General features: G+C 32.6%; 40 protein-coding genes. 10 read left to right on the top strand and 30 right to left on the bottom strand.

Going from position 1 to position 46,475, the window contains the following annotated elements; genetic code table 11:
• Positions 1 to 148: 148 nt before the first annotated feature.
• From KA858_RS04265 to galU, 3 genes are read left to right on the top strand one after another with little or no spacing between them, the layout of a single operon-like run.
• The gene (locus KA858_RS04265) at positions 149 to 1,159 is read left to right on the top strand and encodes a polysaccharide pyruvyl transferase family protein (protein ID WP_210135101.1); all 1,011 of its coding nucleotides are present in this window, start codon (positions 149 to 151) and stop codon (positions 1,157 to 1,159) included.
• Positions 1,152 to 2,516 (top strand): MATE family efflux transporter, encoded by a 1,365-nt coding sequence (locus KA858_RS04260; RefSeq protein WP_210135100.1) that lies wholly within the window; start codon positions 1,152 to 1,154, stop codon positions 2,514 to 2,516. Before KA858_RS04265 ends, KA858_RS04260 begins: the two co-directional genes overlap by 8 nt.
• 25 nt (positions 2,517 to 2,541) lie before the next feature.
• Positions 2,542 to 3,408: a UTP--glucose-1-phosphate uridylyltransferase GalU gene (galU, locus tag KA858_RS04255; protein ID WP_210135099.1), complete on the top strand. Its 867-nt coding sequence runs from the start codon at positions 2,542 to 2,544 to the stop codon at positions 3,406 to 3,408.
• Between the two features lie 307 nt (positions 3,409 to 3,715).
• On the opposite strand, the gene KA858_RS04250 is transcribed toward galU, so the two are convergent.
• The 16 genes from KA858_RS04250 to KA858_RS04175 form a co-directional block, all read right to left on the bottom strand.
• Complete coding sequence (locus tag KA858_RS04250; RefSeq protein WP_210135098.1) at positions 3,716 to 5,359, bottom strand: phospho-sugar mutase; 1,644 nt, start codon at positions 5,357 to 5,359, stop codon at positions 3,716 to 3,718.
• An 82-nt stretch (positions 5,360 to 5,441) separates the two neighbouring features.
• The gene (locus KA858_RS04245) at positions 5,442 to 6,371 is read right to left on the bottom strand and encodes an LCP family protein (RefSeq protein ID WP_210135097.1); all 930 of its coding nucleotides are present in this window, start codon (positions 6,369 to 6,371) and stop codon (positions 5,442 to 5,444) included.
• 20 nt (positions 6,372 to 6,391) lie between these two features.
• Entirely contained in the window at positions 6,392 to 7,522 is a 1,131-nt protein-coding gene (locus KA858_RS04240) for an aminotransferase class I/II-fold pyridoxal phosphate-dependent enzyme (protein WP_210135096.1), read from the bottom strand.
• A gap of 6 nt (positions 7,523 to 7,528) precedes the next feature.
• A complete protein-coding gene (locus KA858_RS04235; protein ID WP_210135095.1) occupies positions 7,529 to 8,149 on the bottom strand; it encodes an acetyltransferase in 621 nt (206 codons plus the stop codon).
• Complete coding sequence (locus KA858_RS04230; RefSeq protein ID WP_210135094.1) at positions 8,149 to 8,742, bottom strand: sugar transferase; 594 nt, start codon at positions 8,740 to 8,742, stop codon at positions 8,149 to 8,151. Before KA858_RS04230 ends, KA858_RS04235 begins: the two co-directional genes overlap by 1 nt.
• A gap of 28 nt (positions 8,743 to 8,770) precedes the next feature.
• On the bottom strand, positions 8,771 to 9,901 hold the full coding sequence (locus KA858_RS04225; protein WP_210135093.1) for a glycosyltransferase family 4 protein: 1,131 nt from the start codon (positions 9,899 to 9,901) through the stop codon (positions 8,771 to 8,773).
• Positions 9,902 to 9,928: 27 nt separating this feature from the next.
• Positions 9,929 to 11,200: a nucleotide sugar dehydrogenase gene (locus KA858_RS04220; RefSeq protein WP_210135092.1), complete on the bottom strand. Its 1,272-nt coding sequence runs from the start codon at positions 11,198 to 11,200 to the stop codon at positions 9,929 to 9,931.
• Positions 11,201 to 11,212: 12 nt separating this feature from the next.
• Positions 11,213 to 12,553 (bottom strand): phenylacetate--CoA ligase family protein, encoded by a 1,341-nt coding sequence (locus tag KA858_RS04215; RefSeq protein WP_210135091.1) that lies wholly within the window; start codon positions 12,551 to 12,553, stop codon positions 11,213 to 11,215.
• Between the two features lie 14 nt (positions 12,554 to 12,567).
• Entirely contained in the window at positions 12,568 to 13,569 is a 1,002-nt protein-coding gene (locus KA858_RS04210; RefSeq protein WP_210135090.1) for an NAD-dependent epimerase, read from the bottom strand.
• Complete coding sequence (locus KA858_RS13070) at positions 13,566 to 14,531, bottom strand: EpsG family protein (protein WP_481906464.1); 966 nt, start codon at positions 14,529 to 14,531, stop codon at positions 13,566 to 13,568. The genes KA858_RS04210 and KA858_RS13070 overlap by 4 nt, the downstream gene beginning before the upstream one ends.
• A complete protein-coding gene (locus KA858_RS04200) occupies positions 14,531 to 15,337 on the bottom strand; it encodes a glycosyltransferase family 2 protein (protein WP_210135088.1) in 807 nt (268 codons plus the stop codon). The genes KA858_RS13070 and KA858_RS04200 overlap by 1 nt, the downstream gene beginning before the upstream one ends.
• 21 nt (positions 15,338 to 15,358) lie before the next feature.
• Positions 15,359 to 17,158 (bottom strand): polysaccharide biosynthesis protein, encoded by a 1,800-nt coding sequence (locus KA858_RS04195; RefSeq protein WP_210135087.1) that lies wholly within the window; start codon positions 17,156 to 17,158, stop codon positions 15,359 to 15,361.
• 29 nt (positions 17,159 to 17,187) lie between these two features.
• Positions 17,188 to 17,955, bottom strand: coding sequence for a tyrosine-protein phosphatase (locus KA858_RS04190; protein ID WP_210135086.1), 768 nt, complete (start codon positions 17,953 to 17,955; stop codon positions 17,188 to 17,190).
• On the bottom strand, positions 17,948 to 18,652 hold the full coding sequence (locus KA858_RS04185; RefSeq protein WP_210135085.1) for a polysaccharide biosynthesis tyrosine autokinase: 705 nt from the start codon (positions 18,650 to 18,652) through the stop codon (positions 17,948 to 17,950). Before KA858_RS04185 ends, KA858_RS04190 begins: the two co-directional genes overlap by 8 nt.
• Positions 18,653 to 18,665: 13 nt before the next feature.
• Positions 18,666 to 19,328, bottom strand: coding sequence for a Wzz/FepE/Etk N-terminal domain-containing protein (locus tag KA858_RS04180; RefSeq protein WP_210135084.1), 663 nt, complete (start codon positions 19,326 to 19,328; stop codon positions 18,666 to 18,668).
• Between the two features lie 509 nt (positions 19,329 to 19,837).
• Positions 19,838 to 19,939 carry an SE2200 family small protein gene (locus KA858_RS04175; protein ID WP_016930637.1) on the bottom strand — a complete coding sequence of 34 codons (102 nt, stop codon included), beginning with the start codon at positions 19,937 to 19,939 and terminating at the stop codon, positions 19,838 to 19,840.
• A 219-nt stretch (positions 19,940 to 20,158) separates the two neighbouring features.
• On the opposite strand from KA858_RS04175, the gene KA858_RS04170 reads away from it, so the two are divergent.
• Entirely contained in the window at positions 20,159 to 20,785 is a 627-nt protein-coding gene (locus tag KA858_RS04170) for an FMN-dependent NADH-azoreductase (RefSeq protein WP_107629225.1), read from the top strand.
• 67 nt (positions 20,786 to 20,852) lie between these two features.
• Here KA858_RS04170 and KA858_RS04165 read toward each other — a convergent pair whose 3' ends face one another.
• Positions 20,853 to 21,299: a MarR family winged helix-turn-helix transcriptional regulator gene (locus tag KA858_RS04165; RefSeq protein WP_210135083.1), complete on the bottom strand. Its 447-nt coding sequence runs from the start codon at positions 21,297 to 21,299 to the stop codon at positions 20,853 to 20,855.
• Between the two features lie 151 nt (positions 21,300 to 21,450).
• Here KA858_RS04165 and KA858_RS04160 point away from each other — a divergent pair, with 151 nt between their 5' ends.
• Positions 21,451 to 23,091 (top strand): alpha-keto acid decarboxylase family protein, encoded by a 1,641-nt coding sequence (locus KA858_RS04160; RefSeq protein ID WP_210135082.1) that lies wholly within the window; start codon positions 21,451 to 21,453, stop codon positions 23,089 to 23,091.
• A 73-nt stretch (positions 23,092 to 23,164) separates the two neighbouring features.
• On the opposite strand, the gene KA858_RS04155 is transcribed toward KA858_RS04160, so the two are convergent.
• Entirely contained in the window at positions 23,165 to 24,307 is a 1,143-nt protein-coding gene (locus KA858_RS04155) for a CapA family protein (protein WP_210135081.1), read from the bottom strand.
• Positions 24,308 to 24,505: 198 nt separating this feature from the next.
• Here KA858_RS04155 and KA858_RS04150 point away from each other — a divergent pair, with 198 nt between their 5' ends.
• Complete coding sequence (locus tag KA858_RS04150) at positions 24,506 to 24,838, top strand: SdpI family protein (RefSeq protein WP_210135080.1); 333 nt, start codon at positions 24,506 to 24,508, stop codon at positions 24,836 to 24,838.
• A 150-nt stretch (positions 24,839 to 24,988) separates the two neighbouring features.
• Here KA858_RS04150 and KA858_RS04145 read toward each other — a convergent pair whose 3' ends face one another.
• From KA858_RS04145 to isaB (KA858_RS04115), 7 genes are all read right to left on the bottom strand, one after another.
• The gene (locus KA858_RS04145) at positions 24,989 to 25,984 is read right to left on the bottom strand and encodes a LacI family DNA-binding transcriptional regulator (protein WP_210135079.1); all 996 of its coding nucleotides are present in this window, start codon (positions 25,982 to 25,984) and stop codon (positions 24,989 to 24,991) included.
• 531 nt (positions 25,985 to 26,515) lie between these two features.
• Entirely contained in the window at positions 26,516 to 27,277 is a 762-nt protein-coding gene (locus KA858_RS04140; RefSeq protein ID WP_210135103.1) for an alpha/beta hydrolase, read from the bottom strand.
• Between the two features lie 303 nt (positions 27,278 to 27,580).
• A complete protein-coding gene (locus KA858_RS04135) occupies positions 27,581 to 28,264 on the bottom strand; it encodes a Crp/Fnr family transcriptional regulator (RefSeq protein ID WP_053028994.1) in 684 nt (227 codons plus the stop codon).
• Between the two features lie 34 nt (positions 28,265 to 28,298).
• Positions 28,299 to 29,729 (bottom strand): arginine-ornithine antiporter, encoded by a 1,431-nt coding sequence (gene arcD / locus KA858_RS04130; protein WP_107630042.1) that lies wholly within the window; start codon positions 29,727 to 29,729, stop codon positions 28,299 to 28,301.
• A 168-nt stretch (positions 29,730 to 29,897) separates the two neighbouring features.
• Positions 29,898 to 31,133 carry an arginine deiminase gene (arcA, locus tag KA858_RS04125; protein WP_053028999.1) on the bottom strand — a complete coding sequence of 412 codons (1,236 nt, stop codon included), beginning with the start codon at positions 31,131 to 31,133 and terminating at the stop codon, positions 29,898 to 29,900.
• A gap of 357 nt (positions 31,134 to 31,490) precedes the next feature.
• On the bottom strand, positions 31,491 to 31,955 hold the full coding sequence (locus tag KA858_RS04120) for an arginine repressor (RefSeq protein WP_053029001.1): 465 nt from the start codon (positions 31,953 to 31,955) through the stop codon (positions 31,491 to 31,493).
• A gap of 182 nt (positions 31,956 to 32,137) precedes the next feature.
• Positions 32,138 to 32,713 carry an immunodominant staphylococcal antigen IsaB family protein gene (gene isaB / locus KA858_RS04115; protein WP_210135078.1) on the bottom strand — a complete coding sequence of 192 codons (576 nt, stop codon included), beginning with the start codon at positions 32,711 to 32,713 and terminating at the stop codon, positions 32,138 to 32,140.
• 389 nt (positions 32,714 to 33,102) lie between these two features.
• On the opposite strand from isaB (KA858_RS04115), the gene KA858_RS04110 reads away from it, so the two are divergent.
• Positions 33,103 to 33,516, top strand: coding sequence for a YolD-like family protein (locus KA858_RS04110; RefSeq protein ID WP_075108818.1), 414 nt, complete (start codon positions 33,103 to 33,105; stop codon positions 33,514 to 33,516).
• Positions 33,517 to 33,636: 120 nt separating this feature from the next.
• Here KA858_RS04110 and isaB (KA858_RS04105) read toward each other — a convergent pair whose 3' ends face one another.
• Entirely contained in the window at positions 33,637 to 34,167 is a 531-nt protein-coding gene (gene isaB / locus KA858_RS04105) for an immunodominant staphylococcal antigen IsaB family protein (protein ID WP_075108817.1), read from the bottom strand.
• A 201-nt stretch (positions 34,168 to 34,368) separates the two neighbouring features.
• On the opposite strand from isaB (KA858_RS04105), the gene KA858_RS04100 reads away from it, so the two are divergent.
• Positions 34,369 to 34,884, top strand: a complete 516-nt coding sequence (locus tag KA858_RS04100; protein WP_210135077.1) for a hypothetical protein — start codon at positions 34,369 to 34,371, stop codon at positions 34,882 to 34,884.
• Positions 34,885 to 35,061: 177 nt separating this feature from the next.
• Here the strand turns inward: KA858_RS04100 and KA858_RS04095 are convergent, their stop codons facing one another.
• The gene (locus KA858_RS04095; protein WP_210135076.1) at positions 35,062 to 37,878 is read right to left on the bottom strand and encodes a YhgE/Pip domain-containing protein; all 2,817 of its coding nucleotides are present in this window, start codon (positions 37,876 to 37,878) and stop codon (positions 35,062 to 35,064) included.
• A 209-nt stretch (positions 37,879 to 38,087) separates the two neighbouring features.
• On the opposite strand from KA858_RS04095, the gene KA858_RS04090 reads away from it, so the two are divergent.
• Positions 38,088 to 40,214 carry an amidase domain-containing protein gene (locus tag KA858_RS04090; protein WP_210135075.1) on the top strand — a complete coding sequence of 709 codons (2,127 nt, stop codon included), beginning with the start codon at positions 38,088 to 38,090 and terminating at the stop codon, positions 40,212 to 40,214.
• Positions 40,215 to 40,298: 84 nt separating this feature from the next.
• On the opposite strand, the gene KA858_RS04085 is transcribed toward KA858_RS04090, so the two are convergent.
• From KA858_RS04085 to KA858_RS04075, 3 genes are all read right to left on the bottom strand, one after another.
• A complete protein-coding gene (locus tag KA858_RS04085) occupies positions 40,299 to 41,873 on the bottom strand; it encodes a YfcC family protein (RefSeq protein WP_053029023.1) in 1,575 nt (524 codons plus the stop codon).
• Positions 41,874 to 42,321: 448 nt separating this feature from the next.
• On the bottom strand, positions 42,322 to 44,418 hold the full coding sequence (locus KA858_RS04080; RefSeq protein ID WP_348634752.1) for an LPXTG cell wall anchor domain-containing protein: 2,097 nt from the start codon (positions 44,416 to 44,418) through the stop codon (positions 42,322 to 42,324).
• A gap of 117 nt (positions 44,419 to 44,535) precedes the next feature.
• Positions 44,536 to 45,147 carry a metallophosphoesterase gene (locus KA858_RS04075; protein WP_210135074.1) on the bottom strand — a complete coding sequence of 204 codons (612 nt, stop codon included), beginning with the start codon at positions 45,145 to 45,147 and terminating at the stop codon, positions 44,536 to 44,538.
• Between the two features lie 146 nt (positions 45,148 to 45,293).
• On the opposite strand from KA858_RS04075, the gene KA858_RS04070 reads away from it, so the two are divergent.
• On the top strand, positions 45,294 to 46,166 hold the full coding sequence (locus KA858_RS04070; protein WP_210135073.1) for a LysR family transcriptional regulator: 873 nt from the start codon (positions 45,294 to 45,296) through the stop codon (positions 46,164 to 46,166).
• Positions 46,167 to 46,475: the final 309 nt, after the last annotated feature.

The raw sequence follows: 46,475 nt of genomic DNA, 5'->3' as shown, positions 1-46,475 counted from the left end.
GATTTACTTTTATTTATGTAAGCTTATATTTTTAAAAAATACTCAAAATAAATCTTACAAAAGAATATTAATGTATGTAATTAACATGATATAATTTATTGTAGAAAACTAATTTTACAATAAATTATATAGGAAATGGTGTAAGAATATGAAAGTTTTTTTCAAAGGCTATTATGGTTTTAAAAATATTGGTGATGATATTTTCGTTCATACTATTGATTGGTTTTGCAAAAAATATAATTTACATTATTTAATTCATGGTTACGAATTGCCTTATGGTATAAACGGAAAGTTAATATCCAACAAATTTAAAAAGAATTTTTATGATTTATTTTATGCTTTTAGAGCCAATAAAATAATATATTGGGGTGGTTCTACTTTTGAAAGTATATCTCGCAAAACTGATTTAAAATATTTGTTAAATAGACTACCATTTTTAAGAAAAAAAGTTTCACTTTTTTCTATATCATTGGGCCCATTTAATAATAAAACTGAAAAAACTAAAGTAATAAATTTTGTGAATAAGCTTAATTATGCAGGAGTTAGAGACGAAAAATCTTTAAATTTATCAACTAATACAAAATTCACATTTGATTTAGCAATATTAACCCCCTTAATTTTTAAAGCTAACCACAAAAACAACAATCCTAAAAAAATAATAAGCCTTAATATCTCTGATTCAAAAAATTATACTGAATATACGAAAAAGTATATTAATTTTTTAATTGAAAATAAAAAAGATATACTTGAAGTTAATGTATTAGTATTTAACCCTAATGATTATGATAAATCTACTGAAATAGCTAATATTCTAAAACAAAATGGTATTAAAACCAATTTACACAAATATACACGAAATACTAAGGAATTGGTTAATAAACTTTCTCAGTCTGACTTTTTAATGGGGAATAGGTTACACTCAGGTATTCTAGCTTACGCTTATAATATACCTTTTATATTAAATGAGTATCATTCAAAATGTACTGAATTCTTAAATACAATTAATCAAGAATATCGTTATAAAAATTTAGATAATAATCGCCAAAATTTAACTGACATCATTGAGAAATGTAAGAATCGAAAAGATCCTTCATATTTTCTTGATATAACTCTAGCTGAACTTGAAAATTTAAATAATGTAATTAAACATCATGATTAAAACTTTTTCTTTATTATTTAGTCAAATTCTTTCCATATTACTTAATTTTTCAGTTCAGCTTATCTTGGCAAATTTCTATGGTAAAAGTGAAACAGGTACATATTTATCTATTATCTCTATAATGAATATTTTAAGTGTTTTAGGTTTATTTGGTATTAATAAATATTATATCTTTTTAAAATCTAAAAAAGGTTTTATTGATGAAATTACCGCAATAAATATCATTAAAATATATATACTAATGAACATTCTATCAATAATTTTAATGTTATTTATTGGGTGGATCAATTTTAGTCATTATTTACTGTTTATAATTAGTTCTACTTTAATGATGGTATTAACAAATAGTATTGCAATTATAACCAGTTATATTCAAGTTAGAGAAAAAATTATAAAAGTTTCTTTCTTACAATTAATTATTCCGCTTCTTAAAGTGAGCGGGTTAATTTTAGGTGCTTTTTTATTTCAAAAATTATTTAAAGGTTATTCGATTATTGTAATTTTAGTTACCTTAGGAATTTTAATTATCAATGCTATACAGTATTCTAAAAGTTTATTCCATTTTAACTTTTTCAAAAAAACTGATTTAATTTTAACTTTAAGGAAATTAACTCCCTATGCTTTATTAAGTATTACATTTTTAATGTATACACAAGGCAATACTTTTTATGTAGGTATATGGTTAGATTCCAAAGGTGCTGCATACTTTGGTCTTGCTTATTTATTTTTAAATACTATATTTATCTTACCAACCGCAATTTACCAACGTTTATTAGCTCATAAATTACTCTATTTAATGTATAACTCACTCGAAGAATTCAAAAAACTTTTAAGTAACCTTCAAGATGTGTTAATTATTTTATCGAGTGTCGCAATTTTATTGATATATTTACTAGCAAAAATTCTTATAACAACATTCTTTGGCGAAAGTTATTTAAGAAGTGTTGAAATATTACAAATTTTAGCATTTATCATACCATTTAGACTATTATCTATAAGTATTGGTACCGTTTTATCAAATGATGATCACGTGAAAGAAAGAATAAAAGTAGAGTTAATTGTAACATTTTTTAACTTTATTGCTAATTTAATTTTAATTAAACTTTTAGGTATTAATGGGGCTATTATAAGTGCAATTTTAACTGAATTAATACTATCTTTATCATTTGCTAAAGTGGTTCGTGAAAAGTTTAATATGAAAGTTAAATATTTATTTTATTTACCTATGGTAATTGCTTTAATTATATATTTTGCTAATCTACCAAACTATGTAGAATATATAATTGTTTTTTTAATTATTGCTATTTTAGTTAAGCCGATAATGAGCCGTTTAAGAATTATAAAAAAATATATTTAGTTTTTAGAAAAGGAGAAATTCAGTTATGAAAATTAAAAAAGCTATTATTCCTGCAGCTGGTTTAGGAACGAGATTTTTACCAGCAACAAAAGCGATGCCTAAGGAGATGCTTCCTATTTTAGATAAACCCACTATTCAATACATAGTGGAAGAAGCCTCTCGTGCAGGAATTGAAGATATTATTATAGTAACCGGCAAACATAAGCGCGCGATTGAAGACCATTTCGACAATCAAAAGGAATTAGAAATGGTACTTGAAGAAAAAGGTAAATCAGACTTACTTGAGAAAGTTCAATACTCAACAGATTTAGCCAATATCTTTTACGTTCGTCAAAAAGAACAAAAAGGATTAGGTCATGCTATTTATACTGCTCGCCAATTCATCGGTGATGAGCCATTTGCGGTACTTTTAGGTGATGACATTGTAGAATCAGATGAACCCGCTATTAAACAATTAATGAATGTATATGAGGAAACAGGTCACTCTGTGATTGGCGTTCAAGAAGTGCCAGAGAATGTTACACATCGCTATGGCATTATTGATCCTTTAGACAAAGAAGGACGTCGTTACGAAGTTAAACAATTTGTTGAGAAACCTGCTCAAGGTACAGCACCATCGAATTTAGCTATTATGGGCAGATACGTTTTAACCCCTGAAATTTTCAATTATTTAAAAGATCAAAAAGAAGGGGCAGGTAATGAAATTCAATTAACCGATGCAATTGAACGCATGAATAATGATACAAAAAATGTTTATGCTTTTGATTTTTCAGGTAATCGATATGATGTGGGAGAAAAATTTGGTTTTGTTACAACTACAATAGAATACGCTCTTAAAGATGATTCTATTTCAAACAAGTTAAAAGACTATCTAAAATCTTTATCTTTATAAACCTGTAAAATCCTCTGATATTAATAGTTATAGATTATTTATCCGCTTAATCTATATCGAGAGGTTAATTTCATAATTAAATCGACTCTACAATAAATTGACTGATGACTAAAAATCATCAGTCAATTTTGTATATGGAATATTAAAAAATTGCTCGAAAGCATTTCATAAAGAAGTTAAGTAACATAATCACTATAAATGAATTTCTTCTCATCAAAGTACAAAAAATGAGATTAAACAACTAAATGTTATTTAATCTCTATAGTTTCCCCATATAACTCCATGTCTTTTTTTCAATTACTACTAATTATATTTCAAAAATTTCATTATTTATACTTTCGGCTACTTTATCGAAATTTTTCACTTTTAAAGACACGTATAATTTAATTTTAGGTTCTGTACCAGAAGGTCTTAATGCTATAAATCCTTCCTTAAAGTAAATTTTTATAAGTTTAGCTTTAGGCAATTCAATTGGTTCTGTCACGTGTTCTTTGATAAAATATCTAATACCAGTTTCATAATTTTCAATTTTTTGAATTTCCAAACCAGCAATAGTTGTCAAAGTTGGCACGCTCATTCTATCCATTATTTTTAAAATTTTCTTTTTCCCTTCTAACCCCTCAAATGTATTAGAATATAAATTATCTTTACGATAACCTACATTTTGATAAATTTCACCTAATTCTTGGAAAAGAGTTTTATTATTATTCTTTAATTCTGATGCATAACTAATAAGTAATGGAACAATTTGTATAGCATCTTTATCTCTTACAAAGTCACTCGCTAAAAAACCGTAACTTTCTTCATATCCTAATATAAAATTATTTTCTTCATTTAAATCTTTAAGTTCTTTTGCAATATACTTAAACCCTGTGAGTACTTCTTTAGTTTGTATTCCATAAAATTCAGCTAAGTCTTTAGCCAATTCACTACTTACAATTGATTGAATCATTAATCTGTTTTTTAAATGCTTCGTCTGTTTAATTCTATAATTAAGTAATAAAGCACCAATTTCATTTCCATTAAAATGGTGAATATCACCATTATCATCACGTTCAACAATTCCAAGTCTGTCTGCATCTGGATCTGTACAGATTATTAAATTTGCATTAATTTTATTTGCTAAATCAATTGCTTGTTCAAAAGCTCTTTTATCTTCAGGATTAGCACTATCTACTGAGTTAAAATCAGGGTCAGGTTCGCATTGATTTTCTACTAAATAATAATTATTAAATTCTAATTGATTTAATAATTGAGGAACCACTGGCACACTTGTACCATGTAAACTACTAAAAACTAATTTTAAATCTGATTTTGGTATATACTCTACTAATTCAATGATTTGTTCAAAATAATTATTTGTTACATCAATAGGTAATGTTTTTATAAATTCAGTATTAAATTCGAAATTAAATTCATTATCAACGATAAGAGAATTGCCTAGCTTATTGATATATTCGCTTAACTTATCAGAATCATCTGTTGAGAGTTGCGCTCCATCACTCCCATAGACTTTAATGCCGTTATAATTCCTTGGATTATGACTAGCAGTTATCATAATACCTATACCTGTTTTCAAATATCTCACACTATATGATAATTCGGGTGTGGTTTTATATGTATCTGGCATATAAACTTTAATTTTATATTGAGATAATGTATTAGCTATAATTTCAGCAAATTCTTTGGAAAGATGTCTAGTGTCATAATGAATTACTGCTTGTTTATTTTCTAACTCATTAGCTACATAATTTGCAACACCTAAAGCTACTTTTTGGACAGTAAATCTATTTAACCTTCCTTCTCCTAAGCCAAATTTACCTCTTATACCAGCAGTTCCAAATGATAATGCTGTATTAAATCCTTCATTTTTTTCAATATTAGATTGATTTAAAAAAAAGGATTTGACCATACTATCATCTATTCTATTTAACCAACTTTCTTCACACATATCATATGCCCCTTTTCATATAGTTTATATGTAAACGGTTAGTGCTATTTTGTCACTAACCGTATTTTCATAATTTGTAACACTAATCTAAATTGTCATATAATTTCTTTCTTACCTCTTTCAAACTATTTTCATCTGGATAGAAGTAATACAAATTGTCATCGCCAAGCGCATTTTGACCATTGATTGTTAAACGTTCAACATTGTCTTGTGCTTTATCATAATCAGATTTGAAGCGATTTAACTGTACGAAGCTTAAGTCCGTTTTCAAGTTATCTTGAGCAGCTTTAAATAAACCATTCAATTTTGTTACTGAGTTAACAGAGAATGCTTCTCTTGCAACTGCAGTAATCACTTGTTGTTGACGTAATTGGCGACCTTCATCGCCCCCTGCACCATCCTCTTTACGACTTCTCATATATTTTAAAGCTTCATCTCCACTCATATGATATTTTTCCCCTTTTACAAAATCATACTCATGAAATTTGAATGTTGCGTTACTAGTTACATCAACTCCACCTAATTCATCCACTACCGTCTTAACACCATCCATATTAATAGCTATATAATGATCTACTGGTACATCCATTAAATTTTCCAATGAATTTACAGCCATTTTTGGACCTCCGTAGGCATAAGCGTGGTTGATTTTTTCGGTAGTTCCATGTCCAACAATTTTAGTTCGTGTATCACGGGGTACACTTACCATTACAGTTTTTTTATCGTCAGGGTTAATTGACATTAATACAATAGAGTCACTACGTTGACCGAGATTTTCTTGTTGTCTCTCAGCATCATCATCTATACCATAAAGTACAACTGTCATGGGATCCCCTTCTTTAGCAGCCTTATGTCTTAATTGCGAATGCTCCCTATCTAAAGATTCGTTAATCGAATTATTTAATGAATGTAATTTTGTAAAGATAAAAATAGCTGCAACAACAATAAGGACTAATAAAACAATAAGAATTGTTATAATTACTTTAAAAGTAGTTGATTTCTTTTTTTTCATAATCATTGATCACTCATTTTTTATAGACTTTTAATAATTTCAATCACTCGATCTTGTTGTGAATCTGTCATATCAGAACCTGATGGTAAGCATACACCATGATTAAATAAATATGCGCCATTATCATTTCCACTCGTTATATAGTCATAAGATTCAAAGAATGGTTGAAGGTGCATTGGTTTCCAAACAGGACGTGCTTCAATATTATTTTGTTGTAAGGCATCAATTAAATCTAATGCGCTAAATCCTGTTTTACTTTCGTCAATTGTTAATGCAGTTAACCAACGATTTGATTTCGAATCAGGTAATTCTGGTTGGAAGTCAAAACCTTCAATACTACCAAATGCTTCATTATACTTATCGAATATTTCACGGCGACGTTGAATACGCTGATCTAATACTTCCATTTGTCCTCTTCCAATGCCAGCAGAAATATTGCTTAATCGATAATTATACCCTAGCTCACTATGTTGATAATGAAGTGCCTTATCTCTCGCTTGTGTAGATACGAAAAGGGCATGTGCAATATGTTCTTCATCATTTGAAATAAGCATTCCACCGCCACTTGTAGTTATGATTTTATTTCCATTAAATGAGAAAGTACCATATTTTCCGAAAGTACCGCTTTTTTGTCCTTTATAAATTGCACCTAATGACTCAGCTGCATCTTCAACTAAAGTAGTTTTATACTCATCGCAAATCGCTTTAATTTCATCCATCTTAGCTGATTGACCATATAAATTAACTGCTACAACTGCTTTGGGTTTGATTCCTTTTTCGGCATACTTCTCAAATGCTTTACGTAAAGCATCTGGTGACATGTTCCATGAATCCATTTCTGAATCAATGAAGACAGGGATAGCACCTTGATAAATAATAGGGTTAGCTGAAGCACTAAACGTTAAAGAACTACAGAATACAATATCATCTTTTTGAACACCACTTTCAATTAAAGCTAAATGAATAGCAGAAGTTCCGCTACCAACTGCAACTGCTGCGTTAACTCCTACATAATTTTTAATACTATTCTCAAACTCTGTAACATTTTCACCTAATGGTGCAATCCAGTTTTTGTCGAATGCATCATGTATGTAATCTAACTCCGTACCACCCATATGTGGTCTAGATAAGAATATTCTTTCTTCTTCCATTTATATTCACTCCTTAATTTTGGCTGGCGTTCCAACGACTGTTGATTCTGATTTAACATTATTTATGACTGTTGCTCCTGCGCCCACAACACACCTTTTACCTATTTCAACTAGTGGTATAACAGCTGCGTTGATAGCAATATGTGACGCATCACCGACTTTAACACCACCTGCTAATGTTGCATTAGGTGAAATATGAACATAATCACCAATTTGATTATCGTGTTCTATAATTGCTCCAGTATTCACTATGGCATGTTTTCCTACTATTGAATCAGCATTTACTACTGCATTTGGCATCACGACAGTTCCGTTACCAATTCGAGCACTTGGGCTCACAATTGCTGTTGGATGTATTAATGTTGCATATTGCTCAATTTTAATTTCTAATTGATTAAATAACTTTTTACGAACATGATTATTTCCAATTGCAATAATAAATAAATAGTCATCTTTATACTGTTTTATGTTATCTAAACTATCGTAAAATATATTTTCTTCTGTGTAATATTCATTGATAGCGTTATCAAGATAACCAACGATATAGTATTGTTGCGTCGTTTCAATTATATCTTTAATAACTTTTGAATGCCCGCCTTTACCAATGATTATAATTGGTTTACTCATCACTTATTACCTCTAAACTTTTCAGCAGTTACATGATTTGGCGCATTAATATCTTTACGTTTTAAAATATTAATTATTGTTTTATAAAGAATGTACATATCTAATTTAAAAGATTGATTTTCAGCATACAACACGTCTAACTTAAATTTTGCATCCCAAGTAATTGCATTACGCCCATTCACCTGCGCCCAACCAGTAATTCCTGGTTTAACATTATGTCGTTTCTTTTGTTCATCATTATATAGGGGTAAATATTCCATTAATAAAGGTCTAGGACCAATCAAACTAATATCTCCTTTTAACACATTTATTAACTGGGGTAATTCATCAATACTTGATTTTCTAATAAATGTTCCTACAGGTGTCATACGTTGCTCGTCCGGAAGTAATTCTCCTTTTTCATCTCTTTTATCCGACATAGTACGAAATTTGTAGATTTCAAATGGCTCTCCATACTGACCTGGACGTATTTGTCTAAACAAAACTGGTTTCCCTAATTTTTTCGCAATAACTATAGTAGCAGTGAGCGTGATAGGTGCTGATAATATTAATCCTGTACCACTAACAGCTATATCGAACAAACGTTTAATCATAACTCATCCCTCCTTTTGATATACTATCTTAAATAGGAAGTTTGTTTTTATATATTGTTTCTAAGTGTTTCCAAACAATTTCATTGCTAAATCTTTCTTCCACCCATTGTCTTCCATTAGCACCCAATTGAATTTTGCATTCTGGATTATTAATTAAATATTCAACTTTATCTGCAATATCTTTACTTGCACCAACATCAACTAAAAATCCTGTTTGATTATCTTCAATCGTATCTATCGCTCCAGTAGCTCGTGTAGTAATAACTGGAACTTCTACAGCTTGTGCTTCTAAGCTAACGTTAGCAAATCCTTCTCTATACGTTGGAGAAACTAATACGTCCATATGGTTAAAATAATTAACTGGTTGTGAAACATGACCTGCCAATATAACATCGTTATTGTCTACTAAATATTGATAATCTGAGGCACTAATGGAATTGTCTTTCTCTGGATTACCTAATAGCAAAAGTTTAACCTTTAAGTTCTTAGCTTGAAGCATTTTAAACATTTCAACTACTTCTTTAATACCTTTATCTTTTACAATTCTTCCTACAAACCCTATGACGAAGTGTCCTAAAAGTTGTTCTTGCAATTCATTTGGAATAGTGTTGAATTTCTTATCAAACTTTTCAAGATTGACCCCATTAGAACTACCATAACCTAAAACTTTTATTTTGCTTTTATTAGCCAATTTTAATTCTACAATTTTAGATTTTAAGCTTTCAGATACAGCGATTATATCTGTAGAACAATACATTGCTAACTTTTCCATTGCATAAAGAATTTTATACTTAGGCCCTGAAATAGTTTCTAATCTCAGTCCTCGAACAGTATAAATACGGACGGGTCTACGTGTTATAAATGCTGCAAGTGTACCAATCAAACCAGCTTTAGGTGTGCCTGAATTGACAATATAAGGTTTTTCCTTTTTGAAGAGTTTAACCATATTGATTAATGATTTTAAGTCATTTTTCAAAGATATTTCTCTTTCCATGTTTATTGCATGTGTAATATCAGAAGAATACGTATTTTGTTCCGGTCCTTCAGAAGATACAACATGGATATCTAAACCTTTATCTCTCAAATATTCAATTTGACCTTTCATCAAATTGATACTCTTAGCAACCGTCACTAGATGAAATATTTTTTTGTTCGTCATACTATCACCCTGTCTATATAGAAATTTTTACAATCTCCATAAGCCTTTGTTTCCAATTTCGTCATTTTCGATTATACCTTTAATATCTAATACCATACCGTTATCTTTCACAAGTTTTAAATAGTCTTGTTTATTTTCAACGTACTCTTTGTGCGCAACTGCAAATACTATTGCATCTGCTTGAGGTAATTCATTTTGATCTTCTAAGTTTAGATTGTAAAATCTTTGTGCTTCTTCTTTATCTGCTTCAACATCATTAACATGAACGTCTAAACCGTAGTCTTTTAATTCTTTGATGATATTAATTACTTTTGTATTTCTTAGGTCAGGACAATTTTCTTTGAATGTTAAACCTAAAACATTTACTTTCGCACCTTGAACTTCTAAGCCTTGTTTTAATAAACCTTTGATTACGTTAGAAGCAATAAACTTTGACATATCATCATTAATGCGACGTCCTGCTAGAATGACTTCAGGATGATGACCAACTTCTTGCGCTTTGTGTGTTAAGTAATACGGATCCACACCTATACAATGTCCACCTACTAAACCAGGTTTAAAGTTTAAGAAATTCCATTTTGTTCCAGAAGCACGTAATACTTCGTTTGTATCAATATCTAATTTATCAAAAATCAAAGCTAATTCATTCATTAAAGCAATATTCACATCGCGCTGTGTATTTTCAATCACTTTTGCAGCTTCTGCCACTTTAATAGATGAAGCTTTATGAACACCAGCAGTTACAACCGAGCCATATACATCTGCGACTACTTCTAAAACCTCTGGAGTTTGACCAGACACAACTTTAGTAATAGTTTCAAATGTATGAACTTTATCACCTGGGTTGATTCTTTCTGGAGAATATCCAACAAAGAAGTCTTTGCCACAAGTTAATCCAGATTCTTTTTCAAGTACAGGTACACATTCTTCTTCTGTAGCTCCTGGATAAACCGTTGATTCATACACCACAATTGTGCCAGGAGTTATCTCTTTCCCTACTGTTTCACTTGCTTTCACCAATGGTGTTAAATCTGGTTTGTTATTTTTATCAATTGGGGTTGGTACTGCAACAATAATAAAGTCAGCTTTTTTAAGATCTTCTGAATTTGATGTGAATATAATATCTGTAGTTTTTAAATCTTCAGTTGTTACTTCATTTGTTCTATCATAGTTATCTTTTAATTCTTTAATTCGTTTTTCATTGATATCGAAACCAATTACTTCATGCTTTTTACCAAATGTTACTGCTACTGGTAAACCTACATATCCTAATCCAACAATAGCTATTTTTCTATCCATTATGAAACCCCTTTATTTTAAATTATTAATAGTGAAACGTTTCTTTCCACCTTGCGTAAGCTCTATTTTATCCACAAATTCATAATTAAATTTAGTTTTTTTACCAAAAGTTGAAACAAGTTCTTTTTCTAATTTATTTTTTATTTTATTTTTATCTACATCTTTTTCCGCTACTAATTTTATATTTAATTCATTTAATTTATCTTGTATAAATTGAGCATCTATAATACTATTTCCTAATACCTTTAGAGTAGTAGATAAATGTGCATTAGTGACAATACCTCTCTCATTAGATTTAAGAAAATCATTATTTCTACCAATTACCCTTTTAATTTTTATATCTTTTTGCGTGTAATTTTCAGGTAAATCTTCATAAAGTTCTACTGAATCTTCAATTTTATATCTAAACAATGGCGTTGTAGTAGTATAAAAACCAGTCACAATTAACTCATATATTCTATCTTCAATTTTTTGAAGTTCAAAGTAACCACTCATAGGTCCTATTTCTAGCTGTCCTTCAACATTTTCTGTTATAAATGGTGAACCTTCAGAAGATGCATATTGATTTCTCACTGGACAACCAAACGCTTTTTCAATGTTATCTTTCATTTCGTCTGTTAATGCTTCAGCGGTTGGGAAGATTGCAATAGGAGTAAATGTTAACTTTATATTATGCTCTAAAATATATTTTGATAATCTCTCTAATATAGTTGGAAATCCATCTAAAGTTTTTGGTTTAAAATCATTCAATTTGTTAACATAGTACTTTAAGTTTTCCCCATCAGCATGATAGGCAGAAAATAAAAGCTGATTCAACGACTCATTATATCTCCAAAATATTTTCTTTTTCTGATGGTTTGGTATAATTTTTTTCCCGCCAATACTTGCTCTCTTCATCCCTTTGTGAACTCCATGCTGTTCTTTAAAATAATCTAAATAAGCTATTTTTCTAGACATATCTAAAGAACTTGAATATATTTTTAAGCTTTTACCTGTTGAACCACCAGTTCCTAAAGTTATCAAATCATTCTTATCTCTAGTAACCATATCTTCAACATTTAATCTAACAAGTTCTTTTGTTAAAATAGGGTATTTTTCTAAGTTCTCTAAATCAATTGAATCACTAAAATCTAATAATTTTTTATTATAATATGTGCTATTATTTTTAATATACTTATAAAAGTTTCTCATTCTTTTTTCTTGTAGTTCAAAAGGATCTTGGCACCCTCTTAATCTTTCGAGTTCTTCATAATATTCTTTTGTATATCGTTGTTTCTCATATAACATACCTTGTATTGAAACCATTATGTTTTGTAAAGCAATTGGAGAATGATCGTATATAAATTGAAGCATGAATCCCCCCTCCTTTATTTATAATATTCTAAATACCAATCTATAAATTTATTCACACCGTCTTGAATGGATGTTTCTGGCTTAAAGTCAATATTTTTAAATAAATCATCAACGTTTGCATAAGTTTCAGGAACATCTCCTGGTTGTAAATCCATGTAATTCTTCTTAGCTGTTTTTCCAAGTTTATTTTCGATTGCTTCAACAAATTCCATTAAACGTACCGGACTATTATTACCGATATTGTAAATTTTATAAGGTGCATATGATGAACTTGGATCTGGGTTGGCACCTGACCACTCTGGATTTGGTTGTGCTGGTTTTCTAACTAAACGACTTATCGCTTCAACAATATCGTCTACATATGTAAAATCTCGCATCATTTTACCATGATTGTATACATCTATTGTTTCATCATTAACTACTGCCTTAGTAAACTTAAACAAAGCCATATCAGGACGTCCCCAAGGACCATAAACAGTGAAAAAGCGTAGCCCAGTTGTTGGTAAATTGTATAGATGACTATACGTATGTGCCATTAGTTCATTTGATTTTTTAGTAGCAGCATACAAACTTAATGGATGGTCAATATTGTCAGTTGTTTTAAAAGGTTTATTAGTATTAGCACCATAAACTGAACTTGAAGATGCATAAATTAAGTGTTTAACATCGTAGTGACGACATCCTTCTAAAATATTCATGAAACCTACTATATTAGAATCAATATAGGCTCTTGGATTTTCAATACTATATCTAACACCTGCTTGCGCAGCTAAATTGATAACCACCTCAGGTTTCTCTTTTTCAAATATTTGGTTCACCTTTTCAACATCTTCTAAGTCATTTCTATAAAATGTAAAATGTTCATCACCAATAGACTTTAATCTGTCTTCTTTTAATTGCACAGAATAATAATCATTAACATTATCGATACCTACTATTTCATAACCTTGACTAATTAATTTCTTTGCCAATGTTGATCCTATAAAGCCCGCAACGCCTGTAATTAAAACTTTCATATACTATGTATCCTTCCTATTAAATATTTTATTAGTAATGGTGTAGTGATTAATAAGGTCCACCAATTATAAATTGCTAACCTATCCGAGAACCCTTGAAACCCTAGACAGTAAAACACAATCGAACTAATTAGAATATATTTATATATATATGAATTAATTTGATTCTTACGATATAAATAAGAAGCAAGTAATGTTACTAAAGTAGTTAATACAAAAAAATCCAACCTATTTCCTTGTATATTTTTTAAATTATTAACCCCAATACTGGTCATATTAGTATAAGTACTTTCATATCCGAAACTTAAAAATAAGGTGCTATTTAAATGAGTTATAAATAGCAAGGCTGATATAATAGTAATCAATAAGAGCCATTTAACTTTAATATATTTATTAAGCAAGAAGTATATTGTAAACACAATACTTGACAAATGAATAAAAGGAAACATTATTGAAATTACTTTACTATATTTAGATTTCAAAGATAATAAAAGCAATATTAATGCTATGACCATTGCTTGCCTAATTATATTAGTTGACATAGTAAAAAACAAAGGAGCATTAGTATATATAAAAATGGAAATAATCGACAGCATTTTGTCTTCAAATATATTATACAATGCCATTATTATTATTATATTTATTATAAATACTAAAACTACAAAAGTATTATTATCGAAAAATTGCACCATTATCCAAGAATAATATCTGAAAAAAAGTTCAAAGTTATCAAAATACCATACTTCCGATAACTTCATTCTACTAATGGTTGTTAAAAAAGCTTGATATGTATATGCATCTGTTGATTCATTAATAGGATAATTTGCTAATTTTATTATAAGATTCAAAGAAAATATACAATAAACAAAATTCAAAATATTTTTGCTAAATCTAATTTTAAACAGCTTGGTCGAGAGTAAAACAGTAAGTAAAGCTATACAAACAACATTTAATATCCACATCATTGATGAACCCTTTTTCGTAAACCAACTTTGATTAATCTATACAAATGTTTAAGAGTACTTAAAGCTACTAAGAAAAAATAAGTTGATTTATGTATTTTTTTTTCATTTAATAATGTTCGAAAAGCATCTAGTGCTCCTTTATATAACTTACTGAGATTAGAAGTTAAACCACTTTCACCGTAATTCTCTTTATAGGAATAAGCTAAACATTCATTTATTTTTATTGCTTTATGTCCATCTAATATTATTTGAGTCCAAAGTAAAAAATCTTCTACATGCCTTTTCCCAGATTTAAATCTGTATTTATCAATATTTCTCATCATAACAGTACGAGTACCTAATCTATTTTTTAACAACTGTTTTCTAGGAGTAATAATTGAAAAATCATCGTTACTTTTATTAGCCATTACTTTTTTATGAGCAATACTAGAATCATGTGCTGATATAAATGCATTATATTTCTCCATATAATTTAACTGCGTTTCTATTTTTCTACTGTCCCAAGTATCATCACTATCTAAAAAGGCTACATATTTTGTATTTGCTTCTTCTAACCCTTTATTTCGAGCATCCCCAGGACCTTTATTCACTGGTAAATAAAACACTTTTATAATATCGCTAAGACTCTCTATCTCTGATAGAATTTCATTATCACTAATACGATTACTAAAATCATCTATAATAAAAATAGATTTGGGGCGTGTTTTTTGATTTAATATAGAGTACACCGCTCTTTTAATCGTGTCGTTATCTCTATAATAAGGAATGATAGCAGTAACATCTGCAGTTTTATTATTAGCCATTTACATTTCCTCCATTCAGATCTATTCATTAGCAACCTTAAGAATTTTTTCTTTACTAAACGCTTTACCTAAATCTTCGATAATTGCATCTACTTCTTCTTTTGAGAAATCCTTTACCTTACCGCGATAAATTTTTTCATAAACTTGTTCTGGATGAATCTCATTTTTATTAAGTAGTTCTTCATACATTTTTTCACCAGGACGTATGCCACTAAACTTAATTTGAATTTCTTCCTCAGTTTTACCGCTTAAGCGAATTAAGTTACGCGCTAAATCCACAATCTTCACTGGTTCACCCATATCTAGCACAAATACTTCTCCACCTTGAGCTAGTGCACCAGCTTGAAGTACTAATCTTGAAGCTTCCGGAATTGTCATGAAATATCTAGTCATGTCAGGATGCGTAACAGTTACAGGACCACCCGCTTCGATTTGCTTCTTGAATAATGGAATTACTGAACCGCGTGAACCTAATACGTTACCAAAACGAACAGCTACAAAATCTGTTTTACTATTTTCATCATTAAGACTTTGTACTACCATTTCAGCTACACGTTTAGATGCACCCATCACATTCGGTGGATTTACAGCTTTATCTGTTGATACCATTACAAATTTTCTCACACCTGCATTTTTAGCTGCTGTAGCAACATTTCTAGTACCTAATACATTATTTCTAAATGCTTCTATTGGATTATATTCCATTAATGGCACATGTTTATGTGCTGCAGCATGGTATACCGCATATGGTTTATATTCATCCATAATTTCTTGAATACGTTCTCCATTTTGTACATCAGCTATAATTGGTATAATTTCTATTTTATCCTTGTAAATCGCATTTAATTCTTGGTGAATAAGATAAATACTATTTTCACCGTGGCCCAATAATAGTATACGTTCTGGTTCAAATTTACATACTTGTCTACATATTTCCGAGCCAATTGACCCACCTGCACCAGTAATCATAATTGTTTTATGCGTAAGTTCTTTAGAAATCATGGCCATATCTAATTCAACTGGTTCTCGTCCAAGTAAATCTTCAACTTCTACACGTTTTAATTGATTAACTTCCAATTCACCCGCAAGAACTTGTTCAATACTTGGCATTTTGAATAACTCGATTCCAGTACTATTACAAATATTATTTATCTCTTTAAGCCGATCTGGTTTAAGTGTAGGTATGGCAATGATAATACGCTTAATTCTAAATTTATTAACTAAATTTGGAATATCATCAATAGACCCTTGTACTTTGACGCCCTCAGCAATAGTCAATTTTTTCTTTTGTGGGTCGTCATCAACAACTAATACTGGTTCAAGTCCCATTTCAGGACTTCTTAACATTTGACGAATTAATAATGAGCCACCGCGCCCTGCACCTACGATTAGCGTTGGTTTTTTCTTTTGTTTTTTTCCAACTACAAATCCTCTAGCAACTCTCCATGAAATTCTTGAACCACCTATAAGGATCAAATGCATCATCCAAGTTATTAAATATAATCTGAAAAACGGTGGATGTGCAGTAAAGATTGGAACTAAGATCATTGTAGCTATAATTGAACATGTAACTGACTCTACGATTAATAGAAGCTCATTAACACTAGCGTACTCCCAAGCACGATGATATAGATTAAATATGTATGCAAAGACATGATGCGAAATCAGTAATACAATTGAATTAACAATTAAAAGCTCCCTTGAATACCCTTCAAAAAAAGGTTCTAAAATGTTGTAACAAATAAAAACTGAAAAAGCTACAATAAGTGAATCTATTATAATTAATATTAGAAGACGTCCTCTTGCACTTAACTTGTCCACACGTCTATCCCCCTTAACTTACTTTCCTTTTAAAACAATCCAAACAATTTTCTATCATTGTAATTTTGAGTAGGTTGTTTCTTTATTACATCCTCATCATTAACAATGTACTTAGCGTTATTAATCAAATTTTCTATGTTTTTTTCATATTTTTTTAACTTTTTGTTATTGTATAAGCTTTTCATTATGAATGGTCTTTGAGATTCATGATGAGCGTCTGATGCAATAAAATGTACCAAATTATTTTCAATCATTTGAATAGAAATTTTTTGTATTTTTTTGCCTTGAATTCCTTGTAATGAAGATGATGTTAATTGAGCAAGCGCCCCTTGATTGATTAAATTATAGAGTACATCTAAATTTTGACTAATTTCCTTATTTCTCTCTGGATGCGCAATGATTGGTATGTATCCTTCTGATTGCAATTCAAAGAAAAGACGATTTGCATAGTGAGGAACCCCTCTAGATGGAAATTCAATCAATATATATCTAGAATGATTCAAACCAATAGCTTCGCCTTTTCTTAGTTGCGGTAAAACTTGATCGCTTATTCTTATTTCTTGACCTGGAAGTAGCGTAATTCCCAATTCTTTGACTTCATCTAAGTCTATAATTTGTTGTAACTTCTCATTAACCTTCGCGTAGTTATTATCAAATTGAGGGCTTAGGTGATGTGGAGTTACGATAATCTCTGTAACTCCTTCACTTTGTCCTTGTTTAAGAAGGTTTAGCATATCTTCTTTCGTCTTTGGTCCATCGTCTACATTTACCAGTACATGATTATGTATATCAATCATTACTTTCATCATCTCCATAATAATAATAAGTTGATGATTTTTCTTTAGGCGTTTTATTTAGAATTGCACCTAAAAGATGTCCATCTGCTTGTTCAATTAAACGTTTTGCTTTTTTAATTTCGTTTTTATTATTATGTTCAGTATCGATTACAAGTACACAGTCTTCTACATTTCTCAAATAAACTTGCGCATCCGTCACTGATATAACTGGTGGCGTATCGATTAATATAAAATCATATATACTAAATAACTTTTCTAGTATACTAGTAAATTTAGTCGATGCTATTAATTCTGATGGATTTGGTGGTATTGGTCCAGAAGTTAATAAATCCAAATTATTGACTCTTGTACTTCTAATCGCTCTGTCAAAATCTGACTTCCCAATAATTAAATTTGACAATCCGTCATAATTAGTTGTTTCAAAGTGATAGTGTTGCGTTGGCTTTCTCATATCACCATCAATAATCAATGTTTTATATCCTGCCTGCGCATAAGTAATAGCAATATTGGCTGATACTACACTTTTACCAGCTGCTGGTTTCTCCGAGGTAACTATAATTCCTCTAATTTCTTCAACACCAGAAAACATTATATTAGATCGAATCCCTCTCACTTTTTCACTCACAATTGATTTAGGTTTGTCTTCAACAAATAAAGGTGTTTGTAGCTTTTTACGCTTCTCATTTTTTTTTGCCATAATTTTTCTACTCCTATTTTAATTTTTGAATTGAACCTAAGACTGGGATATCCAATTCACGTTTAACGTCTTCTTCTGTTCTAATTCTTTTATCGAATAATTCTTTAAATATTATAATTATAATTGCAAAAATTAAACCGAAGACTAAGCTTGCTACTATATTAATTGTTATATTGGGCGACACTCTAGTTGATGTTCCGTCAGCAACTGAAAGAATACTGACATTATCCACATTCATGATGACAGGTATTTGCTTTTTAAATACTTTAGCCACATCATTTGTCAATTGCTCTGATTTATTTTTACTTCCTGCTTTTACACTCAAATATAATATTTGTGTTTGAGCTTTAGTATTAACCGAAACCATTTTATTAAGTTGAGAAACTGAATATTCTTTATGTTCTTTTGAAACTTCATCTAAAATTCTCGGACTTTTTACAATTTCAGTGTATGTATTTACTAATTGAATATTACTTTGTACTTGCTGAGCTTGCATGTTATCACTTTTCTCTTTCTCGTTAACAAGAACTTGCGTTGTTGCCTCATACTTAGGACTAGCAATTAGAAAAGTATAAATTAAGCTAATAAGTAAAAAAACTATTGGTAATAACACTAGTAATTTCCAGTTTTTCTTAATGATTTCCCATATTTTTGTAAAATCGACTGTATTTTCCATGACAACCTCCAAATTCTAATTTCGATATTAATTTTATATTTTTAACATGGTTTTTACAACAAAATTTTAAAATATAATTAATATTATTCTTTGTAATTACGAATTAATTTTGTTTTTCTTCAACTTGACAAAACATATTTTTTACAATTAACAAAACCTTTACACTTCATCTTAAAATATTACTTCGAATATATGTTTAAGTTTATGTAAATATCATGTAAATGCGTGTCAAATAAACTACATCAATACGCAATGTGTAGTTTTTTATAATTATTTGAGTCAGTGTTACCCCAATTCCGATAAAAGGATTCAGAATTCTTTATCCGTACATTATATAATATTGAACAGTCATTATATGTCCACTTGAGATAAATTATTTTATATTTTAAAAAACTTATATTTAACCAATAACCCTTTTCATTCGTTACATCCGTTGTGATTTATCCAACAAATTGTATGTATACAAAAAACCAAGATACTTCTACACAGAAATATCTTGGTTTTAAATATTAATATTCAATATTTGGCATTTCGTTTACTTTGTTTTGGTATTTTTTGAAACCAACATATGCAGCTACGCCTAAAACTACTGTAATTAATAATCCCTTCATGTCTGTCACTCCTTTAAGGTTCTACATTTATTAGATTTCTTAAATATTTAAATCTAAATTTACCTATATTATACACTTAAAATCGTTCATTTTTAAAGTCACGTTTCATTATCTTATACACCATTGGTCTGATTTTTTATCAAAAGTATTGCAATAATTTGAAAATCTAATATATTAATTATATCGATTTCGAAATAAATTTATTAGAGGTGCACGACTGTGACAAAATTATTATATATTACAGCACATCCATTAGATGAATTAGCTTCTAATTCTATGGCTGCTGGTAAAGCATTTATTGAATCATACAAAGAAAATCACGCTAGTGATGAAGTGAAACATATTGATTTATTCAAAGAAGATATTCCAGTGATTGATAAAGATGTATTAACTGGTTGGGGTAAATTAAGAAATGGTGACGATCTTACTAAAGAAGAACAACAAAAAGTAGATCGTTTCAACGAAATCTTAGAAGAATTCCTTTCTGCGGATAAATATGTGTTCGTTTCACCAATGTGGAATCTTTCATTCCCTCCTGTATTAAAAGCATACATTGATGCGATTTCAATTGCAGGTAAAACTTTCAAATACACTGCTGAAGGTCCTCAAGGTCTTTTAACAGATAAAAAAGTATTACACATTCAATCACGTGGTGGCTTCTACTCAGAAGGTCCAGCAGCTGATGTTGAAAGTGGTGACCGTTACTTAAGAACAATCATGACTTTCTTAGGTGTCCCTTCATACGAAAATGTCATTATTGAAGGTCACAATGCACAACCGGAAAGAACAGAAGAAATCAAAGCCGCTTCAATTGCTGAAGCACAAGAAATGGGTAAAACTTTCTAATAAACCTTATTAAAAGGCATTGCGTAAACGACTACGCAGTGCCCTGTTTCTTATTCAGTCCTATTTATTACTCATCTTTCAAATGCTGAATATCTTGAAAGCCTTCTCTGTAATTCGATAATTCTTCCATGATGGCATACCAATCATGGCCAACGTTTTGAAATGTACGTTGCATTAATTCATTCTGCGCTTTATTTAATTTATCCACTAACTTACTTCCTTTAGGTGTTGGGAATAATTGTTTCACGCGTCGATCTTCTTCAGATGTTTGTTCGACAATAAGCCCTTCTTCTTTTAATTTGCGCAACGTCGCATGTGATCCCTGTTTAGAAATTTCAAGTGTTTTCAATAGTTGTTTAATGGTAATACCAGGCAATTTATTAATGAAGAATAAAAAGCGATGGTGTTGACGACTCATGTCATATTTTTCAATAATTTCATCTGCCGTTTTTATAAATGTCTTATATGCGAAGTAAAATAACATATGTTCATAATCATTTTTATTACTATCCATAAGCTTCTTTCCTTTTCCATTTGTGAATGATTACCCACATTATAATCAATTTTCAAAAAACAGTCGAAAAAAGGTCAACGTAATTGACTTTATTATTTAATGTAATTATATTGTAAGTGTATTCTAATTTATAAATAAAGGTGGAATGAATATGAAACAACGTGTAGGACAATACTTAATGGATGCAGTACATCGTGCAGGTGTCGATAAAATATTTGGTGTCCCTGGCGATTTCAACCTAGCATTTCTAGATGACATCGTGCGTCATGACGGTGTGGAATGGGTTGGCACAACCAATGAACTTAATGGGAGTTATGCTGCGGATGGCTATGCACGTATCAATGGACTAGGCGTGCTTGTTACGACATTTGGTGTAGGTGAATTAAGTGCGGTTAACGGGATTGCAGGTTCGTATGCTGAACGTGTCCCTGTCATTGCGATTACAGGTGCACCAACACAAGCAGTAGAACAAGCCGGTAAATACGTGCATCACTCATTAGGTGAAGGTCGTTTCGATAGCTATCAGAAAATGTTCGAACATATTACGACTGCACAAGCATACATTACTGCTGAGAATGCTACAACTGAAATTCCTAGAGTCATCAATGCTGCTATTCATGAACGCCGCCCAGTGCACATTCATCTTCCTATTGATGTTGCAATGACTGAAATTGAGGTAGAATCATCATTTGATGTGATACCAGCACCAGACGTAAACGTTGAGCACTATATCGATATGGTTGCAGAGAAATTACGTTCTGCGTCACAACCCGTCATTATTACAGGTCATGAAATTAACAGTTTCCACTTACACGAAGCACTTGAGCAATTTATTAATCGAACACACATTCCAGTCACTCAATTATCGCTAGGTAAAGGTGCCTTTAACGAAGAGAATCCATATTATATTGGTATTTACGATGGCAAAATTGCAGAAGATCAAATTAAAGATTATGTCGATCATAGTGATGCTATTTTAAATATTGGAGCTAAATTGACTGACTCAGCTACAGCCGGTTTCTCTTATAAATTTGATATTGATGACGTCGTTATGCTTAATCACCATAACTTCAAGCTGAACGAAACAACTGCTAAAGACGTGACGCTACCTCGCTTAATCGACGGCTTGAATACAATTGATTATCGATATGAGGGTACGTTCCCTCCTTTTGAAAAGGAAGCAACAAATGAAATGACTTTATCAGACGATATCTTAACGCAAGCAACTTACTTTGACATGATGCAACACTTTATTAAAGATGATGATGTCTTATTAGCTGAACAAGGTACATCATTCTTTGGTGCGTATGATTTAGCTTTACCGAAAAATATGACATTCATCGGACAACCATTATGGGGGTCTATCGGTTACACACTACCAGCTACATTAGGTACGCAAATGGCTGATCCAAATCGCCGTAACATCTTATTAATCGGGGATGGCTCATTACAACTTACAGTTCAAGAATTATCTACGATGATTCGCCAAGATATCAAACCGATTATCTTCGTGATTAATAACGATGGTTATACAGTAGAACGCTTAATCCACGGTATGGAAGAAACGTACAATGATATCCGTATGTGGGATTATAAAGCGCTACCGAAAGTATTTGGTGGCGATAACGTTGCTGTGCATGACGTGAAGACTTCTAATGACTTACAGAACGTCTTTGACGCCATTAACGCTGCACCAGAGCAATTACACTTCACTGAAGTTACAATGAAATGGGATGACGCACCAGCCAAACTTCGCGACATTTCAAAAGCCTTTGCAGCACAAAATAAATAAAAATATTGCTTCTACTAAGCAACAAGCCTGCGACATTTAATATTGTCGCAGGCTTGCTTGTGTATAGCTTTATTTATATACTCTTTTCATCTAAATAGTCGGAATCAATGACGTCTTTCGTTATATCTTGGAGATGTTTAAGATTCCATTGACTTTTCTTATCGTTTCTTAATCCATGTTCCTGTGCTAAATCCTCATTATAATCATCTAAGTTGTACACTTCAAAATCATGTCTCGTGTCTTTATCGGTTTCATCCCACTGCTGATAGTGATTGACCATACTTGTCCACTTCACATGTTCTATGTGTGCACCTTTAGGCGCTTTAACGATATCAAAATTCAATCTTCCTAATAATTGATTATGTTCATTTCCAGTATCTTGTCCATTCAGAAAATTACCTAATGAATAAGCGACCAATGTTTGATGATGACCATGTTGACTCTTCACCCACTCAATCGGTTGTATGACATGGGGGTGCGTGCCTATTACGACATCTACGCCTTCATTCGCAAATAATTGCGCATATTTCCTTTGTGTAGAATTTGGCTCATGATGGTTCTCTAACCCCCAATGGGCCGACACCATCACGACATCACTTTGTTGTTTAGCTTTTCTTACATCTCGTTTAATCGTCTTTTCATCAAACGTTTTAATCGTATATGGATAGCGTGATGTCATATCATTTGTACCATATGTATAACTTAGTAAACTCACCTTAATACCATTTACAGTCATGACTGGTATCGTTTGAGCGTCCTTTTCCGAATTAAAAATACCTGTAAATAAAACATGATCTTCAAATGGTTTCCAAGCCTTAAGATGGTTTAAGACCCCTTCATCACCTTGATCTAAGGCATGATTATTGGCACCATTGACCATATCAAAGCCTGTTGCGACAACATCTTGCGCAATTTGGCTTGGTGTATTAAAGTGCTTAAATCCAGAAAATGGGCGATCATCACCACCTAAAGGAGATTCTTGATTAATAAACGCAAGATCAGGTGCTTGTATGTCCTGCTTAATGTGTGAATACATAGGTTTAAAATTAAACGTGCCATCTTGTTGCATCGCATCATTATACACAACGGGATGTATTAAATTATCTCCGACTGCAACCACTGACGCCTCATCAGTCACATCTTCGGCTAACGTCATGCCACAAAGGATAGTAAAAGTAAAAAATAATATTATACAGCTGACATAATATTTAATCACAATACGTGCCCTCTTTCATTGAAGCATTATAATGTCTTTTATATTCAGAACATCTTTAAATAAATTGTATAACGCTTTATAATCATAGCTTTTATTTAATTTTAGTAGATTACTTATTTCGATGCAATTTGAATAAGAAAATAGTTTAATATATCATTTAATTGTATATTTTTATTAATTATTATAGGGAGTTATAACATGATATTATTACCACTAAGCATCATTATGGGGTGCTTTGGTTACATCTTTAAATGCCATCCACCTACCGAGCGCAACGGTTGGTACGGTTATCGAACAAAGAAATCCATGGCCAATGATCGCAATTGGATTAAAGCACAAAAACAATATGGCATCTATTCTTTAAAATACTTATGGGTGATCATATTGTTTGGAATTATCGGACTCATGATTGAAATTGTAGGTATAGTGAGAAACAATGATTTAATCATTATGGCCGGTTTAGGCATAGAGTTGGTAGTAATGGTATGGTATTTATTTATTATCTATTGGAAAGTCGAGAGAGAGTTATAAATATTTTCCTTTTTTTAAAATTTGTGAGTCCTTGGATTGTTTTTATTATTAATAGAATACATCCCACGTCGTTCCATTCACAATTGAAATAATTAAATAAATCAAAACAAGCCTTCCACTTCGTTTAAACTTCGAAATGGAAGGCTTTATTTATGTGCTTTGTCGTTCTACGATATTTAATTTTAATACGTCATGATTACTTTCAAATGTTGTATCTTCAAGCAATGCCAATAAATAGTGAATCAATTGCTTACCAATGTCATTAACTGGTTGATTCACTGTCGATAAAGGAATCTTCAATAAACTAGAAATGGGTTGGTTATCATATCCCATAATCGCGATTTGATTAGGAATATCAATGTGATGCTCAGTTAAAAAATGAATTAACCCTAATGCGACTTCATCACTGCCAGTAAATATAGCATCAGGCAACATCTCCTGTTCTAGCAATGTTCCCCCTATGCGTTCACCGTCTTCAATCGTATGCACATTATTAAAAATCCACTCTCGTCTAATGTCTAAACCATTGTCTTTCATTGCCTCTCTAAACCCAATATTTCTAGGCTTATTGAAACAATGATCATAGTAATGGTTATCTGTACAATACGCTATATGACGATAGCCTTTATTAATTAAGTATTGAATGGCATCATACGTCGTTTGACGTTGATTGGTATGTATGATTTTCACTTTATCTGACTGAGTTGATTGATCCGCCGATAATACGATAGGACCATATTGCGTATACGGTTCTAAAACCTCTATATCATTCTCAAGCGTACCCATAATCACGCCAGCAATGTGCTTCTGTTTAAACATATTTAATAACCGTAACTCTTCATCTTTATGATTATATGTCTGCATGATTAACGTATGATATGGCGTATCTTTAATTTCTTTGTCAATTGCATCTATTAAGTATGCGAAATACGGATTCGTAATTCTAGGTACAATAATGCCAATCGTATAAGACTTGTTAGAGCGCAATTGCATTGCGATTGAATTCGGAACATAATCCAGTTCATCCATCGCTTGTTGAATTTTAATTTTCTTTTCCTCAGAAATATAGGGATGATGGTTCATATACCTTGAAACCGTCGATATGGATAATCCCGCTCTCTGAGCTACATCTTTAATTGTCGCCATAGTACCCACCTTCAATGAAACCGTTTTCATTATTTATGATAGGTTGTCGCTACATTTTTGTCAATCACTCAAGTTAGATATTCAACAGTTAATAGGGTGTGGATCAGGATTCTTTTAAATTCGTCGTAACCCCAGCTTGCTTTGCTTGTAGAATTTCTTAGTGAAATTCTCTTTGCTGGGGCCCCGATCCCCAACTTGCTTAGCTTGTAAAATCACTTTCGTGATTTTTTGTGTTGGGGCCCCGACCCCAACTTGCTTTGCTTGTTGAATTTCTTGATGAAATTCTCTTTGCTGGGGCCCCGACTCCTAGCTTGCTTTGCTTGTTGAATTTCTTAGCGAAATTCTCTTTGCTAGGACTCCGCCCGCAAGGATGACTAGAACTGAGAAAAGCTTGATTTAAGCGATATCTCAGTTCAGTCAGCTACTGCAAATTGGCAAAGTAGCATGATCATATTATTTATGTCTCAGTCTCGAGGACAGCACTTTATTGGCGCCATCTTCGTATAATGATGAAATCATTTTGGGTCCTATTTATGCTTCCACTAACCATTCAATTGTACGTTTTATCGCTTTATCCCAGAAGGCATAATCATGTTCACCTGGGCCTTCTTCATATTGATAGTCTATCCCTTTATCATCCAAGTAGGCCATAAATTGTTGGTTATCTTCATATAAGAAGTCTTCTGTCCCGCATTGAATGAATAACTCAGGTAGAGTTAAGCCTTTGTCAACGGCTTCATCAACTAAATGATATGTATCGAGTTCAGTCCCTTTGATATTGGTATCTTCCCCAGTGATTGCTTTAGGTGCGAAATCAGTATAATCAAGTTCCATTAGTCCTTGTGCTTGAAAGACTGCAGACAATGGTGATGCTTTAGCGAAAAGTTCGCCTTGTGTTAATGCAAATTTCATCGTGCCATACCCACCCATTGAATGTCCTGCAATAAAATTATCTTCACGCTGTGTCGATAATGGCAGTAACTTATGCGCATAGTGATACACTTCCAATATGTGGTCATAATAACTATGACCGTACGCCATATTCGCATAACCACTATGATCTGCATTCAGCATAATAATGGCTAATTGATGTTCATCTGCATATCGCTCAATACTTGTGAAACGTGTATACGATGTTGCATCACTTGATAATCCATGCAGTAGCATCAATGATTGGTACGATTTCGGCGATGATGTATCGTCGAAGAAACTCCCGTCTTCTGGAATGATTGCTACAAACGATTGTTGCATACCTAAAGCTGGTGAGAAGTAATTGATTGTCATGAGTGCCATATTCATTATCATCCCTTCTAATAATAAATCATTATATCCATTTTACACTTTTTTCGACAAAGGTGTCACCAAAGCGCGATTCTCTCAATCATCTCACCAAATTACTTTGCATTTCTATATCATTTCATATTAGAATACTTAAAAAAATAAGGCACCTTTCGCATCATTTAATTCAATGAACGAGGTGCCTTATGTATCCAGGAACTTTAAGTCCTGGATTCAAAGTAGCAATTGTGTTTATATCGGTTTTGGTAGTTTAATATAAACGTTTTTTATATAAAGGGGTCTTTGTGTCTTATTGTATTACTTTATAATCATCCAATTTTTGCCATTTTTTATTAATTTTTTCTCTTCTTTTAGTTCATGTACAATATGGCCTGTTGTTTCACGTGAAATACCTGCTAAATCACTTAGTAGTTGAATGGTCATGATATGATTAATTTCGTAAAATTCATCATGATCGCATCCTATTGCATGACATAAATAATATAGTACTTTCTCAATGCGCTCTCTCGCCAATTTTGTAGTTAATGCCATATTGTATTCCATTAGAAGTTCAAGTTCGTTATTTAACTTTTCGAACAGTGTAACAAATATGTCGTCATGATTTTTACAAAGATATTCCAACATATCTTTAGGTATTCCTATTACATTGCATGGTGTAATAGCTGTGCACATCTCGTTTAATTCCATTTTCCGAAAGAGATGATTTAACGGAAATAATACTTGCGCTTTATTCAGCTTACGATAAGCGTCTCCATCTTCATTTATTGTTTCACGCAAAACAATCCCGTCTAGTAACAAATACACATATGTCGGTTGATCAGATGAATAATATATGATTTGTCCTTTATTGTAATGTCGTATGAAACACTCACTCTTGAATGCTTGAATGACACCTGTTGGAATATTTAAGTAAGACGCTAATTGTTTGAGTCCTTCACTTAAATCATTATCTCTGTTGTTGATAAATGTCTTTCCAGCCATTGAGATACACTCCTAAACCTTTTAAAACTTTTTATTAGAATACTGAAACGCTACCCATCGCTAAGCGAATAATACCTATCACTGCAAGTATGATGATGACTGCAAATAAGATATAATCACCTTTCGTTAACGGTTTATGATTATTACGTTGTACGAAACGATAAACAAATAGACCAGGGATATAGAGCAACATGGTTAATAACAAGTAATCAATACCTGCAGCGTACACAAGCCATATTGCATAGATAGATGCAATAATACCGATTGCCCATTGTTTCACTGTAGCGTGTCCTTTATGTTCAATTGTATATTTCAATTGATAAAAGGCACTAAACATATACGGAATTAAAATCGCACTTGATGCTAGTGAAAATGCAAATTGATATGCACTATCTGTAAATAACATGCTGACTAAGAATATTTGTACTAAAATATTTGTAATTAATAATGCATTAATAGGTGCTTTATTTTTATTTTCTTTAGCAAACCATTTTGGGAACAAGCCATCTTTGGCCACTATGAATGGTAGCTCACCAGCTAATAATGTCCAACCAAGCCATGCACCTAATACAGAAATGATTAAACCAATGTTAACGAGGACTGAACCCCAATGACCAACGATATGTTCTAACACTTGTGCCATAGATGGACTTGCAAGATCAGCAATTTGATTTTGTTGAATGACACCTTGTGCTAAGACGGTCATTAAGAAATAAATAACGAGGACTGAAACAAGTCCAATGACGGTAGCAGTACCTACGTCTTTTTTCGATTTAGCACGACCTGAGAATACCACTGCACCTTCAATACCAGTGAACACCCATACGGTTACAAGCATTGTACTCTTCACTTGAGACATTGTATCGCCCCAACTAAATATACCTGTACCTCCGCTTGTCATGCCATAGAATCCTGCTTTGAATGTATCGAAATTAAATACTACAATCATACAAATGATGACTAAGAATATAGGAATTAACTTTGCAACAGTTACAATACTATTGATGAAAGCTGCGGTTTCAACACCTCTAAGTATTAAGAAGTGCACACCCCATAACAAGAAAGAAGCGACGATAATACTTGGTAGTGTATTACCACCTTTGAAGATTGGGAAGAAGTTACCTACCGCTGACATCAATAATGTTGCATAGGCTACGTTACCTAGAAAAGCAGCAAACCAATAGCCCCAAGCACTTGAGAAACCAATAAAGTCACCAAATCCAGCTTGTGCATAACTGTAAATACCGCCTTCTAAGTCCGGTCTTACATTAGTGAGATTTTGGAAGACAAATGCGAGTGAAATCATTCCAATTGCGGTGATGATCCAACCAATCATGATTGCTAAACCACCGGCTTGACCACCCATATCAGAAATGATGTTGAACGCACCGCCACCAATCATAGAACCAATGACTAAACCAATGAGTGACGTTTTACCAAGTTTGTTTGTGTCTGATTCATTCATAATTCATTTCCCCTTCTAAGGAGGATTATTTTTAAATTAAGGGCTTGAAGCATCGTTATTCAATTGATTGGTAATTTTGCTTCAAACCCTTCTCCTTGTGTTATATTGCTACATCACTTTCTCAGCGATGTATTTTCAAAATAAGTCCTTATAGTTGCTCGAAATACTTTAAATTTCTTCTCTAAATAATGGTTGGCTCATACATCTTGGGCCCCCACGTCCACGAACAAGCTCACTACCTGTGATTTCAAGTACTTTAATACCTTTGTCACGAAGTAATTGGTTTGATACGTAGTTTCGGTCGTAAGTAACAACTACACCTGGGCGGATACATAATGTATTTGAACCGTCATTCCATTGTTCACGTGCACCGTCGATAACATCACCGTTACCTGTTGGAATAAACTCGATTTTTTCAACACCAAGTACATCTGCAAGTGTTTCACGTAGTTTATTAGAATGTGTGATTTTAATGTCGTCTTTGGCTTCATCGTATTCAATTGTAAATAAATTCATATTATTTTCTTCTTTGAAAATTGCTGAATGCACTGTGAATTTATCGTAGTCAATCATTGTGAATACTGTATCTAAGTGCATGAATGTACGGCTATTTGGAATTTCAATCGCAATCACTTTTTTGAATGTTGTAGATTCATCTTTGAATATATTACGTGCTAAGCGTTCAATCGCTTGTGCTGATGTACGCTCTGAAATACCAATGGCTAAAGCATCTTTAGAAAGAATTAACTCATCGCCACCTTCGATGTTAAATGGTGAATTTCTGTCTAACCATACCGGTACATCTGCATCTTTAAATCTTGGATGATATTTTAGAATATATGTCATAAATAGAGATTCTCTACGACGTGCTCTCCAATACATTCTGTTGATTGTCATACCTCTACCTACTGATGCTTGAGGGTCACGTGTAAAGTAAAGGTTAGGCATTGGGTCTAAATAGAATGGATATCTATCATCCATATATTCAACGAGATGTGTTGTTTTAAGTTCAATTTCTTCTTTTCTTACACCAGCCATAATTTTGTCGATTAATTCTTGGTCTGATAATGTCTCAAAGAATGTTTTAATTTCAGCTTCATGTCCTAAGACTGTTTTTTGAGATTCTGCAAGAATATCGTCAATAAATTGTTCACGCACATCTTTATCTGCAATGGCTTCAGCTGCTAGTTTTTCTAGATAAACAACTTCTACACCTTCATCACGAAGTGTTTGTGCAAATTTGTCGTGTTCTTCTTGTGCCACTTTTAAATAAGGAATATCATCGAATAGCAAGCCACTTAAGTGATCTGGTACTAAATTTTCTAGTTCTTTACCAGGTCGTTTGAGTAATACTGTTTTCAATCTGCCGATTTCACTGTTTACTTGGATAGGTCCTTGAGTCATATTCATTTCCTCCTTTATTTATCTACAACTAGAGTATAAAGCGCTTTCAGATTTAATTATGTGATTGTTTTCACATTCGAAATGTGTGTTAATTCATGCTTTTTGGTTATTCAATGCATATTTTTGATTGAATATACAATAATGTTAGGTAATTAGTGATTATTATGTATATTTCATTCATGTTGACATGCTGATGTCTAACCAAAAAAGTTTTTTATGCATCATTCTGTATTTATAAACAGTTATCAATTTCACGTTTAACACGATGAACGCTCAAGATGTGAACATTATATTTTAAGCGTTTCACACACTATTATAGATAACATCAAAACGTAAATCTACATTATATTTTATGCATTAATTTGAATATTTATGATTAAACAGTTTATAGTGAACATATTTTGCCATTTCCTCTGAATTTGTAAGTACCATTAATGTGTCATTGCCCCCCACTGTTCCAAGGATTTCTGCAATATTCATGCGATCAATAAAATAATTTATACCTTGTGCAAATCCAGGAGAGGTTTTGATTAGTATGTAACTATCTTTGATGATGATACTTTGAATTTCATTATCGTAATAATGAAGTAGTTTCGTTTTAGCATCCATTTGTTGTGTATTATCTAACTTTTTATAATACGATTGGTTACTTACTGCTGGGACTTTGAATATCTTTAATTCTTTTAAATCTCTTGAAATTGTAGTGATGCTATAACGTACGCCAAAATGTGTATCAATATAATCTGCAATCTCTTCTTTTTTATTAAATCGATTATTCTTAACTACCGTTTCGATGAGATCTAGACGTTTACTCTTTTTCATATTATAAACTCCTCTACCCCTATACAGCATAAAGCTGTATGTATTCTTACCTTTAACGTATCATCTTTTCGTATATCGTGATGTTGGCTATTTCATGAATTTTGCTATAATTTTTATTTATTTTCACAAAAAAACTCCAAAAGTGAGCATTATTACTCAACTTTCGGAGCGTCACCATTATGCTATTTCGTTTCTTTCATTGCTTGTTTCACGGTACTATAGCCCATTACTACACGATCCACTTTACCTTTTTCTACATCAAACCAAACTGTCATTCCCTTTGTATTGGGTTGGTAGTAGTAAATACCCGTTGTATTATGTTTATGATTATCAATTTTTTGTAAGTCTTTACCATAAACTTTATTTAATTGGTCTAATGATAATTGCCCAGTCACCTTTAAATCTAGTAATGATGCTGTTTTACCGTCTTTAGATACATTTCTGAAATATTGATCATATTTTTTAACATTTTTAGTCGATGATGTTGGCTTTAATTTAACACCATTAAATGTGACATTCTCAGCTTTTACTGCATTTTTAAAATGTTTATCTAATACAAAAGATACGTCTTGACCCGCATACCCTTTATAATTGTAATAGGCAGATGTCGCATTGGCTTTAGTAGTCGCTGTGTTTGACATCGTTTTAGATTCGGCATGTGCGATAGATGTTTCCGTTAATGTACCGGTAACACCTACACCGAATAATGTGCTTAATGCCAAGGTTGCAGTGACGAATGTTTGCGTTGATTTTCTCAAATGAATAGCCTTCTTTCTTTATAACTAAACATATCATACGCTATTCAAAGTGGTTATACAATTTATATTCTTTGATAAGGAAAGATCATTTGTGCTTAATATGTGAATGTTACAAATTATACAAAATTAAATTTCACAAATCGTTAAATAATGTTTTTATATAAATTATGTTATACTAAATGTAGGAGTAACATCCCCATTAACTCCTTCACAAAAAGTTATATTATGTAATGACTATAGCCATAAGTTTACTTCCCCTTTGTTAAACTTATGGCTCTTTTATATAGTCTTTTTTACTTTTCCGCCATAAATATAAAATTCATTTATATTGTGGAAAACCTCTTCCAAAGTACGAACATATGTTCTATAATGATGTTGAGGTGGTTAACATGATTCCAAATCCTAATGCGCCAGATGAATATAAATATGAAACAGATTATCGTAAAATACCAAGACAATATTTAGACGCTAATATTCCTCAAGGACGTGGCATGGTGAAGTGGGCGCCGTTTGCGACAATGCCGGAACAATATCAACGGTTGAATGACTTTATTGAGGAACAGAATAAAATTGCCATGCCTTCTTTATCAGACGATCAATTTGAAATGATTAATCGTCAACTGACTTATAAATTCACACAGCATCAACTAGCAATGATTAGTTATTGGAGAAATGGCTATATTCAATCCATTGCAGCCTATATACGTCGGATTGATTCATTGAATCGATGTATCACCATTAGTAATGAGAATGGCTCACAAACAATGAAACTCGACTTTGCGGTTATTTGTAATGTGGAGTAAGTGTGGTACGCAATGAGTGATGCTTATCACTGAACCAGGTATTGCGTTTTAGCTAAATTGAAATAAAGGGAGTAGAACCACATTCCTTTCGACTGTGTTGTTCCACTCCCAAATCTAAAGTTATTTACTTGTTGTAAAGCCTGCATAACTAATATCTACTTCTACAACTTTGCCTTCATTAAGTACGAATGATGCCGCTAAACCATTTTTATTAGGTTTGTATACGTAAATACCGCTACCTTTGGCATTTTTGTTGCCTTTTACTTTTTTCAAATCTTTACCATATGCTTTTTTAAGTTGATTATACGTTAAATCACCTTTAACTATAAATTGTAACTTATTCGCTTTTTTACCGTCGCTCGTTACACCAGTAAATTTCTGATTATACTTCTCTTTAACTGTTGTACTGTTCGTTTTAGCAAGTTTAATACCGTTAAATTTAATGTTGTCATGCTTAATTGCGTTAATAAAGTTTTTATCTGTTAAGAATTTAGCATCTTTATCAACGTAACCATTATAAGCGTAATAATACCCTTTCGTTTGAGTTGCTGCATGGGCAGTATCTTGTACTGGTAGTACTGCGCTACTCACTCCTAAAAGTGTTCCAAATGCTAATGTTGTTGAGGCAATAGTTTTAACTACTTTATTCATGTTAGTCCTTCTTTCTATATTAGAATTACACTTCACTTATATTATCGCACAATACATACAAACATTCACTGTACTTAAGACCTATTTATCAAAAATTTTAGTAAACAAAATTTAATATTATAAAGTTGTGTTAATACTATCTATTTTATGAAGTTTTATTATAATAAGATAAAGAAATGAATTAAGGACGGAGGATACACCTTGAAAAAAGTATTGGCAGGTATCGTCATTTTATTACTTATTGTTGCTTTAGGCTTTTCAATATTTTTTGCAGCAACTGGTACTAAACATTCAAATTCGAGCGATGACCATAAAACTGAGAAACATGATAAAAAAGATAAAAAAGATAAAACAAGTGAAACGCAAACTGAATCACAATCTAATGCGTCTGATAATGGAGAAAATGCACAATCAGAGCCAGCGTCAAACAATAATGTAAATACTCAACAAAATTATTCGACACAACCAAATAACTCGGCAACACAATCATCTAAAACAAAAGAAAACAGTTCTAGACAAAATAGTTCAGAAAGTGCTACTTCAGAGAAAAAGACGAAAGAAACACAAACAACACAACAACCAAGTACACAACCATCGACACAACAACCGGCAACCTCTCAACCGAACACTCAGAACAAAACAACAACTCAAAGTCGTTCAACACAAAGTTCAAGTAGTTCACCTAAAACAAATAATTCTAATGGTACAAACCAATAAAATTTGAGTGAGCTAACGCTAAATAGATGTTAACAAAGCGTCTGGGTATAAAGTTCCAGGATAAGTGAATAAAGAAGGGAGTGGGATAGAATTCTTTTTAAATTCGTCATCCCACTCCCTATTTTGCTAGAAATTTTGTCCCAGTCACTTCCTATTATCTAAATATCATTTTTGCGTCTATTCAGTAACTTTACTTTCATCTACACGTTTAGAAATTTTACGCATTACTGGATCTAACACTGGTTTGACTAAGATACCTAGAATAAAGAATCCTAATCCGAATAGTGCTAGGATAAGCATTTTTGTGATTAATATTTCCGGTACAATGCCACCTACAGTTTCACGTAATGAATCTATCACATACGTGAACGGTAAATATGGTGAAATGGTTTGGAAGAACTTAGGTGCTGTAACGACTGGGAAAGTACCCCCACCACCGGCAATTTGTAGTACTAATAAAATAATTGCGATTGCTTTACCTGGGTTACCAAGTAATGATACGCATGTATACACTATTGTGTTAAAGACAATCGCACCACATAATGCAACTAAGATAAATAGTATCGGTGATTCAACTTGTGCTTTCAAAATCACTAAGTCCCCAATGGTTACAATCAGTGTTTGAATGATCCCCATCATGATAAAGAATGCACCTTTACCTAAATAAATTTGACGTTTCGTCAATTCGTCTCTCAGTGATTCATGTTTATTATCTACAGACAGTAAACTTACTAATAGCAAGGCACCTACCCATATAGATAATGAGGTATAGAATGGTGTCATACCTGAACCATAATCTTTAACTGGGAAGACATCCACTTGTTTTTTATGAATTGGATTGGCGATCACATCTGCTTGTTTCTTCAAGTCATTTTTCAACGCATCAATGACTTTATCCACCGCATCGTCTTCGTCTAATTTCTTGAAGATTTTATTTGCTTTGTCTAAATCTTTTTCAATATCCGGCAAACGATTTTCAGAGAAATTCGCTAAGTTAGCTAATGCCTCTTTCGCACGTGGTTGATTTTGATTTAATAAATCAACTGCATTGTCATACTTATTAAACAATGTCGGTAAATTCGCATTTACAGTTGCTGTCGCATTAGCAAGTTGTTGCTCTAACTCAGGTAAATCATTACGAACAAAGTCTGCTGCATTGGCTACATCCGCTTTTACAGTCGGGAAGTAGTTCTGTGCCGTTTGCATCGCATTAATATATGTTTGTTCTAAAGCCGGCAATTCGCTTTGAATATTAGCAATGCGATTTTGCCCATCCGCTACAATATCTTGACCCGCAATGATAACACGATTAATTGTATTTAACTTAGATTGAACGTCTGATAGCGTATTCTGACCTTTATTTAATTCTTGCGTAATTTGATTAGATACGACTAACAAACGATTGTTTAAGTCATTTTTAATAAAGTCACGGTAGTTACCTAACGCTTTATTTAAATCTGGTAATGAACGTAACACATTAACCGCTTCTGCTTTTCCTGAACTGCCATTTTTCAAGGCATCAATAAGTTGATTCGTTGAACGCAATGTATCACTGATGCGATTATTCGCACTTTCTACTTGTTTGATTTGTGATGATAAATCGACATGTTCTCTTTTTTCTAATTCTTTTAATACGTCAATCAGTTGTTGGTTGTTTTTCGAACTGTTTTCAAGACGTGTTTTTAAATTTCGTAACATCTCATTAAATTCAGTTGGTCGATTAGAACCGATGACGCCATAGGATATAGTTTTCAAAGCATTGATGTCTGACTGTGTCGCTTTCGCTTGAGTATCAGAATGACTAGAAAGTGTGAGTAAAGCTTCTGCAAGCGCACTGTTCATCGACTTCACGTCTTTGTCTGACACAATTTGATTATCGTTTACAGTGTCTTGGCTACTATCCGTACTCAACTTCTGAACATCATAGTGCGGCAATCCCGATGTACTTTGTTGACGCAAGTTGTTATTAGCTTGATTATTTACCTCTTGTGCACGATTGGCCGCTTCTTGATAATCGCCTACACGTTGTTGCGCAGCTGTAAGATATCCTTGTGCATCGTTCAGACGTGAATGTGCTAAATCAAGCCCTTCACTAGCAATATCTACACCTCTATTGATTTTAGGGAACTGTGCTGGTATATCATTAGAAGCTACATTTAGCAATTTCTCAATATTTGGCATATATTCATTAAGTGCTAAGATGAGTTTTGCTTTCTCGTTCAATGATGGTATGGCCGCATTTACATCATTCAGTTTTTGTTGTGCATCTAAAACATCACCTTTATAATTACCTAACGCACGGAATTGATTAGCATATTTATCAAGCTCATCTTGATGATCATTCAAATATTCAATACGATCTGCAATTTTATTAATTTCTGGTAATGAATTATGTGCTGCATAAACTGCATTTTTAATCTTATTAATTGTAGGCACTTCATCTTCCAGTTGAATACCTACTTTATTTGCTTCTTGTAGTAACGCTTTTGTTACTGTCTCATTGAATTGTTTGTTAGCTTCGTCAACAATGACCGTTGAACCTGTATCTGTCATTTTCGGTGCAACCGCATTAATTTTCTGATTAACTTTATACTCAATATCTGCTTTTTGCGGTTTCTTTCTCAATGTCCCAGTAATTTGATGTGAGAATTCTTTCGGTATGTATATGCCGGCATAGTATTTCCCCATTTTGATTTCATGGTCTGCCTTTTCCCGGCTAACGAATTGCCAATCAAATTTATCATTCTTCTTAAGATTATTCTCAAGCGTATTACCCACGTTAATGTTCTTACCGCGAACTTTGTCGCCTCGGTCCTCGTTCACAACAGCGACTTTGATATGACCTGTATGACTATATGGATCCCACATGGCCCATAAGTTAAACCACGCATAAAAAGATGGTAATATTGCCAGACCAGCTAGTATAATCCAAACTGCTGGCGTCTTAGCCACACGTTTCAAGTCCGTTTTAAATAGTTTTAGTGCGTTTTTCATTTTCACACTCCTAAAAATGAAATATTAAGATTTTATCTCAAAATGATTTTAAGCATTGTTTTTTTCTTTATAGAGTTAGTATAATACTTTTATTGAGTAAAGTAGAAATTAGTTGATAGTGGTCAACTAAAAACCATAATAAGTATTATATCAAATTCTGATATATTCGCATACCACCATAATTTATTTGATAGGAGGAAAAGCGCGTCATGTCGAAGCATAAATTTATCATCTATTTTTTAACTACAACGCTAGTATTACCAACATTTACAACTAGCATTGCCCATGCTGAAGACACACAAGCAGATGCTAAGACACAAGCATCCACTACATCAAAAGAAGCAACTTATGATACTGAAGATGTAGATGATAACCATACGAATGAAACGTCTGAATCAAATGACAAACAATCAGATCGTCCCTCTTCAGAGACACCAACTAAAGAAGCGTCAGAGAGACATAATAATAAAGAACAAAATAAATCTACACATACGTCATCAGAAAAAAGGGATGACGACAACAAAAACGTATCTCGTAGTCATCAAACGCGTGATGAAGACAAACAGGATACTTACCGTACACCCCTTTCTCCTATTTTTGACGAAGCACAATCTAGCGGCTTGTTTTCATCTAACTTTTTAAATCCTGATTTATATCAAAATGGATTTAGTTTAACAAATTTAATTGCATCACTATTCCATTTCGACAGTGATATTTCAGATTATGAACAACCCGCAAGTTCTAGTGAATCAACAGATGACGACCATATCACAGATGAGCACGATGCCGACACAGCCCATCGTGACCATCAAGATGTGAAGCCAAACGATGAACACGCTAATCAAACAGACCATTCAACACAACAACAAGATGACACGGTGACGAACCAACAATCAGCAGCTAGTCAAAATAAAGATGATGCGAGCGTCAGCAAAGTATTAGATGCTATTGATGATTTCGTTTCTGATACCACAGATGATGACACAGATCATCAAGCAAGTCATGATGTAGATAACACTGACCGTCAACATGAATCTACTACGGATGATGCAAGTACTCGTACTAATGATGACGCTAATCATGCCTCATCTTCTGATAGTAAGTCTTTAACTGAATCCGCTTTAGATTCTGTACTGGATCAATACAGTGAAGATGCTAAAAAGACGCATCACAATTTCGAATCATCTAAAAAAGATAACGCATCAGACACGTCTAAAGATGAACAAGATAATGATGATACGACGGCATCTAATAATCCACAATTACCAACTAAAGACGAACTTGAACATAAAACAGCACCCGCACAATCATTTGAAGATGACTTTAAACAAAGCAACACACGTTCAACTAACCTCTTCCAAACCTTACCTCAATTTAATGGTAATGAAGTAACTGACGGTGACATAGCAGTAGTTGAAAACAAAGGTACACGTGACTTTATTAAATCTATTGCTAAAGATGCACATCAAATTGGTCAAGACAAAGATATTTATGCCTCAGTTATGATTGCACAGGCTATTCTTGAGTCGAGTTCAGGTAATAGTGCTTTAGCACAAGCGCCAAATTATAATTTATTCGGAATTAAGGGGAGTTATAAAGGACAATCTGTTAACTTTAATACTCTAGAAGCTGGCAGTGATCAAAGTATGTTTAGCATTAATGCCGGTTTCCGAAAATACCCAAATACGAAGACATCATTGGAAGATTATGCTGATTTAATGAAACATGGTATTGATGGTAATGCCACAATCTATAAACCTACCTGGAAGAGTGAAGCTATAGATTATCGTGATGCAACACAGCATTTAAGTCGTACATATGCTACGGATCCGAACTATGCTACTAAATTGAACAGTTTAATCAAGCACTATCACTTAACAGATTTTGATAAGAAAACAATGCCTGATTTAGATCAATATGCTAAACAAACATCGAGTGGCAAAGATACTTCAGGTCGTGGGTTTAAATCATTCGAAGTGACGGATACGTCTTCACCATATCCTCAAGGTCAATGTACTTGGTATGTATACGAACGTGTGCAACAATTTGGTAAGCAAGTCAGTGGTAACTGGGGCGATGCACATCATTGGGATAATCGCGCAGAACGTGATAACTATGATGTCAGTCAAACACCTTCAACTCATAGTGCCGTTGTCTTTGAAGCAGGACAAGCTGGCGCCCATGACGTATATGGTCATGTTGCTTTCGTTGAAAAAGTAAACAGTGATGGCTCAATCGTCATTTCAGAATCTAACGTTAAAGGTTTAGGCATCGTGTCATATCGCACTATTGATGCAAACACAGCTGAAACCTTACATTATATTGAACCAAAATAACGTTGCAATGGATGGAGTAAATAAACTGTTACACAAAGAAGGTGGTGCACCCTACCCGGGTGAACCACCTTTTTAATTCATTTATTAAGAGTAAATTAATACTTGAGTGATTAGCATGCCACCACCGAAGATAAATACGAAGGCAACGACTGGCCATACAAATTTCAACCAATGAGAATACTTCATGTCTAACATTTGTAATGTTGCCATAATCAATCCTGTTGGTGCTAAGAAGAGCATTGCATATTGACCAAATTGATATGCTGTAACAATTACAAATCTAGGAATTCCTACTGTATCAGCAAGTGGTGCAAAGATTGGCATTGCGAGTACTGCTAATCCAGAAGATGATGGAATAATGAAACCTAGGAAGAAGAAGATAATCAACAATATTACAATGAAGATTGGTCCACTTACACCCTGTACAAGTGATGAACTGAAGTTCAAGATTGTATCTGAGATTAAGCCATCATTCATAATCATATTGATACCACGTGCTAAGCCAATGATAAGTGATACCCCTACCAAGCTTGATGCCCCTTCAACAAATGCATCGACGACGACTTTCTCGCCCAGTCCATCTTTACCTAATGCAACCATTAGCATGATTACAATCGTAAATGCTAGGAACATTGAGGCCATGATTGGGAACCACCAACCTTGTGTCATAACGCCCCACACCATAATTGGGAATGGTAGAATGAATAAAATTAAAATGATTTTTTTGCGTAATGTAAATGGTTTTTCAGCACCATCATCGTTAATAACTGACCATTGTTTTTCGAATTTAGCTTTATCTTCATAAGTATATGATGCTTTTGGATCTTTTTTGATTTTTTTAGCGTACCAGTATAAATAACCTACTGTGAATATTGTAGCTACGATTAAGCCCGCGATTCTCCAGTATAAACCGTCAACGAATGTTGTACCCGCTGCATTTGATGCGATAACAACTGAGAATGGGTTAACAGTTGAGAATGTACTACCCACAGAACTCGCAAGGAAGATTGCCCCAACACATATGATTGAGTCATATCCCATTGCAATAAAGATTGGAACAAGTATTGGATAAAATGCTACCGCTTCTTCTTCAATGCCACAAAGCGTACCGCCTAATACCATTAATACAGATACCATGAATACAAGTAAGAATTCATGACCTTTTGTTTTTTTAGTCAGTGCTAAGAGTCCTGATTCGAATGAACCACTCTTTTGTACAACACCAATAAGTCCACCTAATACGAGAATAAACACCATTACGTCTACGGCTTCAATCGTACCGTTGACCATACTTGATGTAATTTGGTCTGGTCCAGCAGGATTTTGATCTAATCGTTCATATGTTCCAGGAATTGAGATAGGTTTATTGATGGCACCTGATTTAAATTGGTCTACATCAATTTTTACACCTAATTTATCTAATTGCTCTTGTGTTCCAGGGACTGTTTTTGATTTATTATGCGCATCAACAATTTTGAATTCTTGCGCACCGCCATCATATGATAACTTAGAATAAGCACCAGCCGGTATGATCCACGTTGCCATAACCGCAATTACAGTTAAAATAAATAAAATAGTAAATGCGCCGGGCATCTTAAGCGAGAATCGTTTTTTCCGTCCTTTGCTTGTGCTGTTAGTTACGTCATTAGTATGTGTCATGCGTTTCAACCCCTTCAAGTATTTTTTATCTATGAAAATGCTTACACATTTAAAACTTATACTTTGTTGAAATATGTCAAATAAGTGACTTTGTGAAAAAGTTATCAATTTCTTTTTCCACTATTAGTGTATGTCTAATGCAATTTACAATCAATATGAATATATATAAAAGTGTAAATATTTTAGATAAATTCATAATTATTTCACACAACTTTACCAATAATTTCTCGAAATTCGCTTGCTATTTTTGCTAAATTGTGCAAACGCTTTCTTTTTTCTAATCCATCTTTTCATTATTGAAATGCGCAAGTCAGGGTCAACATTCCTCATGCTCTATTAAATTCGTTTATAATCATAAAAAAACTGAGAAAAGCTTGCTATAAGCATTTTCTCAGTTTAGCTCGTGCTACATTACATGTGCAATGTAACTTACAATATAAGTTTATATTTAATGTTTTGTGTGTTGTCGTTTGCGGCGACCTAACCAAATCAATGTGCCACCCGCTATCACTAATAGCATGGTTATCGGTAACCATGATTTCTTAACTACTTCCCCAGTATTAGGTAAAGATAAATTACCATCATCATCAAATAAGCCACTTAAAAAGCCATCGTCGTTTCCTAAATGTCCTAAAGATAACCCTTGTACTGGATTAGGAATGTCTTCAATATTATCTAAAAGACGACCACCTGAATTAAGGCCATTTAATAAACTGCCACCAGTTAATCCATCTAATACATGAGACCCTTGGTTAAGAAGGTTTGAGTTAGATGTAGGGTGATTTGAAGTACCATTAATACGATCAAGTAATGATGGTCTTTGTGTAATCGGTGCTAAGATATAGTTTAAATTCTTTTTGGCATTGTCGAGTTGATTTTGTAGTTGAAGTAAATCGCTCGCAGTACCATTTAATGCAATCTTCACTAAATCTAACGTGTTTGCTTTACCTGTTTGTGCTCTAGCAATGATATCTGCCAATGCTTTTGCTTGTGACTGATTTAACTTTGTCGCTAACAACGTTTCAATCGTTTGTTTACGGTCTGATGATTTTTCGAGAACATCTTTCAGAATATCATCTGCAGTCACTGTTCGTTGTGCATTGATTTCTTGTTTCACTTTATTGACTAATTCTGAATTAGACAGTTGTGCTTTAGCAAGTCGCTTCGCAATTTGTGATGCCTCACTATTGCCTAAACGCGTTGAAAGTAATGTTTTAATTAACGCTTCTTTATCTGGTGCTTGGTCGAACATGGATGCTAAGATGTCATCGCTTGTCGTCGTTTTCAAACGATCTAGCTGTTTCATCACTTGATCTGTAATTTGCTTATCTGATTGGCCTTTAGTGTTAATCTCTTTAGCTATATGTTGTGCCTCATTTTTACTAAAGACACTTCCGATGATTTGGTCAACTGTTGCTCGTTTATCTTTCGATTGTTCTAGGCGATCTAGAATTGTATCTCGATTTGCTTTAACATCTTGTCGAACACTTGTTATATCATTTTCAACATTTTGTTTCTGCTTAGTTGTCAAATTTTGGTTTTGTTTTACTTGCTGTTCGAGTTGTCTTAATTGCTCAAGTTTATGATTACTATATCGCTCAGTTGTATTGTCTTGTGCACCTTCTACTTTTGAAATAGCTTGGTCAATTTTTTGAGTAGCTGATAACTTATCATTCAATGTGTTAAGCGCATCATTTTCTGAATGATTCGTGTTTGCGTGATGATTTGTGACATCCTCTTTATCCATTTCTTTAACATCATTTATAACACGTCCATCCGAATGAGATTGTGCCGTATTCTCTGAAGAAGATGCTGCTGATTGGGTATCTTGCGTCGTAGATTCTATATCTTTTTCAGTATCTTCCACTGATGTATGCTGATTGTCTTTGACTGATTCGACATCATTTTTCACATCATCTAATTTATCTAAGACGGACGTATCATCACTTTCTTTTTCTAAATGGTTTGAATCTCCAGACGTTGATGATTGATCACTACTTAACTGTTCATGATCATTAACTGTTTCTTCTGACTCCAAATCATTATTTTGTTGACTAGTATCAACCTTTTCAGATAAAGTATTTAAATCTGTGATGATTTTATCTAATTCATCTAATTGATTTTCTTCATTCACTGACGAATGTTTAGACGTTGAATGTGCGTTGTTCGTTGAAGGTGTTTCGTTGTTATCCGCTTCTTCAGTACTTGCTTCGTCAGATATACGATTTTCTGCTTGTGCATCCCTTACAATTTGATCTATTTCAGATTGGTTACGTGCATCTTCAATATCTTGTTTATAGCTTTTAATTTCGTTCATTTTTAAGTGTTTTAAACGGTCAATTTTCGTCTTCGCTTTATCTATCGCTAAATCAAGTTGGCCTTGAACCGTTTTTACTTCGCTTGAAGTGTTGTTAGCATGGTCATTTGATTGCGCAAAGCTATCCTTTGTAAATCCATATCCTACGAATGTTCCACTCATTAACAATACTGAACATGACACTTTTAAGTACGAACTGAATTTAGAATGTTGTTTATGCTTATCCACGCATGTCACCCTTTTTTATTAATATTCCACTACATTATATAACATTTATTTTAAAACTTATACTTCTGTTTATTGAAATCTAATACAAGCTTTTCTTTTTTGACTAATCACAAATGTTTATAATTTAATACGTTTCGTGTTAATACTACTCATATCTGTGACCTTAACAGAATATTGATACGCATTCGTTAAATCTATAAGCGATAAGAATTTATTATGACCTGCACCTGTATCAATATCTAATATATTTTTCTTTTGATATAACTCATCATTTTTAAGTCCATAGCGATAATTAGGGATATGACCATGGATCAAGTATTTATTTTTAGGGATGTTTCTATTTAAATTGTGATTATAATGCCCCGTTGTGTATTCTTTAATTTGTTTATTTAAAGGCTTTGACGTATCAATGCCAGCATGCGCAAATATGTAATCATCGATAACCTCAATCGTAGACAATTCTCTTAAAAACTTATGCCATCGTTTAATTTTTTTATCATTACTTTCCAACCAACGCATCTCATGGTTTCCAGCTAACGCGCGTGCACCTCGACGTTTTAACCGTTTCACTAACTTTAAAGTACCAAATGAGTCAGGACCATTATTAACATAATCTCCCATTAAAACCAGTTGATCTTTTCTAGCATTAAAATTTACTGCTTTCAAAAGAGAGACAAGCGCTTTCCGATGTCCATGAATATCAGAAACCACCAGTATCCTTTCTTTCATATGCCTTCTCTCCTAACCTACTACATGCATACTAATATAAAACCACTGTTTAACTAACTTTAAACAAATTATTAACGTGTCCTCAAAATTCTTTATTTATTATAGGAAATAGTATAAACAAAATATATATTTTGGGGAATCAATTTATGAATACAAAGCAATTACACATTTTTAAACATTTCGTTGAAGCACAAAATGAAAACGCCGTCGCTGAAAAGCTCGGCATCACACAACCAACAGTAACATTTCATTTAAAAAACTTAAGTAAAGAATGCGGTTTACCACTCTATTTCAAGAAAGGTAAACATTTCAACCTGACTGAAGCCGGAGAATTACTTTATCGAAATGCGACTAAAATGATTAATTTAATTGAAGAAACAACAGATATGATGGAGGATTTTAAGCAATCTAAACGAGGTACATTGAGAGTGGGAGCTAGTCATGCACCGATTTATAGTATTTTGCCCTCAACCTTTAAAAACTATATGCATGAACATCCAAATATAGACATTAACTTAACGGTAGATACCGCACCAGTCATTATTGATCAAGTCAAAAACCGTAAAATTGATATTGCTGTCATAGCCGAAAAAGGGTTTAACGAAAGTGAACTTCAAGTTAAGCGTCTTCACGACAACCCATTAATACTTGCTATGGATAAACGTCACCCGCTAGCTCAAAATAAACAATGTACGATTGAGGATATTAATAACTATCGTTTCATTATACATAACGGTGGTTCAACTCGAGACAGCATTAATGAATGGCGAAAAAAGAACTTTATCAACTTAGATGTCCATATGGAAACAAATAGCATTAGCAGTATTCTAGCAACGATTAAAGATTCCAATTACTTAAGTTTAGTGAGTGAAAACGCCATTCGTCATCATCCTAATATTATTAGTAAACAATTGCCTAACGCCCCAACGACAAGTTATATATCACTCGTTTATCGTAATGATAGACATCTGACTACAATCATTCAAGACTTTATTACGTTAATATATAACGCTAAATAACTTTCATATACATTAGCAATCACGTTGATTAGACTTTCGTTAACGTGATTGCTTTTTTATATACGTACTATTCCGATGACGATGTTCCTTGATTACTCATTCATTCAATTTAAATACTTATAGTTTGAAAAATCAGTTTATTATTATATTTATAAAATATTAAGATAGTATAAAGTTTGTTAATAAATATTCTAAAAAATAATAACAATTTTACATCATATTAATAAATTGCTATAAAAATATGTGTTCACATAATATAATAGATTTGAATGAAAGATATTCATATTAATCGATAAAGTCCGTATAATT

Origin of the sequence: Staphylococcus sp. GDX8P80P, assembly GCF_017893095.1 — a bacterium.
Lineage (GTDB): Bacteria > Bacillota > Bacilli > Staphylococcales > Staphylococcaceae > Staphylococcus > Staphylococcus borealis.
The sequence above is the reverse complement of the archived record's forward strand: the minus strand, read 5'-3'. Positions and strand labels throughout refer to the sequence as shown.

Coding starts and splice junctions, on each gene's coding strand:
- KA858_RS04265 (WP_210135101.1), top strand. CDS start 149: ATGAAAGTTTTTTTCAAAGGCTATTATGGTTTTAAAAATATTGGTGAT.
- KA858_RS04260 (WP_210135100.1), top strand. CDS start 1,152: ATGATTAAAACTTTTTCTTTATTATTTAGTCAAATTCTTTCCATATTA.
- galU (WP_210135099.1), top strand. CDS start 2,542: ATGAAAATTAAAAAAGCTATTATTCCTGCAGCTGGTTTAGGAACGAGA.
- KA858_RS04250 (WP_210135098.1), bottom strand. CDS start 5,359: ATGTGTGAAGAAAGTTGGTTAAATAGAATAGATGATAGTATGGTCAAA.
- KA858_RS04245 (WP_210135097.1), bottom strand. CDS start 6,371: ATGAAAAAAAAGAAATCAACTACTTTTAAAGTAATTATAACAATTCTT.
- KA858_RS04240 (WP_210135096.1), bottom strand. CDS start 7,522: ATGGAAGAAGAAAGAATATTCTTATCTAGACCACATATGGGTGGTACG.
- KA858_RS04235 (WP_210135095.1), bottom strand. CDS start 8,149: ATGAGTAAACCAATTATAATCATTGGTAAAGGCGGGCATTCAAAAGTT.
- KA858_RS04230 (WP_210135094.1), bottom strand. CDS start 8,742: ATGATTAAACGTTTGTTCGATATAGCTGTTAGTGGTACAGGATTAATA.
- KA858_RS04225 (WP_210135093.1), bottom strand. CDS start 9,901: ATGACGAACAAAAAAATATTTCATCTAGTGACGGTTGCTAAGAGTATC.
- KA858_RS04220 (WP_210135092.1), bottom strand. CDS start 11,200: ATGGATAGAAAAATAGCTATTGTTGGATTAGGATATGTAGGTTTACCA.
- KA858_RS04215 (WP_210135091.1), bottom strand. CDS start 12,553: ATGCTTCAATTTATATACGATCATTCTCCAATTGCTTTACAAAACATA.
- KA858_RS04210 (WP_210135090.1), bottom strand. CDS start 13,569: ATGAAAGTTTTAATTACAGGCGTTGCGGGCTTTATAGGATCAACATTG.
- KA858_RS13070 (WP_481906464.1), bottom strand. CDS start 14,531: ATGTGGATATTAAATGTTGTTTGTATAGCTTTACTTACTGTTTTACTC.
- KA858_RS04200 (WP_210135088.1), bottom strand. CDS start 15,337: ATGGCTAATAATAAAACTGCAGATGTTACTGCTATCATTCCTTATTAT.
- KA858_RS04190 (WP_210135086.1), bottom strand. CDS start 17,955: ATGATTGATATACATAATCATGTACTGGTAAATGTAGACGATGGACCA.
- KA858_RS04185 (WP_210135085.1), bottom strand. CDS start 18,652: ATGGCAAAAAAAAATGAGAAGCGTAAAAAGCTACAAACACCTTTATTT.
- KA858_RS04180 (WP_210135084.1), bottom strand. CDS start 19,328: ATGGAAAATACAGTCGATTTTACAAAAATATGGGAAATCATTAAGAAA.
- KA858_RS04175 (WP_016930637.1), bottom strand. CDS start 19,939: ATGAAGGGATTATTAATTACAGTAGTTTTAGGCGTAGCTGCATATGTT.
- KA858_RS04165 (WP_210135083.1), bottom strand. CDS start 21,299: ATGGATAGTAATAAAAATGATTATGAACATATGTTATTTTACTTCGCA.
- KA858_RS04160 (WP_210135082.1), top strand. CDS start 21,451: ATGAAACAACGTGTAGGACAATACTTAATGGATGCAGTACATCGTGCA.
- KA858_RS04150 (WP_210135080.1), top strand. CDS start 24,506: ATGATATTATTACCACTAAGCATCATTATGGGGTGCTTTGGTTACATC.
- KA858_RS04145 (WP_210135079.1), bottom strand. CDS start 25,984: ATGGCGACAATTAAAGATGTAGCTCAGAGAGCGGGATTATCCATATCG.
- KA858_RS04140 (WP_210135103.1), bottom strand. CDS start 27,277: ATGGCACTCATGACAATCAATTACTTCTCACCAGCTTTAGGTATGCAA.
- KA858_RS04135 (WP_053028994.1), bottom strand. CDS start 28,264: ATGGCTGGAAAGACATTTATCAACAACAGAGATAATGATTTAAGTGAA.
- arcD (WP_107630042.1), bottom strand. CDS start 29,729: ATGAATGAATCAGACACAAACAAACTTGGTAAAACGTCACTCATTGGT.
- arcA (WP_053028999.1), bottom strand. CDS start 31,133: ATGACTCAAGGACCTATCCAAGTAAACAGTGAAATCGGCAGATTGAAA.
- KA858_RS04120 (WP_053029001.1), bottom strand. CDS start 31,955: ATGAAAAAGAGTAAACGTCTAGATCTCATCGAAACGGTAGTTAAGAAT.
- KA858_RS04110 (WP_075108818.1), top strand. CDS start 33,103: ATGATTCCAAATCCTAATGCGCCAGATGAATATAAATATGAAACAGAT.
- isaB (WP_075108817.1), bottom strand. CDS start 34,167: ATGAATAAAGTAGTTAAAACTATTGCCTCAACAACATTAGCATTTGGA.
- KA858_RS04095 (WP_210135076.1), bottom strand. CDS start 37,878: ATGAAAAACGCACTAAAACTATTTAAAACGGACTTGAAACGTGTGGCT.
- KA858_RS04090 (WP_210135075.1), top strand. CDS start 38,088: ATGTCGAAGCATAAATTTATCATCTATTTTTTAACTACAACGCTAGTA.
- KA858_RS04085 (WP_053029023.1), bottom strand. CDS start 41,873: ATGACACATACTAATGACGTAACTAACAGCACAAGCAAAGGACGGAAA.
- KA858_RS04075 (WP_210135074.1), bottom strand. CDS start 45,147: ATGAAAGAAAGGATACTGGTGGTTTCTGATATTCATGGACATCGGAAA.
- KA858_RS04070 (WP_210135073.1), top strand. CDS start 45,294: ATGAATACAAAGCAATTACACATTTTTAAACATTTCGTTGAAGCACAA.